This window comes from Pseudoxanthomonas spadix (assembly GCF_003703395.1).
Classification (GTDB): Bacteria; Pseudomonadota; Gammaproteobacteria; order Xanthomonadales; family Xanthomonadaceae; genus Pseudoxanthomonas_A; species Pseudoxanthomonas_A spadix.
Map to the genome: position 1 here is coordinate 55,437 of NZ_RDQN01000009.1, position 53,098 is coordinate 108,534.

General features: G+C 69.7%; 46 protein-coding genes (1 of these 46 running past the window's edge). 27 read left to right on the top strand and 19 right to left on the bottom strand.

Features of this window, described 5'->3' with window-relative positions; all coding sequences use genetic code 11:
- From D9R12_RS13295 to D9R12_RS13305, 3 genes are all read right to left on the bottom strand, one after another.
- Positions 1 to 314, bottom strand: the beginning of a protein-coding gene (locus tag D9R12_RS13295) for a hypothetical protein (RefSeq protein ID WP_014159053.1). It extends 547 nt beyond the left edge of the window; only the first 314 of its 861 coding nucleotides appear in the window; its start codon is at positions 312 to 314; the stop codon falls past the left edge of the window.
- A gap of 10 nt (positions 315 to 324) precedes the next feature.
- Positions 325 to 2,931 carry a TonB-dependent receptor gene (locus D9R12_RS13300; protein WP_014159054.1) on the bottom strand — a complete coding sequence of 869 codons (2,607 nt, stop codon included), beginning with the start codon at positions 2,929 to 2,931 and terminating at the stop codon, positions 325 to 327.
- Positions 2,932 to 3,382: 451 nt separating this feature from the next.
- Entirely contained in the window at positions 3,383 to 3,982 is a 600-nt protein-coding gene (locus D9R12_RS13305; RefSeq protein WP_014159055.1) for a nitroreductase family protein, read from the bottom strand.
- Between the two features lie 284 nt (positions 3,983 to 4,266).
- Between D9R12_RS13305 and D9R12_RS13310 the strand changes: the two genes are divergently transcribed.
- Together D9R12_RS13310 and D9R12_RS13315 are read left to right on the top strand one after the other, a co-directional pair.
- On the top strand, positions 4,267 to 4,599 hold the full coding sequence (locus tag D9R12_RS13310) for a hypothetical protein (protein ID WP_014159056.1): 333 nt from the start codon (positions 4,267 to 4,269) through the stop codon (positions 4,597 to 4,599).
- Between the two features lie 224 nt (positions 4,600 to 4,823).
- Positions 4,824 to 5,369, top strand: coding sequence for a glutathione peroxidase (locus D9R12_RS13315; protein WP_122231146.1), 546 nt, complete (start codon positions 4,824 to 4,826; stop codon positions 5,367 to 5,369).
- Positions 5,370 to 5,438: 69 nt separating this feature from the next.
- Here the strand turns inward: D9R12_RS13315 and D9R12_RS13320 are convergent, their stop codons facing one another.
- The 6 genes from D9R12_RS13320 to D9R12_RS13345 form a co-directional block, all read right to left on the bottom strand.
- Entirely contained in the window at positions 5,439 to 6,443 is a 1,005-nt protein-coding gene (locus D9R12_RS13320) for an MlaA family lipoprotein (RefSeq protein WP_170159260.1), read from the bottom strand.
- A gap of 65 nt (positions 6,444 to 6,508) precedes the next feature.
- A complete protein-coding gene (locus tag D9R12_RS13325; protein WP_014159059.1) occupies positions 6,509 to 6,811 on the bottom strand; it encodes an STAS domain-containing protein in 303 nt (100 codons plus the stop codon).
- Between the two features lie 8 nt (positions 6,812 to 6,819).
- Positions 6,820 to 7,494 carry an MlaC/ttg2D family ABC transporter substrate-binding protein gene (locus D9R12_RS13330; protein WP_014159060.1) on the bottom strand — a complete coding sequence of 225 codons (675 nt, stop codon included), beginning with the start codon at positions 7,492 to 7,494 and terminating at the stop codon, positions 6,820 to 6,822.
- On the bottom strand, positions 7,491 to 8,036 hold the full coding sequence (gene mlaD, locus D9R12_RS13335; protein ID WP_014159061.1) for an outer membrane lipid asymmetry maintenance protein MlaD: 546 nt from the start codon (positions 8,034 to 8,036) through the stop codon (positions 7,491 to 7,493). Before mlaD ends, D9R12_RS13330 begins: the two co-directional genes overlap by 4 nt.
- Before the next feature lie 133 nt (positions 8,037 to 8,169).
- Complete coding sequence (locus tag D9R12_RS13340; protein ID WP_014159062.1) at positions 8,170 to 8,919, bottom strand: MlaE family lipid ABC transporter permease subunit; 750 nt, start codon at positions 8,917 to 8,919, stop codon at positions 8,170 to 8,172.
- A gap of 9 nt (positions 8,920 to 8,928) precedes the next feature.
- Complete coding sequence (locus D9R12_RS13345) at positions 8,929 to 9,714, bottom strand: ABC transporter ATP-binding protein (RefSeq protein ID WP_014159063.1); 786 nt, start codon at positions 9,712 to 9,714, stop codon at positions 8,929 to 8,931.
- Positions 9,715 to 9,917: 203 nt separating this feature from the next.
- Here D9R12_RS13345 and recC point away from each other — a divergent pair, with 203 nt between their 5' ends.
- The 8 genes from recC (at position 9,918) to D9R12_RS13385 (ending at position 25,424) form a co-directional block, all read left to right on the top strand.
- Positions 9,918 to 13,400 carry an exodeoxyribonuclease V subunit gamma gene (recC, locus tag D9R12_RS13350; protein WP_122231148.1) on the top strand — a complete coding sequence of 1,161 codons (3,483 nt, stop codon included), beginning with the start codon at positions 9,918 to 9,920 and terminating at the stop codon, positions 13,398 to 13,400.
- Positions 13,401 to 13,716: 316 nt separating this feature from the next.
- On the top strand, positions 13,717 to 17,340 hold the full coding sequence (locus tag D9R12_RS13355; RefSeq protein WP_122231150.1) for a UvrD-helicase domain-containing protein: 3,624 nt from the start codon (positions 13,717 to 13,719) through the stop codon (positions 17,338 to 17,340).
- Entirely contained in the window at positions 17,337 to 19,247 is a 1,911-nt protein-coding gene (gene recD / locus D9R12_RS13360) for an exodeoxyribonuclease V subunit alpha (protein ID WP_122231152.1), read from the top strand. The genes D9R12_RS13355 and recD overlap by 4 nt, the downstream gene beginning before the upstream one ends.
- 565 nt (positions 19,248 to 19,812) lie before the next feature.
- Complete coding sequence (locus D9R12_RS13365) at positions 19,813 to 20,496, top strand: heavy metal response regulator transcription factor (protein ID WP_014159067.1); 684 nt, start codon at positions 19,813 to 19,815, stop codon at positions 20,494 to 20,496.
- Positions 20,493 to 21,938 carry a heavy metal sensor histidine kinase gene (locus D9R12_RS13370; RefSeq protein ID WP_014159068.1) on the top strand — a complete coding sequence of 482 codons (1,446 nt, stop codon included), beginning with the start codon at positions 20,493 to 20,495 and terminating at the stop codon, positions 21,936 to 21,938. The genes D9R12_RS13365 and D9R12_RS13370 overlap by 4 nt, the downstream gene beginning before the upstream one ends.
- A gap of 95 nt (positions 21,939 to 22,033) precedes the next feature.
- The gene (locus D9R12_RS13375) at positions 22,034 to 22,540 is read left to right on the top strand and encodes a hypothetical protein (RefSeq protein WP_122231154.1); all 507 of its coding nucleotides are present in this window, start codon (positions 22,034 to 22,036) and stop codon (positions 22,538 to 22,540) included.
- A 141-nt stretch (positions 22,541 to 22,681) separates the two neighbouring features.
- Positions 22,682 to 23,692 (top strand): zinc-binding alcohol dehydrogenase family protein, encoded by a 1,011-nt coding sequence (locus D9R12_RS13380; RefSeq protein ID WP_122231208.1) that lies wholly within the window; start codon positions 22,682 to 22,684, stop codon positions 23,690 to 23,692.
- A 145-nt stretch (positions 23,693 to 23,837) separates the two neighbouring features.
- Positions 23,838 to 25,424 (top strand): DNA recombination protein RmuC, encoded by a 1,587-nt coding sequence (locus D9R12_RS13385; protein ID WP_122231156.1) that lies wholly within the window; start codon positions 23,838 to 23,840, stop codon positions 25,422 to 25,424.
- A 132-nt stretch (positions 25,425 to 25,556) separates the two neighbouring features.
- On the opposite strand, the gene ilvD is transcribed toward D9R12_RS13385, so the two are convergent.
- Positions 25,557 to 27,395: a dihydroxy-acid dehydratase gene (gene ilvD, locus D9R12_RS13390; protein ID WP_122231158.1), complete on the bottom strand. Its 1,839-nt coding sequence runs from the start codon at positions 27,393 to 27,395 to the stop codon at positions 25,557 to 25,559.
- 161 nt (positions 27,396 to 27,556) lie between these two features.
- On the opposite strand from ilvD, the gene D9R12_RS13395 reads away from it, so the two are divergent.
- The 3 genes from D9R12_RS13395 (at position 27,557) to D9R12_RS13405 (ending at position 29,670) form a co-directional block, all read left to right on the top strand.
- Entirely contained in the window at positions 27,557 to 28,093 is a 537-nt protein-coding gene (locus D9R12_RS13395; protein ID WP_122231160.1) for a DUF1190 domain-containing protein, read from the top strand.
- Complete coding sequence (locus D9R12_RS13400) at positions 28,093 to 29,271, top strand: glutathionylspermidine synthase family protein (protein ID WP_122231162.1); 1,179 nt, start codon at positions 28,093 to 28,095, stop codon at positions 29,269 to 29,271. The genes D9R12_RS13395 and D9R12_RS13400 overlap by 1 nt, the downstream gene beginning before the upstream one ends.
- Positions 29,272 to 29,454: 183 nt before the next feature.
- Positions 29,455 to 29,670 carry a Fe-S-cluster oxidoreductase gene (locus D9R12_RS13405; RefSeq protein WP_244919645.1) on the top strand — a complete coding sequence of 72 codons (216 nt, stop codon included), beginning with the start codon at positions 29,455 to 29,457 and terminating at the stop codon, positions 29,668 to 29,670.
- A gap of 76 nt (positions 29,671 to 29,746) precedes the next feature.
- Here D9R12_RS13405 and D9R12_RS13410 read toward each other — a convergent pair whose 3' ends face one another.
- Entirely contained in the window at positions 29,747 to 30,289 is a 543-nt protein-coding gene (locus D9R12_RS13410; RefSeq protein WP_122231164.1) for a gamma carbonic anhydrase family protein, read from the bottom strand.
- Between the two features lie 76 nt (positions 30,290 to 30,365).
- Between D9R12_RS13410 and xth the strand changes: the two genes are divergently transcribed.
- The gene (gene xth / locus D9R12_RS13415) at positions 30,366 to 31,133 is read left to right on the top strand and encodes an exodeoxyribonuclease III (protein ID WP_122231166.1); all 768 of its coding nucleotides are present in this window, start codon (positions 30,366 to 30,368) and stop codon (positions 31,131 to 31,133) included.
- 88 nt (positions 31,134 to 31,221) lie between these two features.
- On the opposite strand, the gene D9R12_RS13420 is transcribed toward xth, so the two are convergent.
- Positions 31,222 to 31,473 carry a GlsB/YeaQ/YmgE family stress response membrane protein gene (locus D9R12_RS13420; RefSeq protein ID WP_122231168.1) on the bottom strand — a complete coding sequence of 84 codons (252 nt, stop codon included), beginning with the start codon at positions 31,471 to 31,473 and terminating at the stop codon, positions 31,222 to 31,224.
- A gap of 215 nt (positions 31,474 to 31,688) precedes the next feature.
- Between D9R12_RS13420 and D9R12_RS13425 the strand changes: the two genes are divergently transcribed.
- From D9R12_RS13425 to D9R12_RS13440, 4 genes are read left to right on the top strand one after another with little or no spacing between them, the layout of a single operon-like run.
- Complete coding sequence (locus D9R12_RS13425) at positions 31,689 to 32,315, top strand: 4'-phosphopantetheinyl transferase family protein (protein ID WP_122231170.1); 627 nt, start codon at positions 31,689 to 31,691, stop codon at positions 32,313 to 32,315.
- A gap of 43 nt (positions 32,316 to 32,358) precedes the next feature.
- Positions 32,359 to 33,012: a 16S rRNA (guanine(527)-N(7))-methyltransferase RsmG gene (gene rsmG / locus D9R12_RS13430; RefSeq protein WP_122231172.1), complete on the top strand. Its 654-nt coding sequence runs from the start codon at positions 32,359 to 32,361 to the stop codon at positions 33,010 to 33,012.
- A gap of 37 nt (positions 33,013 to 33,049) precedes the next feature.
- Positions 33,050 to 33,850, top strand: a complete 801-nt coding sequence (locus tag D9R12_RS13435) for a ParA family protein (protein WP_014159089.1) — start codon at positions 33,050 to 33,052, stop codon at positions 33,848 to 33,850.
- Entirely contained in the window at positions 33,850 to 34,746 is an 897-nt protein-coding gene (locus D9R12_RS13440; RefSeq protein ID WP_014159090.1) for a ParB/RepB/Spo0J family partition protein, read from the top strand. Before D9R12_RS13435 ends, D9R12_RS13440 begins: the two co-directional genes overlap by 1 nt.
- A 55-nt stretch (positions 34,747 to 34,801) precedes the next feature.
- On the opposite strand, the gene D9R12_RS13445 is transcribed toward D9R12_RS13440, so the two are convergent.
- Positions 34,802 to 35,644 (bottom strand): alpha/beta hydrolase family protein, encoded by an 843-nt coding sequence (locus D9R12_RS13445; RefSeq protein WP_014159091.1) that lies wholly within the window; start codon positions 35,642 to 35,644, stop codon positions 34,802 to 34,804.
- Positions 35,628 to 36,773 carry a DUF3182 family protein gene (locus D9R12_RS13450; RefSeq protein WP_170159261.1) on the bottom strand — a complete coding sequence of 382 codons (1,146 nt, stop codon included), beginning with the start codon at positions 36,771 to 36,773 and terminating at the stop codon, positions 35,628 to 35,630. The genes D9R12_RS13445 and D9R12_RS13450 overlap by 17 nt, the downstream gene beginning before the upstream one ends.
- 579 nt (positions 36,774 to 37,352) lie before the next feature.
- Here D9R12_RS13450 and D9R12_RS13455 point away from each other — a divergent pair.
- A complete protein-coding gene (locus D9R12_RS13455; protein WP_122231176.1) occupies positions 37,353 to 37,604 on the top strand; it encodes a hypothetical protein in 252 nt (83 codons plus the stop codon).
- Positions 37,605 to 37,857: 253 nt separating this feature from the next.
- On the opposite strand, the gene D9R12_RS13460 is transcribed toward D9R12_RS13455, so the two are convergent.
- Positions 37,858 to 38,607 carry a GntR family transcriptional regulator gene (locus tag D9R12_RS13460; RefSeq protein WP_122231178.1) on the bottom strand — a complete coding sequence of 250 codons (750 nt, stop codon included), beginning with the start codon at positions 38,605 to 38,607 and terminating at the stop codon, positions 37,858 to 37,860.
- Positions 38,608 to 38,749: 142 nt separating this feature from the next.
- Between D9R12_RS13460 and zwf the strand changes: the two genes are divergently transcribed.
- From zwf to D9R12_RS13475, 3 genes are all read left to right on the top strand, one after another.
- The gene (zwf, locus tag D9R12_RS13465) at positions 38,750 to 40,234 is read left to right on the top strand and encodes a glucose-6-phosphate dehydrogenase (protein ID WP_122231180.1); all 1,485 of its coding nucleotides are present in this window, start codon (positions 38,750 to 38,752) and stop codon (positions 40,232 to 40,234) included.
- A complete protein-coding gene (pgl, locus tag D9R12_RS13470; protein ID WP_122231182.1) occupies positions 40,231 to 40,947 on the top strand; it encodes a 6-phosphogluconolactonase in 717 nt (238 codons plus the stop codon). Before zwf ends, pgl begins: the two co-directional genes overlap by 4 nt.
- Before the next feature lie 253 nt (positions 40,948 to 41,200).
- Positions 41,201 to 41,719: a c-type cytochrome gene (locus D9R12_RS13475; RefSeq protein ID WP_122231184.1), complete on the top strand. Its 519-nt coding sequence runs from the start codon at positions 41,201 to 41,203 to the stop codon at positions 41,717 to 41,719.
- A gap of 292 nt (positions 41,720 to 42,011) precedes the next feature.
- On the opposite strand, the gene D9R12_RS13480 is transcribed toward D9R12_RS13475, so the two are convergent.
- From D9R12_RS13480 to D9R12_RS13490, 3 genes are all read right to left on the bottom strand, one after another.
- On the bottom strand, positions 42,012 to 42,872 hold the full coding sequence (locus D9R12_RS13480) for an EamA family transporter (RefSeq protein WP_122231186.1): 861 nt from the start codon (positions 42,870 to 42,872) through the stop codon (positions 42,012 to 42,014).
- Positions 42,873 to 43,002: 130 nt separating this feature from the next.
- Complete coding sequence (locus tag D9R12_RS13485; protein ID WP_122231188.1) at positions 43,003 to 43,335, bottom strand: EF-hand domain-containing protein; 333 nt, start codon at positions 43,333 to 43,335, stop codon at positions 43,003 to 43,005.
- Positions 43,336 to 43,421: 86 nt separating this feature from the next.
- Positions 43,422 to 44,621, bottom strand: coding sequence for a DesA family fatty acid desaturase (locus D9R12_RS13490; protein ID WP_122231190.1), 1,200 nt, complete (start codon positions 44,619 to 44,621; stop codon positions 43,422 to 43,424).
- Positions 44,622 to 44,754: 133 nt separating this feature from the next.
- On the opposite strand from D9R12_RS13490, the gene D9R12_RS13495 reads away from it, so the two are divergent.
- The 4 genes from D9R12_RS13495 to D9R12_RS13510 all read left to right on the top strand — a co-directional run bounded on the left by D9R12_RS13495 (position 44,755) and on the right by D9R12_RS13510 (position 50,018).
- Positions 44,755 to 45,576: an ABC transporter ATP-binding protein gene (locus D9R12_RS13495; RefSeq protein WP_122231192.1), complete on the top strand. Its 822-nt coding sequence runs from the start codon at positions 44,755 to 44,757 to the stop codon at positions 45,574 to 45,576.
- 69 nt (positions 45,577 to 45,645) lie between these two features.
- Positions 45,646 to 46,458 (top strand): bifunctional DNA-formamidopyrimidine glycosylase/DNA-(apurinic or apyrimidinic site) lyase, encoded by an 813-nt coding sequence (mutM, locus tag D9R12_RS13500; protein WP_122231194.1) that lies wholly within the window; start codon positions 45,646 to 45,648, stop codon positions 46,456 to 46,458.
- Between the two features lie 93 nt (positions 46,459 to 46,551).
- The gene (locus D9R12_RS13505) at positions 46,552 to 47,121 is read left to right on the top strand and encodes an ECF-type sigma factor (protein ID WP_122231196.1); all 570 of its coding nucleotides are present in this window, start codon (positions 46,552 to 46,554) and stop codon (positions 47,119 to 47,121) included.
- A 17-nt stretch (positions 47,122 to 47,138) separates the two neighbouring features.
- A complete protein-coding gene (locus tag D9R12_RS13510; protein WP_122231198.1) occupies positions 47,139 to 50,018 on the top strand; it encodes a serine/threonine-protein kinase in 2,880 nt (959 codons plus the stop codon).
- On the opposite strand, the gene D9R12_RS13515 is transcribed toward D9R12_RS13510, so the two are convergent.
- Complete coding sequence (locus D9R12_RS13515) at positions 49,966 to 50,586, bottom strand: thymidine kinase (protein WP_014159106.1); 621 nt, start codon at positions 50,584 to 50,586, stop codon at positions 49,966 to 49,968. The genes D9R12_RS13510 and D9R12_RS13515 overlap by 53 nt on opposite strands.
- Before the next feature lie 198 nt (positions 50,587 to 50,784).
- On the opposite strand from D9R12_RS13515, the gene D9R12_RS13520 reads away from it, so the two are divergent.
- Positions 50,785 to 52,764: a UvrD-helicase domain-containing protein gene (locus D9R12_RS13520; RefSeq protein ID WP_122231200.1), complete on the top strand. Its 1,980-nt coding sequence runs from the start codon at positions 50,785 to 50,787 to the stop codon at positions 52,762 to 52,764.
- The last annotated feature ends 334 nt before the right edge of the window (positions 52,765 to 53,098 follow it).

The window sequence follows — 53,098 nt, forward strand, 5'->3', positions numbered from 1 at the left end:
GCGGCGATCAGCGCGCAGGAGTTGATGTGCGGGAAGCGCTGCGGGTCGCCGCGCCACTGGCCCAGACGCTCGCCGCTGTGCTTGTCGTACTTGACGATTTCGTGATTGGACACCGCGTAGAGGAACTGGGCGCCGACCGCCACGCCCTGCCGTGCCTGCGGCGCCGGATAGCGGCGCAAGGCGGTGGCGCTGCGCGCCGGCGCATCGGCCAGCGCTTGCGCCGGCCCCTGCACGGGCCCAGCAGGGGCGGCCGGGCCGGAGCCAAGAGCGGTTGCCGCGGCCAGTGCGGCGGCCAGTGCCAGTGCTGAAGGCATCGTGGTCTCCTCAGAAATGGCCGGACAGGCCGACCCAGTAGGTGCGGCCATAGTCGGCCGATTCCTGCAGATATTGCTTGCCCGGGCCGGTCACCTCGCGGCGGCCGGTGTCTGACAGGTTCTGGCCCTGCACGAACACAGTCAGACGATCGCTGAGCTGCCAGTCCACGCTGGCGTCGTAGGTGTGGCGGCCCTTCCAGTACTGGTCGGCATTGGGAATGGTGTCGTTGATGGTCTCCAGGAACCCGCCCAGGTAGTTGTGGGAGACGCGGAACTCGACCGGGCCGTACTGGTAGAACAGCGCGGCGTTGGTGATCACGTCCGGCTGCATGTACAGGCCGGTCTCGCGCAGCCCGGCGCTGGTGATGAAGGCAAACTCGGTGTCCAGGAAGGTGGCGTTGAGGTTGAAGCCCAGTCCGTCGAACGGCGCCGGCAGGAAGCTCAGGGTCTGCTGCCAGGCCACCTCCGCGCCGGTGATCTTCGCCGACTGCGCGTTCATTGGCTGCTGCACTTGGACCATTTCCACCCCGCGGCCGATGCCCAGGTCCATTTCCACGTTCGAGGTCAGGGTGAAGATCTCGTTGTCGATGCGTTTGCGGAACAGGCCCAGCGCGACCAGGCCTTCGTCGAGGTAGTACTCCAGCGACAGGTCGAAGCCCTCGCTCTCGCGCGGCTTCAGGGAGGGGTTGCCGCGGGTCAGCACGGCCACGCTGCCGTCGAAGTTGATCGACGAATTGGCGGTGATGTCGGCGAAGTCCGGGCGGCCGATGGTATTGGTCCAGGCCGCGCGCAGCACCAGGTTGTCGGTCGCGTCATAGCGCAGGTGCAGGCCCGGCAGCCAGTTGTGGTAGGAGCCCGAGTCACTGACCGGCAGATAGACGTCATCTGAAGCGCGGGTGGAATCGGTGTCCACCTCGGTGCGCTCGTAGCGCATGCCGGCAATCACGGTGAACGGGCCGCGCTTGATCGTGGCCTGGCCGTAGCCGGCGTAGACGTCCTCGCTGACCGTGAAGTCCGAGCCGATGTTGTCCAGCGCGGCGTTGAAATTGCCGATGTTGGCGTTGAGGAAGTCATTCGCGGCCCGGTAGTCGATCCGCGGCGACAAGAGGTAGCGCCCCTTGATCAGCTTGTCCGGCCCGGCCCGGCTGACGCTGTCCAGGGTCCAGTTGAACCCGCTCCTGGTGCTGTAGGTGATCCGGTCCTGGTCCAGTTCGCGGTCGGTGAAACGCGCCACCCCGCCGAACTTCAACTTGAAAAAGTTCTCCAGGCCGCCGTTGTCGTATTCCAGGTCCAGGCGCGCCTGCTGGCTCTCCTCGATGCTGTCCAACTGGGTATCGCGGTACTGCTGGAACCTGTAGTTGGCCGGGTCGCGCGCGGCGGCCTGGTCATAGGGGGTGAAGATCGGATAGAAGTCCGAGGTGTCGTAGCTGAAACCGAAGTCCCTGGCACGCGTGCCGGTGGGGGTGCGGAATTCGATCGCGGTCGTGGTCTGGTCCAGTTCGGCGCGCGAATAGATCACATCGCCGCTGACCTTCAGCCGCTCGGCGGCCGTCCACTCCACCGCGCTGCGGCCCAGCCAGATGCTGCGCTCGGTGTCGGGCAGGTTCAACTGGATGAACTGCCGGCCGCTGGCGAAATCGCCGCTGGTGGCGGTCTGGTTGGCGACGTTGCCGATCGGCTCCAGCCGGTTTTCGATGCGTTCCTCGTCGTCTTCCATGGTGTTGTAGGCGGCCGAGGTGTCCCACCTGAAGTCCGGGTTTGGACGCCATTCCAGCTTGGCATTGAGGCCGCTGCGGTTCTTGGTGTTGTTGTACCAGAACAGCCGGCGCTGGGTCGGCACCTGGATGCCATTGCCGAGCGCACTGCCCGAATCCACCGGGGCGCCGGCGGCGGTGTATTCGCGCACCGACGGGCTGGCCGATTCGACCTGCGGGATGTCGTAATCGAGCTGTTCGTCCGAGGCACTGACCACGATGCCGAACTGGTCGTCGGCGCCAAACAGCCGGCCGGCGGCGAAATTGACCCGGTACGGCTGCTTGTCGTTGCGCACATCGCCATGCTGTTCGGCAAAGCCCAGCGAGCCGGTCGCATCCAGGAACGGCTGGCCGGTGGAAAACGCGCTGCGGGTGACGATGTTGATGATGCCGCCGATGGCGTTGGCGTCTTGATCGGGGGTGACGGTCTTGATGACTTCGATCCGGTCGGCCATCACCGAGGGCACGATGTCCAGTGGCACGTTGCGACCCTCCTCGGACACCGAGGACACCAGCGCGCCGTCGATCGTGGTCCGGTTGTAGGTGGAGGTGAGGCCGCGGATGATCGGTTCGCGCGGCTCGCCCTGGTCTTCCCATACCGCCACGCCGGGGACCCGCTGCAATGCTGCGGCGGTATTGTGGTCGGGCAGCTTGCCGATGTCGTCCGAGGCCACCACGTCGCTGACTGCGAAGGTCTCGCGCTTGGTCTGGATCGCTTCCCGCTGCGCCTGGCGCTGGCCGGTGACGATCACCGTGTCGAGCTCGGTGGGCGTGCTGGCGGGTTCTTCCTGCATTTGCTGGCCGGCAGTGGACTGCTGGGCCATCGCTTCGGGCAGGGCCAGGCTTCCGGCAGCAAGCAGCATCGCCAGGCTTCGGGCGTGTAGGGGGGAGGGGGCCATTGGAAGCTTTCCGCTGCGTGGGGTACGGCGACCTTAGGTTTCGCCGGTGACGCGTCCATGACCGATTGATCAGCCACGCGGCCGGCCACGACCCGATGGCTCAGCCAGCCCGCTGCGCCCCCTGCGTCATCCACGGCGATGCCGGCGAGGGCCGCCGCCCCAGCCAGGACCAGCGGCCGAGGCGCGCCTGCCGCCAGCCGGCACCAGCGCGAACAGGGGCAGGGGCGTGCAGATGCCCTTGGCGACCAGAGCCGGTACGCGCTGTCGCCACTGCAATCACAGCGCGGGGACTAACACCGGGATGAGCGCAGTCGCAATGTCCACGCTCGACCAGAACTCCGCACAGCACTCTGAGCCGGCCGCGCAGGCCGGGCGATCGGACCGTGGGCGCCGGGCAGGGCCTGGCGCAAGGGCTTCAGGCGAAGACGCGGAAGCGCTCGGCGTCGTCGATGAACGTCTTTTCGCCGAACGGTGCTTGGTTGGAACCGAACGGCATCTGCGCGCGCAGCTTCCAGCTGGCCGGCAGGTTCCATTTGGCGGCGGCGGCGGCATCCGGCAACGGGTTGTAATGCTGCAGGCTGGCGCCGATGCCGACCGTGGCCAGCGCGGTCCACACCGCCAGCTGGGCCATGCCGCTGGCCTGCTCGGACCACACCGGGAAGTGCTCGGCGTACAGGGCGAACTGCTCCTGCAGGCCCTTGACCACGGCCTGGTCTTCGTAGAACAGGATGGTGCCGGCACCGGCGGCGAAGCTGTGCAACTTCTGCTCGGTGGCGACAAAGGCCTCGGCCGGCACGATCGGGCGCAGTGCCTCGGCGGTCAGGCCCCAGAAGGTGTCGCTCTGTTCGCCGAACAGGATCACCGCGCGCGCGCTCTGCGAATTGAACGCCGACGGCGCGTGCTTGATGGCCTCCTGGATCAGGGCGGTCACCTGGTCCTGCGGCAGCGGCAGGGTCTTGCCGAGAGAATACTGGGAGCGACGGGTCTTGAGGGCGGCAATGAAGGCGTTGGTCATGTGGGGTGGGTGTGGTGGGGAAGCGACAAGCCTAGGGACACGGCCGCAGTGCGACCAGATTGCTGCGCGAGACAATCCATTTCCGCAGGGTGGCGGTGACGGCCGCGGGCGAGCGGCGGGTCCGGTGTCCTCCGCGCCGGCGGCAAAAAGGCAGTGGTCGGCAGGCGGCCAACAGCCGGCGCCTGCACGGCCTGCGGGCGGTCATGTTTCGTTCGGTTTGCCTACACCCGTCGTGAACGATCCAGGGACCACCATGCCGCCACTTTCAGTACCCGTGGCATCGCATGAACGCAGTCAATCGGTCGCTGGCGCAGGCCGCATCGGATGTGGAAACCCGCATTTTCCGCCGTGGCGTCAGTGACCAGGAGGTCCACCAGGCCGTCGAGCTGATCCGCGAATACGTCTCCACGCAGGTGCGCAGCAGCGGCAGCGAGAGCGACTGGTGGACCGCCTTTGCCGAGGTCTACGACGACCTGTCTCGCAACTTCACCCCGCAGCAGACCGCAGCCTTCGAGATCGCCACCGACACCATCCTGGTGGGCTTCGGCTGCCCCCGCTGGAGCATGGCCCGCGAAGAGCTGCTCCCCGGACCGAAGCGGCGCCCCGGGCCGCGTTGACTTGCCGTCCCAGCGCCGCCGGTGTCGGCTGCTGATCCAATCCTGCACGGCCGGCTGCGCAACCTGCCCCGGCATGATGGCCGGTGCGGCCCACCTGGGCGCTTGCCGGCCCATGTGGATCAGCGGCGCTGCCAGCAGACCCAGACGCGGCCATAACACGGCGCCCATCGCCACCCGTTTAGACTGCCTGGCCACTTCATTCTCCCACCTGCCGCAGGCCCGCCATGACGACTCTGTACGACATCCCGCTGAAGACCATCCAGGACCAGCCCACCACCCTGGCCGACTACCGCGGCAAGGTCCTGCTGGTGGTCAACGTGGCCTCCAAGTGCGGCCTGACCCCCCAGTACGAAGGGCTGGAGGCGCTGTACCGGGCCAAGCACGATGCGGGCCTGGAAGTGCTGGGTTTTCCGGCCAACAACTTCATGGAGCAGGAGCCGGGCAGCAACGCCGAGATCGCCAGCTTCTGCAGCGCCAATTTCGACGTGACCTTCCCGCTGTTTTCGAAGATCTCGGTGGCCGGCAATGCCGTGCATCCGCTGTACCAGGCGCTGGTCGACGCCCAGCCGGTGGCCACCGGCGAAGGCCCGCTGCGCGAAAAGCTCAAGTCCATGGACATCAAGGTCAACCCGGCGCCGGGGGTGACCTGGAACTTCGAGAAGTTCCTGATTGGCCGCGATGGTCGGGTGCTGGCGCGCTTCGCCCCGGACGTGGCGCCGGACGATCCGCGTCTGCTCCAGGCGGTGGACGCGGCGCTGGCCGCGGGCTGATTCGGTCATGAACAAGGCCGCCTCTCCAGGCGGCCTTGTTGCTTGCAGCATCCGCGGCCGGGGCCGGTTTCAGCCGCCGCCCGGGAACACGCTGGGAATGGCGTCCATCGGCACGGTCGGGTTGTCGTCTTCCTCGCGCAGATAGGGCGGCAGGTCGTCGTCGGACTTGCCCTTGCGCCGGTTGCGCTCGCCTTCGTCACCGATCTGGTAGTTGCGGCGCTGCAGCCAGCCGTCGCGGAACAGCGCGTACTCGTCCAGCGCACCTTCGCGCAGCGAATCGAGCGACATCAGCTGGGTGCGCACATCGACCAGCCGCAGGCCCTGCAGGAAGACGCGCGCCTTGTCGTCCTCGATACGCTGTACCGGCGACAGCGGTGCGTCGCCAACCAGGCCGAAGGTATCGCGCACGGTGCGCGGCCCGAACAGCGGCAGCTCCAGATAGCGCGAGCGCTTCCAGCCCCACACGCCCAGGGTCTGGCCAAAGTCCTCCCGGGTGTTGGGGACCTGGTCGTGGCTGGCCACGTCGAACACGCCGGCTACGCCGACGGTGGTGTTGATCAGGAAGCGGCCCAGGGCATCCCAGGCTTCGCCCGGCTTGGCCTGCAGCAGGCTGTTGACCACCGTCAGCGGCTGGCCGAGGTTGCCGAAGAAGTTGTGCACGCCATTGCGCACCGGGCGCGGCACCACGTTGACATAGGTGGTGGCAAGCGGCTTGGCGACATAGCGATCGATGCCGTTGTTGAACCTGTGGACCTTGCGGTTCCACTTTTCCCACGGGTCGTAGCTGGGCGGCGCGCCGGCGGCCGGCGGTGGCAGGGTGGGATCGGCGACCGGGTCGTACGGCGAAGTGCCGTAGATGGTGCTGAAGTCGTTCTCCGCGCTGGTCGGCGGTGGCCCGTCGCTGGCCGCGCGGGGGGCGGCCTGCGGCTCGGCCGCAGGTGCCTGCACAGGCGGCGGCGCCTGGGCCGGTGCAGCCACGGAGGACGCCGGCGGGGCGGAGGCGGCCGGCTTGTTGGAGGCACAGGAGGCGACCAGCGCGCTCAGCAGCAAGGGAAGGAGGTGCAGCGGTTTCATTTTCCAGATCCCTCTATGGGAAGCCCGCACGCGATGTGGCGTGCACACGGTGCCGGTCAGGCCGGCTATGACGCCGGCACATAGTCCAGCGTGGGGGTCAGACGGTAGGCGGCGCACAGTTCGGCCAGACCGGCAGGGGCGCCCTCGATCGCCACGGCGCCCATGCCGGCCGCACGCAGCCGCGCGGCAGTGGCCACCAGCAGGGCCAGGCCGGCACTGTCCACGCGCGGCACATCGGTCAGGACAAGCCGCTGCGCGCCATCCAGGGCGCGCAGCGTGGCCGGCCACAAGTGCTGCGCCGCGGCCCGGTCCAGCTCACCGGCGAACACCAGGGCAGGGCCGTTGCGTTGGACCGAAGCCGGGCGCATGGCGGCACTCAACGCTGGTTGCCGGCGGCATCGGCGCTGGCGGCCTGCAGGCGGCCGGCGCGCAGGTCGGCGGCCACCTGCCGGATCGATTTCTGCCGCAACGGCGCGTCGAACTGGTTCTTGAAGGTCTGTACGTAGGAGACGCCCTCGATCATCACATCGAAGGCCTTCCACTGGCCGTTGACGTTGCGCAGCAGGTACTCCACCGGCACCGGGTCGCCGCTCTCGCGCAGCATCTCGGTGGACACGCGCACGCCACGGTTGCCGGGCAACGGGCTCTCGGACTTGATGCGCACGCGCAGGCGCTGGTTGAAGTCCAGCAGCGATTGACCATAGCGGGCGGTCAGGTTGTCGGCCAGCGCACTGGCGAAGTCGGCGATCTCGGCCTCCGAGGCGCCGCGGCCGTGCAGGCCCAGCACCAGGCGCGCGGCATAGTTGCCGTCAAAGCTGGTGTTGAACTCGTCCTTGATGAAGGCTTTCAGCGCAGCCGGGTTGGATTTGAACTCGGCCCGGCGCTGTTCCAGGGTGGACAGCACGCGGGTGCTGCTGCGCAGCACCAGGGCACTGGCCGAGCCCTGCGCGGGTGCGGCAGCAGTGCTGGCCTGGGCCTGGGCCAGGCCCACGGCAGGTGTCGAGGCGGCCAGGGCAGCGGCCAGGACCAGGGTGAACATGGAACGCTTCATGGAGTCTCTCCGTTGGGGGCGGCCGGCGCCGGCGCGTCGGGCGCGTCCGGGGCGGCTGCCGAATCGTCACCGGCGGGTTTGCCGCCGCCGCTGAACATGTACTTGCCCACCAGCTGCAGCAGGTCTACCGCCGGTTGGGTGAAGGCGATCTCCTCGCCGGGCTTGAGGGTCTCGGGGTCGCCACCAGGCGACAGGCCGATGTAGTTCTCGCCCAGCAGGCCACTGGTGAAGATGCCGGCGGAGGTGTCGGCCGGCAGATCCTGGTACTTGCCATCGATACGCAGGGTGACGACCGAGTCGAACCGCTGGGGATCCAGGCTGATGTCGCTGACCTGGCCGATCACCACCCCGCCGATCTTGACCGGCGCCTGTACCCGCAGCTGGCCCAGGTTGGTGAAGCGCGCCTTGAGTTCGTAATGGTCGCCGCCGCCGAAGCCGAAGGAACGGTTGGTCGAGGCCAGCGCCAGCACCAGCAGCGAGGCCAGGGCCAGCAGCAGGAAGGCGCCGACGGCAAATTCGAGTCGTGGTCCGCGTGCGGCCATGGTTATTCCACCTGTGTACTGAAAAAGGCCACGCCCTGGATCGAAGCCGGCGTTTGGTTGCATCCCCGCACAGCAAGGTGCGGGCCCCTGCCCGGGATCGGCATGAACACCTGCGGGTTCCGAGCGACGGGCATCATTGAAACAGCAGCGCGGAAAGGACGAAGTTCAGCATCAGCACCAGCAGCGAGCCATTGACCACCGCCCGGGTGGTCGCCACCGAGGTGCCTTCGATCGTGGGCTCGGCATTGAAGCCGACATACGAGGCGACCAGGGCGGCCACCGCGCCGAACACGGCCGATTTCAGCAGGGCCACGCCGAAGTCCTCCCACAGGTCCACGCTGTCCTGCAGCGAGGACCAGAAGGTGCCGTTGTCCAGGCCCAGCACCTTGACCGCCTCGAACCAGCTGGCGCTGATGGCCAGTGAGCAGAACAGGCCGGTCAGCAGCGGCACGGTCACCACCGCGGCCCAGAAGCGCGGCGCCACTGCCTTGGCAATCGGATCGATGGCCATCAGTTCCAGCGCCTTGATCTGATCGGTGGCCCGCATCAGGCCCAGCTCGGCGGCGATGGAGCTGCCGGCACGACCGATGAACAGCAGCCCGGTCAGGACCGGGCCCAGTTCGCGGTACAGCGACAGGCCCAGCAGCGTGGACAGCGCGTCGGAGGCGCCGAAGGTCACCAGCGTGCGGTAGCTCTGCAGGGTCAGCACCAGGCCCACGAACGCCCCGCCCACGGCGATGATCGGCATCGAACGTGCACCGATCTTGTAGATCTCGCGGACCAGCTCGGCGCCGAAGTCGCGGTTGGGCACCGACGCGCGCAGCACCGCGAGCGAAAACAGCCCGGCGGCGCCCAGCGAACGGATCGACGCGGCAAAGGCCATGGACATGCCCTATGCCGCCCGCGCCGAAGCGGCGCTGTCGAAGGGGATCGGACCATCGGGCGTGCCGCGCAGGAACTGGCGCAACAGCGGGTCCTCGCTGGCCTCCAGCTGTGCCGGGGTGCCGGAGAAGACCAGCCCGCCATTGGCGATCACCAGCGCCTGGTCGCAGACCGGCAGGGTTTCATGCACGTGGTGGCTGACGATGATGCTGGTCAGCCCCAGCGAGTCGTTGAGCCGGCGGATCAAGGACATGATCACGCCCGAGGCAATCGGGTCCAGCCCGGTCAGCGGCTCGTCGTAGAGCATCAGCGGCGGGTCCAGGGCCAGCGCCCGGGCCAGGGCCACGCGCCGGGCCATGCCGCCGGACAGCTCGCGCGGATACAGGTCTTCGGCTGTGCGCAGGCCGACCGCATTGAGCTTCAGGTCGACCAGCTGGTCGATCAGGGCGTCGGGCAGGCGGGTGTGGGCGCGCAGCGGCAGGGCGATGTTTTCGGCCACGGTCAGGTCGGTCAGCAGGCCGTTGCCCTGCAGCAGCACGCCGATGTTCTTGCGCAGCTCGCGCAGCGGCCGGGTGGCGCGCGGGACCGGCTGGCCGAACAGTTCCACCGTCCCGGCCGCCGGGACCAGCTCGCCGGTCAGCGCCGCCAGCAGGGTGGACTTGCCGCTGCCCGACGGACCCAGCACGGCGGTGACGCTGCCGTGCGGCGCGGTCAGCGTCACATCGCGCAGAATGACGCGGCCACCACGCTCCAGGCGCAGGTCGGCAAGGCGAATGGTCGGTGTCGTGGAGGTCATCGGCAGCTGTGGGTGGCCTGGTCGGTCGGGATCGGCGCGCGTGCCGTAGGCAAAACGACGTGACAGCTTCGTCGTGCCGCCCTGAATAAAACCGCACTGGTCAGTACGCTTATTGTGCCAGATCGGACCGGCCCGCCGTGATGGCCCGGAGGTCATGGTTCTCAGGACGCGCTGTTGCGCAGGTCTCGCCGCCTGCGACGCGCATGTCGCATCATGCGCCGATGCAGGACGCGCGCCCGGATTTCCGCCTTTATCCCGCCAATTCGCTCGAGGTGCTGGCCGGCCTGCTGGCGGCCGAACTGCGCCAGCCGGTGCCGGGCCAATCGCTCCTGGCGCCGGAGGTGGTGCTGATCCCGCAGGTGGCGATGCGCCGCTGGCTGCAGGCCACCCTGGCCGCCGCCCATGGGGTGGCCGCCAACCTGTTGTTCCTGACCCCCGGCGAATTCGTCGCCGGCGCGCTGCAAGCCAATCTGGGCCCTGCCCATGACGAACTGGACGCGGCCAGCCTGCACTGGCGCCTGTATGCGGCGCTGACCGACCCGGCCGTGCTGGCCCAGCCGGCGCTGGCCGCGCTGCGCGCGTACCTGTGCGGCGACGATGCGCTCAAACCCTGGGCGCTGGCCGGGGAACTGGCCGGGGTGTTCGAGAAATACCAGGCCTGGCGCCGCGACTGGCTGCTGCGCTGGGAGGCCGGCGCCGATCCGCACGATCCGCAGGCGCTGCTGTGGCGGCAGGTGGCCGGCGGCCAGGGCCACCGCGCGCGGCGCATCCAGGCGTACCTGGAGCGCTTCGGTGGCGACACGGCCGCCTTGCCGGTGGGCCTGCCCAGGCGGGTGTTCGCCTTCGCCACGCTCAACATCTCGCCGGACGTGCTGCGGGTGCTGGCGACCCAGGCGCGGGTGGGCACCCTGCACTTCTACCTGCCCACCCCGGCACAGGGCTACTGGGGCGACCTGCAGGCGCTGGCGCCGCACCGGCGCGCGCGCGGCGATGACCGCGCAGAGCCGGACCTGTTCGACGGCCACACCGGCGAAAACCCGCTGCTGCAGGCCTGGGGCGCGGCCGGGCGCGACTTCATGGCGATGCTCGGTGGCTACGAAGTGGTCCATCCGCGCGCCGAGATCGAGGTCTACGCCGACCCGATCGCCTCCGGCCAGCGCCCGCTGGCCCAGGGCGGCCTGGGTGACAGCCTGCTGCGGCGGATGCAGAGCGACCTGTTCCGGCGCGTGCGACCGGCCGTGCCGGCGCCGCTGCCGGCGCTGGACCGCACCGATCCCAGCCTGCAGATCCATGCCAGCCACACCCGCCTGCGCGAGCTGCAGGTGCTGCACGACCAGCTGCGCGGCCTGCTCGAGGACCCGCGCTTCGATCCGCCGCTGCAGCCGCGCCAGATCGCGGTGCTGGCGCCGGACATCGACCCCTACGTGCCGTATCTGGAAGCGGTGTTCGGCGGATCAAAACCGGGGTCAGAGTCGGCAAAACCGGGGTCAGAGTCGAGTTTCGTGCAGAAACTCGACTCTGACCCCGGTTTTGACCCCGGTTTTGCACGCATTGGCTACGCCCTGGCCGACACCAGTCCGCTGGCCGGCGAGCCGCTGGCCGAGGTGTTCGTGCGCCTGCTTGGCCTGCCGGTCTCGCGCTTCGGCCTGAACGAAACCCTGGACCTGCTGGCCAGCCCGCCGCTGGCCGAAGCCGCCGGACTGGATGCGGCCAGCTTCGAGCGCCTGCATGGCTGGCTGCAGGCCGCCGGTGCGCGCTGGGGCCTGGACGCCGAGCATCGCGCCCGGCACGCCGCCCCGCGCGATGACGCCTACACCTGGCAATTCGCGCTGGATCGGTTGCTGCTGGGCCATGCCAGCGGCAGCGAGCAGGACATCGCCGGGCTGGCCCCGTGGCCGGCGCTGGAAGGCAGCGCGCTGTCGGCGCTGGATGCGCTGATCCGGCTGCTGCGGGTGCTGTCGCGGGCGCAGCAGGCGCTGGGCGAGGCGATGCCGCCGCAGGCCTGGCGCGAACGCCTGCTCGGCCTGCTCGATGCGCTGCTGCCGCAACCGCCCTCGGCGCCGGGCACGCAGCGCGCATTGGACCGCCTGCGCAAGCTGATCGACGCCTTCGCCAGCGCCGCCCAGCGCGCCGGCTTCGATGCGCCGCTGCCGGCCGAGGTGGTGCGTGCGCATTTTGCCGGCGTGCTGGCCGAGGCCGACACCCGCGCGCCGCTGCTCACCGGCGGGGTCAGCATTGGCCGCATGGTGCCGATGCGGCTGCTGCCATTCCGGGTGATCTGCCTGCTGGGGATGAACGACGGCGACTTTCCGCGCCGCGATCCGGCCGCCGGGCTCAACCGGCTCACCGCCCAGCTGGGCACCGACCAGCGCCGCTACGGCGACCGCTCCACGCGCGAGGACGACCGCTTCCTGTTCCTGCAGCTGTTCGCCTCGGCGCAGGACGTGTTCTACGTCAGCTACCTGGGCGCCGACCCGCGCGATGGCAGCGTGCGCGAGCCGTCGGTGCTGGTCAGCGAGCTGATCGCCGCGGCGGCGGACTATCACGCCGATCCGGGACAGGCCGCCGCGGCGATGACCGTGCGCCATGCGCTGCAGCCGTTCGCGCCGGCCGCGTTCGGCGCCGATGGCGACCCGCGCCAGTTCAGCTACCGCGGCCAGTGGCAGCCGGGCGCCGGGCGCCTGGGCGGCAGGCGGGCAGGGCTGGGGCCGTGGTGCGATGCGGCGCTGCCTTCAGGCGATGCGCTGGAAACGCGGGTCTCGATCGACGCGCTCAAGCGCTTGCTGATCGCGCCGGCCGAACAGTTCCTGAGCCAGCGCCTGGGCCTGCGCCTGGCCGAGCAGATCGAAACCAGTGAGGATGTCGAGCCGCTGCTGATGCCCGGCGCCGGGCTGGAGAAACATGCGCTGCAGCAGGCCGTCTTTGCGGCCCTGCTGGAGGACCGGCAAGCCGGCCTGGCCGCGCGCCTGCGCGCCCGCGCGCTGCTGCCCTCCGGCGCCCTGGGCCGACGTGCGCTGGAAGGCCTGCTGGAACAGACCCGGCCCTACGCGCAGGCATTCAGGCACTGGCGTGGCACCGCCCAGCCCGAGGCGCGCCTGCTGGAAGTGGACCTGGATGGCCTGGTCCTGCATGGCCGGCTCGGCGAGCTGTATGCGCATGGTCTGGCGCGCACGCGCCTGGGCCCGGTGAGCGGCGTCAGCGCGATCCGCGATGGCCTGGACTGGCTGCTGGCCAGCGCCGCCGGGTTGCCGCAGCCGCTGGTGCAGTTCGACGATCGTGGCGATGCAGGCGCAGGTCCGTTCCTGCGCGAGCCGCTCGATGCCGCGCAGGCGCGCCTGGTGCTGCGCATGCTGCTGCAGTTGCGCGCCGATGGCCTGCAGTCGCCGCTGCCGTTCGCCCCCTACAGCGGCTGGGAGTACTTCAACGCCCAGACCGCCGAACAGGCCCTCAGACGTGCTGCCGGCAAATGGCGCGGCGGCGAGCGCCAGTGGGCCGAGGGCAGTGCCAACAGCTACCAGCTCGCCCTGCGCGGCCGCGATCCGTTTGCCGATCCCCGCACCCTGCAGCAGTTCGCCCACCTCAGCTTCACCATCTACCAGGCGGTGACGCGCGGGGTGATCCATGAAGGATTCGACGATGGCCGCAGCTTTGTCGCCGAAGCCGATGAAGCACAGGAGGACGCATGAGCAGCGCATACGGCTTCGAAGCATCGCCCCGCCCATCGACTCGGGCGCACGCGCCAGGTTGCGTTGAATGTGCAGGCCCGGCCGCCGCCGGCATCGACAACTGGCATTCCCGCGAAGGCAGGGAGCCGGTGGGCTTGCGCATTGCACGTCAACGTCCATGGATCCCCGCCTGCGCGGGGATGGCGGTAGAACCGTGGTGGACGGTCTTTGCGCATCGCGCCCGTGAGGAAACAACGCGCCGCCTTGTTGCGGCCACTGCCTGTGCGTTGGCTGCTGTGCCTGCTTGTGTTGCCTGGCCCAGGTGCAAGGCGCCCGCATGACCACCGTCGATCCCTACCTCACCCTCCCGCTCACCGGCACCGCCCTGATCGAGGCTTCCGCCGGCACCGGCAAGACCTTCACCCTGGCCACCCTGGTCACCCGCCTGGTCGTGGAAAAAAACCTGCGCATCGGCCAGATCCTGGCGGTCACCTTCACCGAGGCGGCCACCCAGGAACTGCGCAAGCGCATCCGCGAACGCCTGGCCCTGGCCGCGCGCGTGATCGGCACCGAGGCCACCGCCGAGGAGCCGCCGGAACTGGCCCTGAGCCGGGCGATCATCGCCGCGCACCTGGCCCGCACCGACGAAAGCGCGCCGGCGGTGCAGCGGCGCCTGCAGCAGGCCGTCGACGAGATCGACCTGGCGGCAATCTTCACCATCCACGGCTTCTGTGCGCGGGTGCTGCGCGAGCATGCCCTGGAGAGCGGCCAGACCTTCGCCCCACCCGAACTGCTGGCCAGCGCGCGCAAGCTGCACGCCGAATTGGCCGCCGACCTGTGGCGCGTGCACGCCGCCGACATCGGCAGCGCCGATGCGCTGCTCGGCCTGTGGAAGGAAGGCCCCGATGCACTGGCGCGCGACCTGGGCACGCTGATCGCCCAGCCCGTGCTGCATCCGCTGCCCACGCCGGGCGACGCCGAAGGGGATCCCGAAGCCGAGCTGCACGCGGCCGCACGCGCACTGGCCGAGGGCTTCACCGCCCATGGCGAGCCGTTCCTGGCCGATCTGCTGGCCGCGGTGGACAACAAGATCCTGCACGGCGGCAGCTACAAGGCCGCCTGGATCACCACCCTGTGGCGCGAACTGGACCAGTGGTGCAGCAGCGGACAATGGTCGAGCCCGCTGAGCGACCGCCTGGCCCAGCTCACCCCGGATGCGCTGCAAGCCAGGACCAACAAGGCCCATGCAGGCCGCACCCCGGACTCGCCGCTGTGCGCGCTGATTCGGACGTACCTGCAGGCGGTGGACGGTTTCAAGGCCGCCAGCGAACGCGCACAGGTGCGCCTGCTGCATCAGGTGCGTGACGATGCGCGCCTGCGTCTGGCCCAGCTCAAGCGCCAGCGCCGCGTGCAGACCTACGATGACTTGATCGATGGCGTGGCCGACGCCCTGGCCGGGCCACATGCCGATGCGCTGGTGCAGCGCCTGCGCGCGCAGTATGCATTCGCGCTGGTCGATGAATTCCAGGACACCGATCCGCGCCAGTGGCGCATCTTCCACACCGTGTTCGGCGATTGTCCCGCCACGGCCGCACTGGGCCTGGCCCCGGCGCTGTTTCTGATCGGCGATCCCAAGCAGGCCATCTACGGCTTCCGCGGCGGCGATGTGCAGACCTATCTGGCGGCCTGCGCGGTGGCCGAACCGGCGCCGCCGCTGGACCGCAATTTCCGCTCGCGGCCCAGCGTGCTGGCCGCGATCCAGGCGCTGTATGCGCAAGCCGGCGAGCAGGCCTTCATCGAAGCCGGCATCAGGTTCCGCCCGGTCGCGCCCGGCGGCCAGCGCGTGGATGCCGATTACCTGCGCGGTGGCGCGCCGGCCCCGGCGCTGACCCTGTGGCAGGCGCCGCCCTCGGAAGCACGTGATGCCAAGGGCCAGCCCAAGGCGTACAGCGCCTCGCGCTCGCGCGAAGTGGCCAGCGATGCCTGCGTGGCCGCGATCCATGCAGTGCTCACCGATGCGCGTGCCGGCAAGGCGCTGATCAACGGCCAACCCGTCCAGCCAGGCGACATCGCGGTGCTGGTACGCAAGCATGGCGAGGCCACCCGGATCCAGCAGGCACTGGCCGCCGTTGGCATTCCTGCGGTGGCCGCCGGCAAGCAGAGCCTGTTCGCCACGGCCGAGGCGCATGAACTGCTGACCCTGCTGCTGGCCCTGCTGCACAGCGCCGACGACGGCCGCCTGCGCGCGGCGCTGGCCACCGTGCTGCTGGGCGTGGATGCCGCCGGCATCGCTGCGCTGGAAGCCGATGGCGCTGCCCATCGCGCCTGGCAGCTGCAGGCGCTGGACTGGCGCGAGCGGGTGCAGCGCGGCGGCCCGCTGGCCCTGATCGGCGCGCTGTGCGCGGCCCAGGCCGAACGCCTGCTCGGCCTGCTCGATGGCGAGCGCCGGCTGACCAACTACCTGCAGCTGGGCGAACTGCTGCAGCACACGCAGGCGCGCGCGCTGGGCCTGCATGGCCTGGTCGACTGGCTGGGCCGGCAGATCGCGCAGGCCGACAGCGATGACGAAGCCCAGCTGCTGCGCCTGGAATCGGACGCCCGTCGCGTGCAGATCGTCACCCTGCACAAGTCCAAGGGCCTGGAGTACCCGCTGGTGTACCTGCCATTCGTGGGCATCGGCGGCAGGTCGCCCGACCCGGGCCGGGGCTGCGTGGTGCAGGACCCGGATTGCCAGCGCGTGCTGCACTGGAAGCTGCAGGTGGAGACCTCCGGCTGGGAAACCGCGCGCCAGGCGTGGATCCGGGCACAACGCGCCGAAGACGCGCGCCTGCTCTATGTGGGCCTGACCCGCGCCGAGCATGCGCTGTGGATCGCCACCGGCGACTTCTACAACGCCCGGCAGACCGCACTGGCGCCGATGCTGGACGCGCCGGAGGCGCTGTGCGCGCAACCGGGCATCGTGGTCGAAGGTGGCGCACTGCCGAGCCAACCGGACTGGCTGCCGCCGGCGGCCGAAGCCGCACCGCCACAGGCACGCCAGGTGACCCGCACGCTCAGCCAGGACTGGTGGGTCTACAGCTTCACCCAGCTGGCCAACGCCGACAGCGGTGGCCAAGCGGTAGCCAGCGCCAGCACGCTGGCCGCCGCCGGTGGCAACGACGAGCCGGCCAGCGACGCCGATGCCGATGCACTGCAGCCAGCCGAAGCGTTCGACCCGCGCTTTGCCGGCAACCGCTTCGGGGTGGTGATGCACCAGGCACTGGAGAACGCCGACTTCGCCCGCTGGCAGCAATGGCAGCCAGGCGATGCCGCGCCGGCACTGGAGCTGCCCGTGCTCGAAGGCGCGCTGCGCGCCGGCGGCTACCCGGCCGAGGAGATCGCCGACGGCGTCGAGGTCCTCACCGCCCTGATCGGCCAGACCCTCACCGTCGCCCTGCCCGAAGGCGTGCGCCTGTGCGCGCTGCCGGCCGAGGAGCGTCGTGCGGAAATCGAGTTCCAGTTCGCCCTGCAGCCGACCGCGGTCCAGGCGCTGCTGGCCCTGCTGCACGCGCACGGCGTGGTGTGCGAACGCCACAGCTTTGGTCTGCGCCGCCAGCTGGAGGGGCTGATGACCGGCCTGATCGATCTGACCTATCGCCACGATGGCCGCTGGTACGTGCTGGACTACAAGTCCAATCGCCTGCCCGGTTACGACCACGCCGCGCTGCAGCAGGCGATGGCGCACAGCGAATACGACCTGCAGGCGCTGATCTACACCCTGGCCCTGCATCGCTGGCTGGGTTTCCGCCTGCCCGGTTACGACTACGCGCGTGACGTCGGCGGTATCCGCTATCTGTTCTGCCGCGGCCTGGATGCCCGCCGCGCCGATTCGCCCGGCGTGCACGCGCAGCGCTTCGCGCCCGAGCTGATCCACGCCCTGGACGCGCTGTTTGCCGGCCACCCGGCCGAGGCTGCGGCATGAGCCTGCTCGCTGCCCTGCTGCGCGCAGGCACCCTGCGCACGCTGGATCACGCCTTCGCCCAGAGCCTGCGCCGGCTCGATGCCGACACGCCCGAGGAAGTGCTCGCCGCCGCTGCACTGGCCTCGCTGGCCGTGGCCCAGGGACATGCCGGTTTCGATCCCGCGCGCCCGCAGCTGCTGGTCGATGCAGCGCTCGACTGGCCCGATCCCGCGTCCTGGCAGGCGGCGATCACCGCTTCGCGCTGGGTTGCCCAACCCATGGCCGCGCAGGACCAAGCGCCCGCCGACCGGCCGCTGGTGTTCGAACATGGCCTGCTCTATCTGCGCCGCTACCGCGAATACGAGCGGCGCCTGGCCGTGCAGCTGCAGCGCATCGCGGACCAGCCGCTGCACGCCGCCGGCAGCGCGGAGGTGGCCGATGTGTTCGCCCTGCTGTTTCCGCCCCCGCAAGGCACTGGCCTGGCTGCGCAGGCGGGCAGCGGCCAAGACCGCCAGGCGCGCGCGGCGGCGCTGGCCCTGCGACGGGCCCTGCTGCTGGTCACCGGCGGCCCCGGCACCGGCAAGACCACCACCATCACCCGGCTGCTGGTGCTGCGCATCGCCCACGCGCAGCGCGCCAACACGGCCTTGCCCCGCATCGCCCTGGCCGCGCCCACCGGCCGCGCCGCCGAGCGCATGGCCGAGAGCCTGCGCAAGGCCGCTGCGCAGATCATCGCCAGTGGTGTCGATGCCGCGCTCTGCGCTGGCCTGCCGGGCAGCGCCAGCACCGTGCATCGCCTGCTCGGCACCATTCCCGACCAGCCCACCTTCCGCCACAACGCCGACAACCCGCTGCCGTTCGAGGTGATCGTGGTCGATGAGGCCTCGATGGTCGACCTGCCGCTGATGTGCAAGCTGGTCGAAGCGGTCGCCGATGGCGCCCAGCTGATCCTGCTGGGCGACCCGGACCAGCTGCCTTCGGTGGAAGCCGGCGACGTGCTGGCCGCGATCCTGGCCGCTGCCGGTCCCGGTGATGCGCTGGAAGCCGACGACGCCCGCGCACTGCAACCGCTGCTGGGTGATGCGCTGCCGGTGGTCGCCCAGGCCGGCGGCCTGCACGGCAACCGGGTGCAGCTGTTGCGCGGCTATCGCCAGCAGGCGGACTTCGACCTGTCGCCGCTGGCGCTGGCCGCGCGCGATGGCGATGCCGAACGTGCGCTGTCGCTGCTGCGCGGCGGCCAGCTGCGTGGCGTGAGCTTCCACGAGGACGTGCTGGACCCGCTGCAGGCACAGGGCGAGCTGTTCCTGGCGCACTGGCGCGCGCTGGCCGCCGCGTCCGATCCGGCCAGCGCCTTGCAGCTGGCCCAGCGCCTGCGCCTGCTCACCGCCGTGCGCCAAGGCCCACAGGGCGCGCGCGGCCTGAACACGCGCATCGAGCAGCTGCTGTCCGGGCGCCGCACCGGCAGCGCGCCGGCCTACTTCCACGGCCGCCTGCTGCTGGTCACTGAAAACAGCTATCGCCATGGCCTGTTCAACGGCGACATCGGGATCTGTCTGGGCGATGGCAGCGGCGCGCTGATGGCCTGGTTTGCCGGCGGCGAAGACGGCAGCGTGCGCCCGTTCCATCCCGCCGCCCTGCCTGCGCACGAGAGCGCCTTCGCCATGACCGTGCACAAGGCCCAGGGCAGCGAGTTCGACCAGGTCTGGCTGCAGCTGCCGCGCCTGGAGAGCCGGGTGCTGTCCCGCGAGCTGGTCTACACCGCCCTGACCCGCGCCCGCAGCCGTCTGCACGTGGCCGGCAGCGCGCACGTGCTGCGCGCAGCCCTGGCCCGGCACGCCGAGCGCATGTCGGGGCTGGCCTGGCGCCTGGAGCGGGGGCAGAGCAGGGCGCGGCCGACGGACGGATCCGCCCAGGGTCGCCTGTTCTAGCAGCCTGTCGGGCTTTGGTGGTCGAGGCGAGAATTCGGCTGTGCGAGGTCAGATTTTCGACGGTTCGCCGGCCCATAGTGGTGCTATGGGCCAAGAAGCGGCGGAAAGATGGACCGCACAGGCGGATTCGCAGCCCGGCCGACCAAAGTCCGACAGACTGCTAGGAGCCTGCGGTCGGGCGTACGGGGCCGGCCCGGCGCCGGCGAAGACCCGCGCTGACGCACGCGGCTGCTTGATTCAGGCGTGGGCGGGCGCGACCGGCTCTCGCCCTGGCCGAGTGACGGGATTGTCAGCGCCTGGTCAGGAGGGCGATGGGGGGCGACGACCAGAATCGGCGCCATCGCCCGAAAGCGCCTTCCGCAGCGACCGTGGCACCGCGCCCGGTCATGCCGCTCGCCACGGGGATGCCGGCTGCCGGATGCGTGCACGCCGGGCCAAGCTCGCCCCCCTGGCCGCAGGTGCCGCGGGACGGCTTTCTTACCCCCGCCGCAGATGCGGTTTGCGCCTGCGCACCTGAATGGATCGACGCTGCATGAGCCAGCTCCCGACGCCGTACCATGACGCCATGAAACTGCTGATCATCGAAGACGAAGCCAAGACGGCCGGCTACCTGACCCGCGGCCTGGGCGAGGAAGGCTACAGCGTGGACCATGCGGCCAACGGCGTGGACGGCCTGCACCTGGCCCTGACCGGGGACTACGATGCGGTCGTGCTGGACATCATGTTGCCGGGCATGGACGGCCTGCAGGTGCTGCAGGCGCTGCGCGCCCAGCGCGACACCCCGGTGATCATGCTCACCGCGCGCGACCAGGTCGACGATCGCCTGCGCGGCCTGGGTGCAGGCGCCGATGATTACCTGGTCAAGCCGTTTTCCTTCCTGGAACTGCTGGCGCGCGTGCAGGCCATCACCCGCCGCGGCCGCGCCCACGAAGCCACCCAGATCCAGGTCGGCGACCTGCACATCGACCTGCTGGCCCGTCGCGCCACCCGCCGCGGCCGGCGCCTGAACCTGTCGGCCAAGGAGTTTGCACTGCTGGCCGCGCTGGCCCGCCGCCGCTCGCAGATCCTGTCCAAGACGGTGATCACCGAGACGGTGTGGGACATCAACTTCGACACCAACACCAACGTGGTGGAAGTGGCGATCAAGCGCCTGCGCGCCAAGCTGGAGTACCCGGGCGAGACCAAGCTGCTGCATACCGTGCGCGGCATGGGCTACGTGCTCGAGGTGCGCGAGGACCAGGCCGAGTGAACACCCGCTCCATCGCGGCACGGTTGGGGCTGATGTTCGGCCTGGCCGCCACGGTGGTGCTGGCGGTGCTGGCCGTCTCGCTGTTCCTGTTCCAGTCCTACGAACTGCAGCGCCACAACCGTGAGGAACTCCACGCCCGGCTGGTGATCGTCGAGCGCCTGGCGGCACGGGCCGACAAGGACGCGCAATGGGGCATTTTCCGCGACAAGCTGGCCGACTTCACCCCCGAGGACGGCAGCCTGTACTTCCTGGTGGAAAGCCGCGATCCGCGCTACCGCGTGGGCAGCGGCTTTCTGGACCAGGCGCGGTTCGACGGCCACGTCGAGGGCTTCGGCAACGCGGTGCTGGCCAACGGCCAGCAGTACCTGACCCTGTCCCATCCCCTGCCGGCCGCCGGTGAGCGCCCGGCGGTGCAGCTGATCGTGGCCGAGGGCAAGCGCGACATCGAGGCGGCCGAGTGGCTGCTGGCGGTGGGCATCGTGGTGCTGTCGCTGGTGGCCGTGGCCGCGGTGTCCACGCTGGGCTGGTGGATCGCCCGGCGCGGCCTGGCGCCGGTGGACCGGCTCAGCGCCTACGCGCGCAAGCTGGACGTGCGCGACCTCACCCTGCGCCTGCCGGCCGACCACCTGCCGACCGAGCTGGAAGGCCTGGTGGTCTCGCTCAACGAGGCGCTGGATCGGCTGCAGCGCGCCTACGAGCAGCTCAACGCGTTCAATGCCGACGTCGCCCACGAATTGCGCACCCCGCTGGGCAACATGATCGGCGAGACCCAGGTGACCCTGACCCGCGCGCGTTCGTCCGATGCGCTTCAATCCACGCTGCAGTCCAACCTGGAAGAGCTGGAACGGCTGCGCAACATCGTCAACGCGATGCTGTTTTTGGCCCGCGCCGACCGCGGCGAATCGGCGCGCGACCTGGTGGAAGTCTCGCTGCGCGAGGAAACCACCAAGGCCGCTGAGTTCATGGACATGGTCATGGAAGATGCCGGCATGTCCCTGCGCGTGGAAGGCGATGCGCGCGCGCGGGTGGAAGGCTCGCTGTACGCGCGCGCCATCACCAACCTGCTGGACAACGCGCTGCGTCATGGCGCCCCGGGCGGCACCATCGAGGTCTTCATCACCGAGGCCGGCGACGCAGTCAGCGTGAGCGTGCGCAACCGCGCCGCGCCGATCCCGCGCGAGGCGCTGGAGCATCTGTTCGACCGCTTCTACCGCGCCGATCCGTCGCGCACCGGCAGCGACCAGAACCACGGCCTGGGCCTGGCCATCGTCAAGGCCGTGGCACAGCTGCATGGCGGCACGGTGTTTGCCACCTGCGAAGATGGCCATGTGTGCATCGGCCTGCGCCTGCCGCGGGTGGCGCAGGCGGCCCCGCCGCCAGCCGCGCGTGCCGGCGGGCGTGCAGGTCGGGCGCCACGGGTCAGTCCGCAGCCTTCGGCCTGAACCGGCGGCGCTGGCCGGCAGTTGCCGGCCGCCGGTAAAGTGGCCGCCAGATGGGCGTTGTGCTGCGCCTTGCTTGCGCCGGGACCGGAGAGCCCATGTTCGCACCCGTGATGTCGCTGTTGCTGGCCGCCGCAGCCGCCACCGCGCCGGCCGCCACTGTCGTGCAGCTGCGCACGGCCATGCCCGTGCGCTGCATTGCGCTCTATCAGGGTTCGCTCAAGGGCTCGCACGTGCTGGTCTCGGCCGACACCCTGCAGACCCTGGCCGGGGGCGATGCCGATGGCCTGCCACTGGATGCGCGCATGACCCGGATCATGGCCAGACGCGCCAGCGACCTGCTGGCCATGACCCGGGACCTGGCGCGCGACGCCCGCGGCTGCCAGCAGCTGAGCCTGACCCAGGTCGGCGATGCCGGCCTGGTGCTGATCCCGCTGATCGAGGCCGGCCGGGTGGCGGTCTGGTCGGAGGTCAGGCATGGTCTGGTCCCGGACATCCGCATCGAACAGGGCGCGTGCAGCCTGGAGCATCCGGTGGCCGGTTTCAGCGCCAGCATCGACGGCGAGGCCAAGGCCTTCCTGGTGCTGATGACCTGCATGGTCTGATCGGCCGCCTGGCCGGCGGCGCCTGCGGGCGGGAGGTTTTCGGACCCCTGTGCCACCGGTTTGCAGTCCTGGCGGGTTTTCCGCGGCGCGCTGCGCGCCGACAATGGCCTGCAGATCCGTCCTCCGAGGGAGTCCTTCGCCATGAAAGCCGTCGCCTACCTCCACGCTGGCCTGCCGATCGATGACCCGGCCGCGCTGATCGACATCGAGCTGCCGATCCCCGAGCCCGGCCCGCGCGACCTGCGGGTCAAGGTCCACGCGGTGTCGGTCAATCCGGTCGATACCAAGGTCCGCCACCGCGCCCAGGTCAGCCAGCCGCGGGTACTGGGCTGGGACGCGGTCGGCACGGTCGAGGCCGTCGGTGCCGCGGTCACCCTGTTCAAGCCGGGCGATGCGGTGTTCTACGCCGGGGTGATCGATCGCCCCGGCAGCAACGCCCAGTATCAGCTGGTGGACGAGCGCATCGTCGCGCGCAAGCCGGCCAGCCTGGACGATGCCCAGGCCGCGGCCCTGCCGCTGACCGCCATCACCGCCTGGGAGTTGTTGTTCGACCGCCTGCGCATTGCCGAAGGTGGGGGCCAGGGCCAGGTGCTGCTGGTCACCGGCGCAGCCGGCGGCGTGGGCTCGATCCTGGTCCAGCTGGCGCGCAAGCTGACCTCGCTGACCGTGGTCGGCACCGCCTCGCGCCCGCAGACCCAGGCCTGGGTCAGGGAGCTGGGCGCCCACCACGTCATCGACCACAGCCAGCCGCTGTTGCCGCAGCTCAAGGCCCTGGCCATCGACCAGGTCCAGCACGTGGCCAGCCTCACCCATACCGGCAGCTACTACAGCCAGTACCTCGACCTGATCGCCGCGCAGGGTCAGCTGGGCCTGATCGACGATGTGCCCTCGCTCGATGCGATGCCGCTCAAGCCCAAGAGCATCTCCCTGCACTGGGAATCCATGTTCACCCGCCCGCTCTACCAGACCCCGGACATGCAGGCCCAGCACGTGCTGCTGACCCGGGTGGCCGAGCTGGTCGATGCCGGCGTCCTGCGCACCACCTTCAGCGAGCACTACGGCACGATCAACGCCGCCAACCTGCGCCGCGCCCATGCCCTGATCGAAAGCGGCAAGGCCAAGGGCAAGATCGTGCTGGAAGGTTTCGGCTGAGCCAGGCCGACAGGAGCAGGCGGCCTCGGCATGCCGCGCGCCTGCACCATGACCGGCACTGCGCGCGCGCCGGGTCGTGCCGGGGCCGGATGGACACCGCCATCCGGCGCAGTGGCTGAGACCTGCCGCCGATACACTGGCCTGCATGCAACCTGAAATCCTGATCCTGGGCGGCTTGGTCCTGGCCGTCATCGTGCTGCAGCTGGTGCTGCTGCTGCGCCGTTCCAACACGGACGCACTGGAAAACGCCCTGCGCGAGGAACAGCGCAGCGGCCGCGGCGAGCTGCGCGAGCAGCTCGAAGGCCTGGCCCGCCAGCAGGACGCACGCATGGAGGCCTTCGCGCGCAACCTGACCGAGTTGTCCAGCCGCACCGATACCCGCCTGGACCTGCTGCGCCAGGCCCTGGGCGAGGACGCGCGCAAGGCCCGCGAGGAAGGCGCGCAGGCCCAGCAGCGCAGCGCCGAACAGCTCGGCAGCCGGCTGGTGGAGATGCGCGCCCAGCTGGACGCCTTCGGCGCGCAGCAGGAAGCCCGGATCGTGGCCTTCGGCCAGCAACTGAGCGAGCTGATCGCCCGCAGCGACGCGCACATGGCCGCCCTGCGCGAAGCGCTGGCCGAAGACGCGCGCAAGTCGCGCAGCGAGGCGGGCCAATCGCAGCAGCGTTTTGCCGATGCCCAGGGCCTGCGCCTGGCCGAGCTGACCCAGCGCAACGAGACCCGCATCGCCGAGATGCGCGCCACCCTGGACCAGCAGCTGCAGCGCCTGCAGGCCGACAACGCGGCCAAGCTGGAACAGATCCGGGTAACCGTGGACGAGAAGCTGCAGGGCACCCTCAACACGCGCCTGGATGCGTCCTTCAAGCTGGTGTCCGAACGCCTGGAGCAGGTCCAGCGCGGGCTGGGCGAGATGCAGCAGCTGGCCACCGGCGTGGGCGACCTCAAGCGGGTGCTGACCAATGTCAAAAGCCGCGGCGGCTGGGGCGAGGTGCAGCTGGAAAACATCCTCGAGCAGACCCTGACTGCCGAGCAGTACGCGCGCTGCGTCAAGGTGCGCGCCGACAGCAACGAGATGGTGGACTTCGCCGTGCGCCTGCCCGGGCGCGGCGACGGGCAGGCCACGCCGGTATGGCTGCCGCTGGATTCCAAGTTTCCGCACGAGGACTACGAGAAGCTGCTCAACGCCCAGGAGCTGGGCGATGTGGAGGCCGTGCGCGTGACCGGCGTGCAGCTGGAGCGCGCCATCCGCATCCAGGCCAAATCGATCAGCGACAAGTACATCGCCCCGCCGCACACCACCGATTTTGCGGTGATGTTCCTGCCCACCGAGGGCCTGTACGCCGAAGTGATCCGCCGCCCCGGCCTGGTCGACCTGCTGCAGCGCGAGCACCGGGTGGTGATCGCCGGCCCGACCACGGTCACCGCGCTGCTCAACAGCCTGCAGATGGGCTTTCGTACCCTGGCCATCGAGCAGCGCTCCAGCGAGGTCTGGGCGCTGCTGGGCGCGGTCAAGAGCGAGTTCGGCAAGTTCGCCGGCATCCTGGAAAAGGCCGAGAAACAGATCAACACCGTCAGCAAGAGCCTGGGCGATGCCAGCCGCAAGACCCGCACCATCGCCCGGCGCCTGCGCGGGGTGGAGACGCTGGGGCAATCGCAGTCCCAGGCCCTGCTGGGCGAGCTGGGCGCCGAACTTGACGAGGAAGCCGAACCGGCAGGCGAGGACCCGCCGGCCTGAGGCGAAGGCTTTGCCGCGTCGAACGGCGCGCGGCGGGGCGCACCATCGGCCCATCGCCCCTGGCCGCAAGCGGCGCTCCCCGGCGATGGCCGGATCCGGCGCGCCTGGCCGCCCGTCAGGGCGACAGGCGCGTCAGCCGTCCAGCATCGCCTTGTCGCGCACCGCGCCCTTGTCGGCGCTGGTGGCCAGCAGCGCGTAGGCCTTGAGCGCAGTGGTGACCTTGCGCGGGCGCGCCTGGGCCGGTTTCCAGCCCCTGGCGTCCTGCTCGGCGCGGCGGGCGGCCAGTTCGGCATCGTCCACCAGCAGGTTGATCGCGCGCTTGGGGATGTCGATCAGGATCCTGTCGCCGTCGCGGACCAGGCCGATGGCGCCGCCAGCGGCCGCTTCGGGCGAGGCATGGCCGATCGACAGGCCCGAGGTGCCGCCGGAGAAACGCCCGTCGGTGAGCAGCGCGCACTGCTTGCCCAGGCCCTTGGACTTCAGATAGCTGGTCGGGTAGAGCATCTCCTGCATGCCCGGGCCGCCCTTGGGGCCTTCGTAGCGGATCACCACGACCTCGCCGGGCGCGACCAGGTTGGCCAGGATGCCCTTGACCGCCGAATCCTGGCTTTCGAACACCCGGGCCCTGCCTTCGAACACGTGGATGGATTCGTCCACGCCGGCGGTCTTGACCACGCAGCCATCGACGGCCAGGTTGCCGTACAGCACGGCCAGGCCGCCTTCGGCCGAATACGCGTGTTCGACACTGCGGATGCAGCCTTCGCTGCGATCAACGTCGAGCGTCTTCCAGCGCGTGGCCTGGCTGAAGGCCACCTGGGTCGGCACCCCGCCCGGGCCGGCCTTGAAGAAGGTGTGCACCGCCTCATCCTCGCTCTGGGTGACATCCCACCTGGCGATGCCCTCGGCCAGGGTCTTGCTGTGCACGGTCGGCACGTCGGTATGCAGCAGGCCGCCGCGGGCCAGTTCGCCCAGGATCGCGAAGATGCCGCCGGCGCGGTGCACATCCTCCATGTGGTACTTCTGGATGTTCGGCGCCACCTTGCACAGCTGCGGCACCTTGCGCGAGAGCCGGTCGATGTCGCGCAGGTCGAAGGCCACCTCGCCCTCCTGCGCGGCGGCCAGCAGGTGCAGGATGGTGTTGGTCGAACCGCCCATGGCGATGTCCAGGGTCATCGCGTTCTCGAAGGCCTCGAAGCTGGCAATCGTGCGCGGCAGCGCGCTGGCGTCTTCGCCGCCGTACCAGCGATGGCACAGCTCCACCACCAGCCGTCCTGCGCGCAGGAACAGTTGCTCGCGGTCGGCATGGGTGGCCAGGGTCGAACCGTTGCCCGGCAGGGCCAGGCCCAGCGCCTCGGTCAGGCAGTTCATCGAGTTGGCGGTGAACATGCCGCTGCACGAACCGCAGGTCGGGCAGGCGCTGCGCTCGTAGGCGGCGACCTTTTCGTCCGAGGCATGCGCGTCGGCGGCCACCACCATCGCATCGACCAGGTCCAGGCCATGCTCGGACAGGGTGGTCTTGCCCGCTTCCATCGGCCCGCCGGAGACGAACACCACCGGGATGTTCAGGCGCAGCGCGGCCATCAGCATGCCGGGGGTGATCTTGTCGCAGTTGGAGATGCACACCAGCGCATCGGCGCAGTGCGCGTTGACCATGTACTCGACCGAGTCGGCGATGATCTCGCGGCTGGGCAGCGAGTACAGCATGCCGTCATGGCCCATGGCGATGCCGTCGTCCACCGCGATCGTGTTGAACTCCTTGGCCACCCCGCCGACCCGTTCGATCTCGCGCGCGACCAGCTGGCCGAGGTCCTTCAGGTGCACGTGGCCGGGCACGAACTGGGTGAAGGAATTTGCAATCGCGACGATCGGCTTGTGGAAGTCGTCATCCTTCATTCCGGTGGCCCGCCACAGCGCGCGCGCGCCGGCCATGTTGCGGCCAAAGGTGGAGGTCCTGGAGCGGTACTCGGGCATGTCGGTGTCTTTGGGCCGGCGCAGGGCCGGCGTGATGCGGGAAGGGCGGCATTTTCCGCGCTTTTCTCGGTTGCTGCTGCAACTGACGATTCAGCCATGTGCAGCAGGCCGTTGGTGACGGCAGGCATCATGGGCCATCGCATGACCTCGACCGACCCAAGATGAAACGCTCCCGAACCACGTCCCTGCTGCTGATGGGCGCCGCGCCATTGCTGTTCAGCGCCTGCCAACGCGAACCGGAAGTGCGCCAGGGCCTGTACACCTCGGTGGACGCCTGCGCCCGCGAGACCGGCGACAAGGCCAGCTGCCAGGAAGCTTTCGCCAGCGCCCGGAAACAGGCCAGCGAGCAGGCGCCGCGCTATGCCTCGCAGGAACAGTGCAAGACCGATTGGGGCCAGGACCGCTGCGTCGAGCAGCGCGACAGCCAGGGCCATTCGTTCATCGGCCCGATGATGGCCGGCTTTTTCATGTCGCAGATGCTGGGCAATCGCCGTGGCTTCAACAGCGCGCCGGCCTTCCAGGATCGCAACCGCGGCTGGCTGCGCCCCACGCCAGGGGCCCGCCCGGACACGTCCAATGCGTTCCGCGCCGGCAACACCGGCATGACCCCGATCACCAGCGCGCCCAACCGGGCGGTGACGGTCAGCCGCGGCGGCTTTGGTGCGCGCAGTTCCGGCCGCAGCAGCTTCGGCGGCTGATGCGTCGGGTTGCCATCACCGAGCGTGGCGATTGGCGCGCGCAGGCGGGCGCATGCGGGTTCGATTTCCACACCATCGGCGGCGCACCGTACTGGGACGAGACGGCCTACTACGCCTTCACCCTGCGCCAGATCGAGGATGACCTGGAAGACCCCAGCGCCGAGCTGCACGCCATGGCGCTGGACCTGGTGGACGAGGTGCTGCGCGATGAGGCCAAGCTCAAGCAGCTGGCCATTGCGCAGCCGTACTGGCAATGGATCGCCGACAGCTGGCAGCAGCGTCAGCCGCATCTGTACGGGCGACTGGACCTGGCCTACGACGGCAACGGGCCGGCCAAACTCTATGAGCTGAACTACGACACGCCGACGTCCTTGTTCGAGGCGGCGTTCTTCCAGTGGCAATGGCTGGAAGACCAGCGCGCGGCCCGGCGCCTGCCAGCCCACGCGGACCAGTTCAATTCCCTGCACGAGGCACTGGTGGCGCGCTTCGGCCAAATCGCGCCTGAGCTGAAGCACCCGTTGAAATTCGCCGCGGTGCGCGGCTCGAACGAAGACCAGGGCACGGTGGCCTACCTGCGCGACTGCGCGGCGCAGGCCGGGTTGCATGGTGAGCTCATCGCGCTGGAAGACCTGGGCCTGTCCGAGGACGGCCGCTTCACCGATCTGGATGATCTGGTGATCGGCACGCTGTTCAAGCTGTATCCGCTGGAGGATCTGTTCGGCGAGGCGTTCGGCCAGGCCCTGCCGGCATCGGGCCTGCAGCTGCTGGAACCGCCATGGAAGGCGGTGCTGAGCAACAAGGGCATCCTGCCGCTGCTGTGGCAGCGCCATCGCGGCCATCCCAACCTGCTGCCGGCCCACTTCGACGATGGCAGCGCCCTGCAGCCCGGCTGGGTGCGCAAGCCGCTGCACTCCCGCGAGGGCGCCAACGTGGCCCTGCACCTGGCCGACGGCAGCTGGCAGGAAAGCCAGGGGCCGTATACCGGCCCGTGCATCATCCAGGCCGCCCATCCGCTGACCGCCTTCGACGGCCGCTATCCGCTGATCGGCTGCTGGGTGATCGGCGAGAGCGCCTGCGGCATCGGCATCCGCGAGGACGACAGCCGCATCACCGGCGACAGCGCCCGCTTCGTGCCCCACGCGATCATCGATGACGCGCCGGGCGTGTTGTATGCGTAGCGGTGGCCGGGCAGGGCACCTGGCTTGCGCGCCACGGTCGCGGCCGGCGCCCGTCTTGCCCATCGCGGTGCGGCCATGGCCGATCACCGGCAGCCTTACACTGCCGCGATGTCGCCGCCTTCCACCCTGGCCTGCCGCAGCGGCTGCGCCGCCTGCTGCATCGCGCCTTCGATCAGTTCGCCGATTCCCGGCATGCCGCAAGGCAAGCCGGCCGGCGTTGCCTGCGTACAGCTGGATGCGCACCTGCGCTGCCGGCTCTTCGGCCAGCCCGAGCGCCCGGCGGTGTGCGTGCGCCTGCGTCCGGAGGCGGCCATGTGCGGCGCCTCGCGCAGCCAGGCGCTGGCCTATCTGACCGCGTTGGAAACCGCCACCCGCCCGGCCAGCCAGGGGCCCGGCTGATCTTTCAGCCGCTGGGACGACCCTGGTCGGTGTCGCCGGCGCCGGCCCCGAACCCGGTGATCGGCAACCGGGCGGCTCAGTCTTCGGGCTGGGCCAGGTACTGGTCCTTCAGGCGCACGTAGTGCCGGGCCGAATACAGCAGGCCCTCGATGTCCTTCTCCGAAAGTTGCCGCGCCGGGCGCGCCGGATTGCCAAGCCACAGTTCGCCGCTGCCGACCTTCTTGCCCGGGCCGACCACCGCGCCGGCACCGATGAAGGCGTTCTTTTCGAGCACCGCACCATCCAGGACGCACGCGCCCATGCCGATCAGGCAGGCATCGCCGATGGTGCAGGCGTGGAGGATGGTGCCGTGGCCGACGGTCACGTCCTCGCCGATCAGGGTCGGATAGCCGCCCTTGTTGTAGGGGCTTGCGTGGCTGACGTGGATGATGGTGCCGTCCTGCACGTTGCTGCGCGCGCCGATGCGCACGTGGTTGACGTCGCCGCGGATCACCGTGCCCGGCCAGACCGACACGTCATCGCCCAGCACCACATCGCCAATGACCGTGCAGGCCGGGTCCACGTACACCCGTTGCCCCAGCACGGGGCGCTTGTCCAGGTAAGGGCGCAGGGCTTTCATGCGGCCAGTGTAGCGCTGCGCCTGCGCCGATCCGGCGGGTTAGGCTGTGCCGCCTTCGCACACGCCCGCCTTGCCCATGAAGATCGCCAGCTGGAACGTCAACTCGCTCAACGTGCGCCTGCCGCACCTGGAACAGTGGCTGCGCCAGTTCGGGCCGGACATCGTGGGCCTGCAGGAAACCAAGCTGGAAGACCACAGGTTTCCCGACGTGGCGCTGCTGGCGGCCGGCTATCGCAGCGTGTTCGCCGGGCAGAAGACCTACAACGGCGTGGCGCTGCTGGCACGCAGCGCGATCCAGGACGTGCAGATCGGCATTCCCGGTTTCCAGGACGTGCAGAAGCGGGTCATCGCCGGCACCGTCGATGGCATCCGGGTGATCAACCTCTACGTGGTCAACGGCCAGGACGTGGGCACCGAGAAATATGGCTACAAGCTGCGCTGGCTGGAGGCGGCGCGCGAATGGATCAAGGCCGAGCTGGCGGTGCATCCGCAGCTGGTGGTGCTGGGCGATTTCAACATCGCCCCCGATGCGCGCGACGTGCACGATCCGGCGCTGTGGGATGACACCCACATCCTCACCTCGGCGGCCGAGCGCGAGGCACTGCGGGCGATCCTGGACCTTGGCCTGCACGATGCCTTGCGCCTGCACCATGATCAGGCCGGGATCTTCAGCTGGTGGGATTACCGGATGGCCGGCTTCCGCCGCAACCTGGGCCTGCGCATCGACCTGACCCTGGTCTCCGATGCGTTGAAGGCGCGCGCCACTGCCGCCGGGATCGACCGGCAGCCACGCACACTGGAACGCCCCAGCGACCACGCCCCGGCCTGGACCCAGCTCGATTAGCCAGCCACCGCATCTCGTGCCGCGCACGAAAAAGCCCGGGACATGCCCGGGCTTTGGCTTTCGATCCGCCACAACCGCTGGTGCGTTGTTAGCGCACGCTCTTGCGGGTGAACAGGTTGACGATGGCCAGCAGGACCACCGCACCAAGCAGCGACCACAGGAATGTGCCCACGGTGACGCCCTGGTTGATGCTGCCGCCGCCGAGGAAACCGGCGATGGCGGCACCCACGATGCCGACCACGATGTTGAGGATGATGCCCTGCTGGGCGTCACGACGCATGATGATGCTGGCCAGCCAGCCAACCACGCCACCCACGATCAACCAGATGATGATGCCCATAGCCGTTCTCCTTGTTCGATGATTCGGATGCCCCGCGCTTTGGGGTGCGCGATGATTTGGCCGGTCACGCCGTGAAACCGCCGTATACACAACCGGCCGGTACATGATGAAGACCGCTCCAGCAAAGACGTGTCTCGCCCGCATGGCGGCGCCGCCTTCACGCGCGCAAGGCCACCTGGCCGGCACCTGCTTGGCTCACCCGGTGCCACCTGCACATGACTGAACTGCGCGAAACCTTTTCCGCGTCCCAGCGCATCGGACCGCTGCAGGTGTGGTGGACGACCCATCCGCCGCGCAGTTCAGGCGAACTGACCGCCCGTCCGCTGCTGGAATCGTGGTTCCAGCTGGCCCCGGGCACGCTGCCGCTGCAGCGCGATGCGCGCGGCAAGCCGCACCTGGAAGGCGCGCTGCAACGCCATGACGTCAGCTGGAGCCACAGCGGGCAGGCGCTGCTGCTGACCACCGGGCCGGACGTGCAAGTCGGTGCCGACATCGAGCGCCTGCGCCCGCGGCCGCGCGCGCTGGAGCTGGCCCAGCGCTATTTCGCGCCGGAGGAAACAACGGCCCTGCGCGCCCTGCCCGAAGCCGGGCGCCCGCTGGCCTTCCTGCGCCTGTGGTGCGCCAAGGAAGCGGTGCTCAAGGCGCACGGGCACGGGATCTCGTTCGGGCTGCAGCGGCTGGTGTTCGCGCCAGCGGCGGCGCTGCACACCCAAGCCTGGGGCCCGTTGCGACTGGTGGCCTGCGACCGGCGCCTGGGCGCGCCGCCCGATTGGACCCTGCACCAGTGGCAGCCGCACCCGAAATACCTGGCCGCGGTGGCCTGGCGCGCGCGGCCGGGCTGAAAGCCCAAGCGACCCCGCGCCGGGCTGCGCTAAGCTGCGGCCAATGACCCACGATGCCCTGCCCCCTGGCCTGGACGCGCCACTGCGCCACGGGCTGGCCGAACTCGGCCTGTCGCCGGACCTGGCGCCGCCGCTGCTGGCCTACCTGGCCCTGCTGGTGCGCTGGAACGGCACCTACAACCTCACCGCCGTGCGTGACCCGCGGCAGATGGTCACCCGCCACCTGCTCGATTCGCTGGCCATGCACCGTTTCGTGTCCACCGGCACCCTGGCCGACCTGGGCTCCGGTCCCGGCCTGCCCGGCATCCCGCTGGCCATCGCCCACCCGCAGCTGCAGGTGACCCTGGTGGAGAGCAACGGCAAGAAGGCCCGCTTCCTGCGCCAGGCCGTGCGCCAGCTCGGGCTGGACAATGCGAAAGTGGCCGAAAGCCGCGCCGAGGCGCTGGACGCACCGGCTGCCTACGACCACCTGACCGCGCGCGCGCTGGACACCCTGGCCGGCATCGTCGCCGTCGGCGGACACCTGCTCAAGCCCGGCGGCACGTTGCTGGCGATGAAGGGCGTGATCCCGCACGAGGAGATCGCCGCACTGCCGCCGGGCTGGGCCCTGGTCCAGGCCACGCCGCTGTCGGTGCCCGGCCTGGACGGCCAGCGCCACCTGGTCACGGTGGGACGGGTCGCGGCGAAACCCGCATAATCCCCGGTCCCGCCCCTTTCCCCAAAGAGCCGACTGCATGGCCCGCATCATCGCCATCGCCAACCAGAAAGGGGGCGTCGGCAAGACCACCACCGCCGTCAACCTGGCCGCCGCGCTTGCGCGCACGCCCCAGCGCGTGCTGCTGGTGGACCTGGATGCCCAGGGCAACGCCACCATGGGCAGCGGGGTGGACAAGCGCCAGATCGAGACCTCCACCTTCGAGGTGCTGCTGCAGGAAAGCCAGGCGCGCGCGGCGATCGTGCGCACCGCAGAAGATTTCGACCTGATGCCGGCCAACATCGACCTGACCGCCGCCGAGATCCAGCTGATGGATGCACCGGCGCGCGAGCAGCGCCTGAAGTCCGCGCTGGAGCCACTGCGCCCGGACTACGACTGGATCCTCATCGACTGCCCGCCGGCGCTGTCGGTGATGACCCTCAACGCGCTGACCGCGGCCGATTCGGTGCTGATCCCGATGCAGTGCGAGTACTACGCGCTGGAGGGCCTGAGCGCGCTGATGGAGACGGTCTCGGCCATCCGCGGCCGGCTCAACCCGACGCTGGAGATCGAAGGGGTGCTGCGGACCATGTTCGATGTGCGCAACAACCTGGCCAACGCGGTCTCGGCCGAGCTGACCGAGCACTTCGGCGAGCAGGTGTTCCGCACCATCGTGCCGCGCAACGTGCGCGTGGCCGAAGCGCCCAGCCATGGCCAGAGCATCGTCGGCTACGACCGGGCCTCGCGCGGGGGCGTGGCCTACCTGGGCCTGGCCGGCGAGCTCATCCGCCGCCAGCAGGAACGCAGCCGACCCGCGCCCCCCCGCATGGAGACCCATTGATGCCCGCCCCGAAGAAGCGCGGCCTCGGCCGCGGCCTGGAAGCGCTGCTCGGCCCCAAGGGCGCCGAAACCCCGCCGACCGAAGCCCAGCCCGGTGAAGCCCTGCGCAACGTCCCGGTTGGCCAGCTGCAGCCTGGCAAGTACCAGCCGCGCATGGCGATGGACCCGGCCAAGCTGGACGAGCTGGCCGACTCGATCCGCGCCCAGGGTGTGATCCAGCCGATCGTGGTGCGCGCCAGCGGCAGCGGCGGTTACGAGATCGTCGCCGGCGAACGCCGCTGGCGCGCCGCCCAGCTGGCCGGCCTGGCCCAGGTGCCGGTGGTGGTGCGCGAACTGGACGACCGCACCGTCATCGCCATGGCGCTGATCGAGAATATCCAGCGCGAGGACCTCAACCCGCTGGAAGAAGCGCAATCGCTGCAGCGGCTGATCAGCGAATTCTCCCTGACCCACGGCCAGGCCGCCGAAGCGGTCGGCCGCTCGCGCGCGGCGGTGTCCAACCTGCTGCGCCTGCTGGAACTGCCGCCGGCCATCCGCGCCCTGCTCGAGGCGCGCCGCCTGGAAATGGGCCACGCCCGCGCCCTGCTCACGCTCTCGCCGGAACTGGCCAGCAAGCTGGCCGGCGAAGCGGCCGACGGCGGCTGGTCGGTGCGCGAGGTCGAACACCGCGCCTCGCAGTTCGCCGCCGGCCGCGTCCCGGTCAATGGCAAGCACAAACCCGCCAGGGCCGCGCCGCAGGCCGACATCGCCTCGCTGCAGACCGAGCTGTCCGAGACCCTGGGCACCACCGTCAACATCGCCCACGGCCGCAACGGCAAGGGCAAGCTGGTGATCCATTACACCGATCTGGACACGCTGGATGGCGTGCTGGAGCGGTTGCGGGGCAAGCGCGCCTGAACCGGCAGGATCGGCCGATGGCCGCGATGGGCATCACCGGGAATGCCCATCGCTCCTACCGCGTCATCGCATCGCCCGCCGCCACCGCGTGTGCCGACGGCGCCGAGGATTGCCCATCGCGCGCGCGCTTGCGTTCGGAGACCTTTTCGCGCGCAGCGTGTTCGCGGGCACCGACCACCATCTCGGTCAGCCACCTGACCAGCACCGCGGTGTAGGTGCGCTGCGCCGGCTTTTCCGAAAACGCATGGTCCGCCCCGGCGATCACCCGCGCGGTGCGCGAGCGGGCGCGGGTGAAGGCGGCCACGTAGTTCTCGATGACCTGGTGCGGAATGATCTGGTCCAGCTCGGCTTCGACGATCAGCGCATCGCCGGTGAATTCGGCGCAGGCGCGCAACGCGCGGTTGTCCTTCCATGCCACCTGGCGATGGCGGAAGGGAATCAGGTCCGGGTCCTGGTGCAGCTGGCGCTTGGGCAGTTCCCAGCCCTGGTCCTTGTACAGCGCCGGGGTCCGCAGCGCCAGCCAGCGCACCGGCCGCAACGAGGACAGGATCGCCGCCAGATAGGCGCCATAGCTGATGCCGACCACGGCAATGGCGTTCTCATCGACATTGGGCTGCTGCACGAACCAGTCATAGGCGGCCAGCAGATCGTCCAGGTTCTGCTGGCGACTGACGCGTTCGAGCATCTGCGCATCGCCTTCATGGCCGCGCAGGTCGAAGGTCAGGCAGACGCAGCCCAGGCCCGCGGCGTCGCGGGCCCGCGCCAGGTCATGGTCCTGGCTGCCGCCCCAGCCATGCACGAACAGCACGCCGGGCAGCGCGCGCGCCGGTGCCAGCAAAGTGCCGGACAGCTGAACGCTTTCGACCGGAAAACCGATGTGTTCAAGGGTCACGTCCATCAGCGGTGACCCTAGCGTATTTGGTCAGACGGCCAAGTGAAGCCACCTGATCCTGGAAATACACCAGCGCATCGCCGGGCACCGGTTCGTCCTCGTAGGTTTCGTAGGTCATCGCATCCAGCCACGGCACCTCCGGCTCGGCGCAGAGCACTTCCAGCGCGAGGATTTCGGCCGGGCTGGCACCACCGAAGCGCCAGGATTGCTCGAGCACACCGCAGCGCTCAATGCCTTTCGCATCGCGGCCATGGACCACGTCGTAATTGCGGCGCGAGGCGAAGAAGCCCGGATAGGCCTGCACGATCGTGCTTTCGTAATGCTGCACCCTGGCGATGGCATCGCCGGCATGGCGCGGCAATGGTACGTGCCGGAGCTGGTCCAGGCCCCCGCGTGCCACGCGCAGGACCGAGCCGCCGTAGACCACCTCGCCGCTGGGCGTGCCGATGGTGCGCTGGGTGCCGAAGTAGGCGATCGACGCGCCGCCCACCTCCACGCAGCCGATGCTGAAGGTCAGTGCCGACTCCAGGTTCAGCTCGATCACCACCCCGTCGGCGATTTCCGCGTCGCTGACCTGCGCCAGCCAGGCCTCGAGGTCTGCCTGCGAGGCCATCACCCGCTGGCCGTGACCGCCGCGGGCATGGGCCAGCTTGCCGCGCACCTTGCCCAGCGGCAGCAGCGCCACCAGCGCGCGGCGCGCATCATCGGCGCTGAAGACCGAATACCCAGGCAATACCGCATCGCCGAGCGCGGCGCCCAGCTGCGGCGCCCAGCCCGGCGGCGCGCCCGCACCGTTTGCGACCAGTCCGTGGCTGACCAGCTTGCTGGCCACGAACGCATGCGGCACCACGCCGCCAAACAGATCCTGCGCGCAGGTGATGCCGCGCATCGCCGCTTCCTCGCAAGTCAGTGTGTCCAGCGGAATGAAATAGCCTGGCAAGCCAGGCAGCGCCTGATCGCGGAATGGGCGGCCCAGCAGCGTGGCCAGGCGCCTCCCGAAGTACTCGACGCTGGCGCACTCGTGGCGCGCGCGCGTAGGGTCGGTATACAGCGGCGTCACCGCAGGTGGGGCCATCGGTACAAGGCTGGTGGGATTGCCGGTCGGCAGCGGTTGAAGGTCGATGATGGCGGCCATGTGTGGGTTCCCCTTGCTGCGCGGATGGAACGGCGGTGCGGACACGCGCGAGGCGGTCCGAGGCGTTTGGTTCGACAGGACGCAGGGCATCGCGGGACTGCATGCAGCGCTTGCAGGTGATTGCCGGATGGGCCGGCACATGGGCGCAACGCGTGGTTGTGGTAGGGCTTACAGCGTCATGCGGGGATGCTGGGTCGCCGGCTGGTACGGCCGGCTGCACCAGCAGCCAATTGATGGCGGTCTGCAGGTGCGGTGAGACCACCCAACTGCGTTTCAAGTTTCATGAACAGCGCCGGGCAATTCGTGATCAGCGGTCCTTGCTGACCTGGCGGTGGTGCCCGATGCGACGTCATGGGCGAGTCTTAGCACGCCACCGTGAATCCGGCGCGAACAATCGTTTCCCGGCCGCTCACGATGCCGCAATGCCGGCGGCGGCACCTTGGTCGCTGCATGCGATGGACATGGCGCCTGATCATGACCGTCCTGTGCGGACTGTGCGACCCATTCCAGCCCGCCCGCCGATTGCGGACAGGCATTCGCAGCAGTGCCCTTCCTGCCGGCACGATCGAGAGGCGCGCCATGCACCAGAAACTTCTTGAGCAGCAGCTGAACCAGCTGCAGGACAAGGTCATCGCCGGCGTAGAGGCGCCGCTGGAGCAGGCCTTCTTCGACGATTGCGCCGCCGATGCCGCGGCGATCCTGGCGCAGGTGCGCGATGCCACGCAGGCGCGCCATGCGATCGAGCGGATCGGCGAGATCTTCGATGCGGTGGGCGTGGACGCGCAGCGTCTGCTGTCGGCTGGACAGCGTGGACCGCTGGCGGTCGACTGAGAGGCTGAGAAAAAATCGCCCGCCTACTGCGACCGTCTCCAAACGCCCGTGCCGGCGGCGCGCTGCGGGCAAATCCGGGTCATTTGGCTCACCAAACTCCCCGGATTTGCCCCCCAACGCACCTTGTCACGAACGCTTGGCGGCGCTCTCGCTACGGCGGTCGAATTTTTCTCAGCCTCTGAGCACGATGCCCGCGGGCGTCGCACCGGTCGCGCGATGGGGTGAAGGCGCCAGGTGGTGGCTTTGCTGACGCTCAATCGCTCTGCAGTTCTGCCACGAAATCGTAGGCATCGCCGCGATAGAACGAGCGGGTGAATTCCACCACGCGACCATCGGCCAGGAACGCACGCCGCTCGACCAGCAGGCCGGGGGCGCCGGCTTCCAGCTGCAACAGTTGCGCCGCTTCCTGTTCCAGCGCCACCGCGCGCAGGCGCTGCAGGGCGCGGCGCGGGCGATGGCCGTAGGTATCCAGTGCTTCGTAGAGCGAGCCGCCGATGCACTGCGGATCGGGCAGCAGGCTGTGCGGCACCAGGGTGCGTTCGGCCGCGATCGGTGCGCCATCGACATGGCGCAGGCGGGACAGGCGCACCACCCCGCTGCCGGGCGAAAGATTCAGCGCCATCGCCTCTTCCGGCGTGACCTCGCCGATGCCGCGTTCCAGGAAGGTCACCTGCGGATTGAGCCCGCGCTCGCGCAGGTCATCGGTGAAGCTGGTCAGGCGCGAGAAGCTGCGCACGATCCGCTCGGACACGAACGTCCCTGCGCCCTGGCGCTGGCTGAGCAGGCCCTGGTCGATCAGACCGGACAACGCCTTGCGCACGGTCACCCGCGACAGTTGCAGGCCACCGGCCAGGTCGCGCTCGCTGGGCAGGCCGTGGCCAGGGCCGAGCACGCCGGTGTCGATCAGGTGCTGGACGGCGCGGCGCAGGCGCAGGTAGGCCAGGGTACGGCTGGTTTCGGCCGACTGCAGGCGCAGGTATTCGGTGGCGATGGCGGAAAGCATGCCCGTGAAAGTACCAATGAGATACCAAAGTTGCAATGTACGCGCCATGGTGGGCACAGTCAGGTGCAGGACTGGGACGCGTGGTAGCGCGGTGGTATCGTCTTGCCCGTTTCCTCATCCGCTTCCGACGAGGCCTTGCCCCGTGACAGCCAAGACCGTTCCCGTGGACAGCTTCGACCTGGTGATCTTCGGCGGCACCGGAGACCTGGCCCTGCGCAAGCTGCTGCCTGGCCTGCTGCGCCGTTATGCCGACGGGCAGATTCCCCAGGACAGCCGCATCATCGGCGTGGCCCGCGACCGGCAGAACGGCGCCGAGTACCGCGCCCGGATCGGCGAGGCGCTGGAAAAAATCACCGAAGCCGAGCCGCTGCTGCGCGCGCGGGTGCCGGCCTTCCTGCAGCTGCTGGACTACCGCCCGCTGGATGCAACCAGGGAAGAGGGCTGGGAGGAGTTCGGCGAGCTGCTCAGGCAGACTGGCCCGGACCGTATTCGCGTGTTCTACCTGTCCACCAGCCCCAACCTGTTCGTGGACCTGTGCTCGCGCCTGCGCGATGCCGGGCTGAACACCGGCAACGCACGGGTGGTGGTGGAAAAGCCGATCGGCCGGGATTCGGCCAGCGCCGCGGCGATCAACGATGCCGTCGGCGCGGCCTTCGCCGAACACCAGACCTTCCGCATCGACCACTACCTGGGCAAGGAGACGGTGCAGAACCTGCTGGCGCTGCGTTTTGCCAACATCCTGTTCGAGCCGCTGTGGAACGCCGGCCGGATCGACCACGTGCAGATCACCGTGGCCGAAACCGTTGGACTGGAAAAGCGCGCCGGCTACTACGACAGCTCCGGTGCACTGCGCGACATGGTCCAGAACCACCTGCTGCAGCTGCTGTGCATGGTGGCGATGGAACCGCCGGCCACGCTGCAGGCCGACGCGCTGCGCGATGAAAAGCTGAAGGTGCTGCGTTCGCTCAAGCCGATCACCGCCACCGAGGTCGGCCATGTCACCGTGCGCGGCCAGTATCGCGCCGGTGCGTCAGGCGGCGTGGCCGTTCCCGGCTATCTGGACGAGCTGGGCCGCCCGGATTCGCGCACCGAGACCTTCGTGGCGATCAAGGCCGAGGTGGCCAACTGGCGCTGGGCCGGCGCGCCGTTCTACCTGCGCACCGGCAAGCGCCTGCCCGAGCGGGTGTCGGAGATCGTGGTGGCATTCCGCCCGGTGCCACACTCGATCTTCGATGCCAGCGCCGGCCCGGCCCAGCCCAACCGCCTGGTCCTGCGCCTGCAGCCGGACGAAGGCGTCAAGCTGTGGTTGATGATCAAGGATCCCGGTCCGGGCGGGCTGCGCATGAAGTACGTGCCGCTGGACATGAGCTTCGCCGAGGCCTTCGGCGTGCACCAGCCCGAAGCCTATGAGCGCCTGTTGATGGACGTGGTCCGCGGCAACCAGTCGCTGTTCATGCGTCGCGACGAAGTCGAGGCCGCCTGGGCCTGGATCGATCCGATCCTGGAAGCCTGGGAACAGCTGCCCGAAGCACCCAAGCCCTACACGGCCGGCTCCTGGGGGCCCAATGCCGCCGTGGCCCTGATCGAACGCGACGGCCGCACCTGGCATGAGGACGCCGGCACATGAGCCTGAGCCTTCCCGACAGCCTCGCCCACGTCCACGTCTGTCCCAACCACGAGCTACTGGCCCAGGCGCTGGCCGCCGCGGTCGCCGACGACCTGCGCGCGGCGCTGGCCGAGCGCGGCCGCGCGGTGCTGGCCCTGTCCGGCGGGACCACGCCGGTGCGCTTCTTCCAGGCCCTGGCCGAACAGCCGCTGCCGTGGAAGCAGGTCGCCGTGACCCTGGTCGACGAGCGCTGGGTCGACGAAACCAGCGCCCGCTCCAACGCCGCATTGGTGCGCCAGCACCTGATGTATGGCGCGGCCGCGGTCGCCAGCTTCCTGCCGCTGTACCGCGACTACGGCCACGGCCCGGAACAGGCCCTGCCCGAACTGGAAGCGGAACTGGCCCAGCTGCCGCTGCCGCTGGACGTGGCGGTGCTGGGCATGGGCAACGATGGCCACACCGCCTCGTTGTTCCCGGGCGGCGACTGGCTCGAACGGGCCCTGGACCCGGCCGGCAGCGCGCGCGTGCTGCCCATGCACGCCGAGGCCGCCGGCGAACCGCGCATCACCCTGACCCTGCCGGTGCTGGCAGCCGCGCGCCATCTGTACCTGCACATCGAAGGCGAGCACAAAGCCCAGGTGTTGCAGCAGGCGCTGGCTGCCGAGGCCGGTCCGCCGATCGCCACGGTGCTGCGCGCGGCCAGGACTCCGGTGCAGATCTACTGGTGTCCCTGAAGGGACATCCGCGGCCCTCGGGCCGGGCGCCGGCGCGGCGGATCGACGCATGTCCGGCACCGGATCGCCCGCTGCGTCTGCGCTGCCCGGCTCTCATCCCAAGGTGGGGATGCGCGTCCGGCGCTCCTGCTTATAATGCGGGCAGCCGCTTCCGGAACGGGGGCAGCGACCGGGCGCCCCCACGACCGGAACATTCGTTGGATACCCGAGTGTTTTTCAGCCACGCCGGCGACGGCGCTGCCAAAGGTGGACTGTGCGCAATTATGACCTGGAGTTTCTCAAGCGCTTCTCGATGGTGATCGGCTTGCTGCTGCTGGTCACGGTGGGGTTGGCGATCGGGGCGTTTTTCCTGTCCAAGGCGATTCCGCCGGAAGTCTCGCCGGTGGCCGCCAGGCAGACCCAGGCCCGGATCGCACCGGTCGGTGCAGTCTATGCCGGCAGCACCGGCGCCGCCGCACAGGCCGCCGCCGCGGCGGCGGCGGCCGCTGCCCAGGCCGCCCAGGGCGCCTACGGCGGCACCCTGGACGGCAAGACGATCTACGACCAGCTGTGCACCGCCTGCCATACCACGGGCGTGGGCATGGCCCCGATGCTGACCCCGGCGGGCCTTGGCGCGCGCCTGTCCAAGGGCAAGGACACCCTGTACAAGCATGCCATCGAAGGCTTCACCGGCCCCGATGGCGGGGTGATGCCGCCCAAGGGCGGCAATGCCGGCCTGAGCGAGGAACAGATCCGCGCCACGGTCGACTGGATGCTGGAGCAATCGAAGTAATCACCGTCACCAGCGCCTGTTCCGACGCCGCCTGCGGGCGGCGTCGTCGTTTGCGCCCGTTTCCTCCCCGGCTCGGAAATGGAGCGGTGCGCATGCCCGCCAATCGCCTGCTGCGATCCTGCCGTTCTGGCCGCCGCGTGCCTGCACCAGTGCGCCCAGCCCGGCGCTGGGCAGGGCGGTACGGTCAAAGGCACAATGTCGAGGTGCCCGGCACCGATCAGGAGCGCAACGGCGAGGGCCGGTGGCGCAGCGCCGACCACGCCCCGCCGCTGCTGGGATTTGATCTTTAGGCTCAGCCCATCCCGCGCCCGATCAGGGCGATGGCCAGGATCGCCAGCGGGATCGCCAGCAGGTTGAGCCGGCCCAGGCGTTCGCCGAAGGCCAGCGCGCCGACCAGCGTACCCAGCAGCACCACGCCGATGTTCATGCTGGCAAACACCGTGGCTGGCGCGCCCGGCAGCGCGCGGTGCGCGCCCAGGTAGAAGCCGATGTTGCCGAAGTTGAGCAGGCCCAGCAGCAGTCCGCCGGCCAGACTGCGCAGGTCCAGGTGCACGCCCCCGCGCAGCTGGCGCCACAGCTGCCAGGCCAGCATCGGCACGAAGGCGACGGTGAAGGTGGCCAGCAGCGAGGCCGACAGCGGGGCGCCGTCGGCGGCGATGCGCTTGAACAACACGTCGGTCGTGGCCCAGCCCACCAGCACCACCAGCGGCAGGCGCCAGTGGCTGGCATCGGCCGCCGCCGCGGCGCGCGGCCGCGCCAACAGGCAGGCAATGGCCGCCAGGCCCAGCACCAGCCCGGCGATCTGCCAGCCGCCGGCGCGCTGGCCGAACAGGGTGAAGGCCGCGATCAGCGACAGCAGCAGCGACAGGCGCTGGGCGATCTCGGTGCGCACGATCCCGGCCCGGCGCACCGAGGCGGCCAGCACCAGAAACAGGCCCGGCAGCAGCAGTCCCAGCGGCAACCACCAGCGCCACGGCGCATGTTCGCCGTGCAGGGCCTGCAGCGGCGGGTCCAGCAGGCCCAGCGCCAGCAGCGCGCCAACCAGGTAGTTCCAGGTCACCGCCTGCGGCAGGTCCAGCCGCAGACGCGGCGCCAGGCGGAACAGGACCGACACGGCCACGCTGCACAGCACGGCCAAGGCAACAAACCACATGGGGCGCAGACCGGTGGGCAAAGAGGACGCGCATTATCCCGGCCGGCGCATCGATCAGGGACGCGGGATTCGACCTCAAGCACCCCGAACCCTGGGAAGCTGCGGGCCGCAGGCCCCCCTGATTCCGGCCTCACTGCGGCGGGGCGGCCAGTTCCCTGGCATCCAGCAGGCCGTCGTGGCTGCGGTCCTGCCTGGCAAAGCGCTGGCGCAGCTGCAGGACCAGCGCGGCGCGCGTGATCGGCTTGCCGCGGCGACCCGGCAGTTCGGCGCCTTCGAGCACGCCGTTGTGGTCGCCATCGCGCTGGTCGAAGGCGTAGCTCATCCAGGCGATGTATTCGTCCACCCCGACGCGGCCATCGTGGTCGCTGTCCATGCGCGCCAGGTAGTCGGCGGTGCCGGTCGGGACCTGCGCCAGGATCGGCGCGGCCCAGCAGCCCAGGACCAGGGCCATCAGCCAGCGCATGTGCCCGGCGTGCAGCAGGGCCCGGTCTGCGAATGGCGCCGCGGACGGGCCAGGGGCAGGTGCGCCATTGCAGTGCGATCGGCAGGTCAATGCGCCAGCGCGTAACCCTTCAGGCGCTGCGAATAGGCCTGCAGCGCGGCGATTCCGCTTTCCTCGGCCTCCTTGCACCAGGCCTGCAACTGGCGCAGGCGCTCGGCCGCATCGTGCGAACGCGTCTCCAGCAGCACCGCCAGGCGCTTGCGGTGTTCGACCAGGGCCTGCATGCGTGGGCGCTGGGCGACCCAGCGGTTGAGCGCATCGCGTGCCTCGGGCTTGAGCCAGCGGCCGTCATCGACCAGGCCGCGGCGCATGCGGCCGGGCAGCAGCTGGCGCAGCTTCTGCCCGGCGATGGCCGCTTCCTCGGCCAGGGCCGGCCTGAACACGTTGCGCTGGTAGTCGGTCATGGCCTGGAAACGATGCGACAGCAGTGCCCTGAGGGTGTCGGCGTCGGGCACGGCGATGTTGGGGCGGATGTCCAGGCGCGGGGCCACCCGCAGCACCTTGGCCAGGCGCAGCGCTTCCAGGCCCTTGATCGCGGCCCAGCCGATGTCGAACTCCCAGCGGCGCATCGCAAAGCGCGCCGAGCTGGGGAAGGCATGGTGGTTGTTGTGCAGTTCCTCACCGCCGATCCAGAACCCCCACGGGGTCAGGTTGGTCGAGGTGTCGGCCGATTCGAAGTTGCGGTAGCCCCACCAGTGGCCCAGGCCGTTGATCACGCCGGCGGCCCAGAACGGGATCCATGCCATCTGGATCGCCCACAGCGCGATGCCCGGCAGGCCGAACAGCGCGAACTGCACCGCCAGCAGCGTCACCGGGCCCCAGCTGGCCAGCGGCGTGTAGAGCCGGCGTTCGATCCAGTCTTCCGGCGCGCCGCGGCCGTACTGGGCAATATCCTCGCGCTGCCGGCGCGCTTGGCGGTACAGCTCCACGCCTTGCCAGAACACCTTGCCGATGCCCTTGGCCTGCGGGCTGTGCGGGTCCTGGTCGGTCTCGACCTTGGCGTGGTGCTTGCGATGGATGGCCACCCACTCCTTGGTGATCATGGAGGTGGTCAACCACGTCCAGAACCGGAAGAAATGGTTGAGCAGCGGGTGGAAATCCACGCCCCGGTGCGCCTGGCTGCGATGCAGGTACAGGGTCACCGAGAAGATGGTCAGCTGGGTGCATACCAGCAGCACCAGCAGCAGTTGCCACCAGCCGAACTGCAGCAGGCCACCGGTGAGCAGGTCGATCAGGGACGGATGCATGAAGTTCCCCCTCCAGGGAAGACGGCGCCGGGCAAGGACCCGCCGCACCTGGCCATAATGGCGGCTCTGCCCGCAAACTTCACCCGTCGCGCCCGATGGTGTTCAGGCGAGCGCACGGTGTGCCCAGGACCCCATGCTGCCCGTCACCGCTTCCGACCCCGCAACCGAGCCCCTGATCGAACTGGACCGCGCCACCGTGGTGCGCGGCGACACCACCGTGCTCGACCAGCTGAGCCTGCGCATCGCGCTGGGCCAGAACACCGCGCTGCTGGGCCCCAACGGCTGCGGCAAATCCACCTTCATCAAGCTGATCAACCGCGAGCTGTATCCGCTGGCGCGCCAGGGCCAGGCGCCGGTCAAGGTGTTCGGCCAGGACCGCTGGAACGTGGCCCAGCTGCGCACGCGCCTGGGACTGGTCACCAGCGATGCCACCGGCGACCTGCAGCAGATGCCGCAGCTGCGCGTGGATGAGGCGATTGTCACCGGCTTTTTCGCCAGTTTCGTCCTGCCGATCGACCAGCAGGTCACCCCCGCGATGCGCGAGCGCGCCGCCCAGGCGCTGGCGCGGGTCGGCGGACAGGGTCTGTCCGGCCGCCTGGTGGCCGAGCTGTCCACCGGCCAGATGCGCCGGGTGCTGATCGCCCGCGCGCTGGTGCACCAGCCGCAGGCGCTGCTGCTGGACGAACCCACCGCCGGCCTGGACCTGGTGGCCCAGCAGCAGTTCTGCACGCTGATGCGCGCGCTGGCCGGGCAGGGCATCACCCTGGTGCTGGTGACCCATCACCTGGAAGAAATCGTGCCGGAGATCGACCGGGTGGTGCTGCTGCAGGACGGGCGCATCGCCGGCGACGGCACGCGCGCGCAGACCCTCACCTCCAGCCTGCTTTCGCAGGTCTATGGCGGCCCGATTCACGTCCACCTGGACCAGGGCGTCTACCGCGCCGCGGCGCAGTGAGCCGGCCGCCGCGCCTGACATTCCCACCCTCGGCTCCACCCGAGCGCTGACCCCTCCAGGCCCGCCGCCATGCCCGAACTGCCCGAAGTCGAAACCACCCGCCGCGGCCTGGCCCCGCACCTGGAAGGGGTGATCGTGCGCGCAGTCCTGCAGCGGCGCGAGGACCTGCGCTGGCCGATCCCCGACCAGATCCGCGCGCACCTGCCCGGGGCGCGGATCGAGGCGGTGCGTCGCCGCGCCAAGTACCTGCTGCTGGACACCCTGGCCGGCAGCGCGCTGCTGCACCTGGGCATGAGCGGCAGCCTGCGGGTGCTGCCGGCGGCCACGCCGGTGAAGGCGCACGACCATGTCGACCTGGCCCTGGATGGCGGGCGGGTGCTGCGCTTCAACGATCCGCGCCGCTTCGGCAGCCTGCTGTGGCAGGCGCCGGGCACCACCCACCCGCTGCTGCAGGGGCTGGGACCGGAGCCGCTGTCGGAGGAGTTCGATGGTGCATGGCTGTTTGCACGCAGCCGCGGCCGCAGCGCCCCGGTCAAGAGCTTCCTGATGGACCAGCGGATCGTGGTCGGGGTGGGCAACATCTACGCGGCCGAAAGCCTGTTCAGGGCCAGGATCCACCCGCTGCGCGCGGCCGGCAGGGTCTCCCGCGAACGCTATGAAGCCCTGGCGATGGCGGTAAAGGACATCCTGGCCCACGCCATCCAGCGCGGGGGCACCACCTTGCGCGATTTCATCAGCCCCGATGGCGTGCCGGGCTATTTCGAGCAGGAACTGTGGGTCTACGGCCGCGGCGGCCTGCCCTGCAAGCGGTGCGCGGCCGCCCTGAAGCAAGCCCAGGTCGGCCAGCGCACCACGGTCTGGTGCCCGCACTGCCAGCGCTGAAAGCAGTGATGCCGCATCGCACCAGCGGGAGATACACCCGTCACGTTTGCAGGCGGTATAGTCGGCCCCTGCAGCAATGCAAGGAGGGGGTTCATGGAGGGGGGGAGTGATATCACGGTCTGGTTGGATGCCGCGCGTTCGGGCGACCGCGCCGCGCTGGATCGGGTGCTGTCCACGCTCTACCAGGAACTGCATTCGATGGCCCGGCGCCAGCTGGCCGGCCACCAGGGCCACACCCTGGACGCCACCGCGCTGGTCCACGAGTCCTACCTGAAACTGCTTGGCGCCCAGGGCGGGGCCAAGTTCGACGACCGCGCGCATTTCTTCGCCTATGCCGCCTCCTCGATGCGCTCGGTGGTGGTGGACTACGCCCGCAGCCGCCTGGCCCGCAAGCGCGGCGGCGACCTCAAGCGCGTGGCGGAGATCCCCGAGGACGTGGAAAGCAACCTGCTGCGCCTGGACGAAACCACCCTGGCGCTCAATACCGCGCTGGACCAGCTCTTCGACGCCGATCCACGCCTGGCCAAGGTCGTGGAGATGCGCTATTTCGCCGGCCTGTCCGAGCTGGAGATCGCCGAGCTGATGCAGCGCTCCGAGCGCAGCGTGCGCCGCGACTGGCAGAAGGCCCGGCTGTTCCTGCTGGCCGCGATGCAGGACGAGTAAAGCGGAGCGCCTGCGCGATGGACGCCGCCCAGTGGCAACGCCTGTCGCCGATGCTGGACCTGCTGCTGGACATGAATCCGCAGCAGCGTACCTACCAGCTGCAACTGATCGCCCTTGAAGATGCCGGGCTGGCCGAGGAGATTGTCGGCCTGCTGGCGCTGGAAGCCGCCGCCGAAGGCGCCTGGCCGCCGCCCCTGCACGAAGCCCCGGCCGCGCTCTGCGAAGGCGCGCGCCTGGGTCCCTATCGCCTGGAGTGGCTGCTGGGCGAAGGCGGCATGGGCATGGTCTGGGCGGCCAAGCGCGCCGGCAGCGGCTACCAGCGCCGGGTGGCCCTGAAGCTGCTGCATGCGGGCATCGCCGATCACCGCCTGCGGGTGCGTTTCTCGCGTGAGCGCGACATCCTGGCGCGGCTGGAACACCCGCACATCGCGCGCCTGCTCGATGCCGGGGTCGGCGAGCAGGGCCAGCCCTACCTGGCGCTGGAATACGTCGAAGGCATTTCCATCACCGACTATTGCCAGCAGCATGCCCTGGCCATCGAGGCGCGGCTGGTACTGTTCCGCCAGGTCTGCCAGGCGGTCAGCCACGCGCATGCCAACCTGATCGTCCACCGCGACCTGAAGCCTTCCAACATCCTGGTCACCGCCAGCGGCGAAACCCGGCTGCTGGACTTCGGCATCGCCAAGCTGCTCGATGCGCCCGATGGCAGCGGCGCGCGCACCGAGTTGCGCGCCTTCACCCTGCACTACGCCGCGCCCGAGCAGGTCCGCGGCGAGCCGGTGACCACCCGCACCGATGTGTATTCGCTGGGCGTGGTGCTATTCGAACTGCTGGCCGGCACCAAGCCCTATCGCCTGCAGGGCGACAATGTGCTGGCCTGGGAACAGGCCATCATCGACGCCGAACCGATGCGCCCATCGCAGGCGCTGCTGCAGGGCGCGCCTGACCGGGCGGCGCAACCGGACCTGCGCCGCCAGGCCAGGCGCCTGCGCGGCGACCTGGACCGGATCGTGCTCAAGGCCCTGGCCAAGAAGCCCGAGCACCGCTATCCCTCGGTCGAAGCGCTGTCGGCTGACCTGCGCCGCTACCTGGAAGGCATGCCGGTCCAGGCACAGCGGCAGAGCGTGGGCTACCGGCTGGGCAAGTACGCGCTGCGCCATCGCTGGTGGCTGCTGGCCGGATCGATGATGTCGCTGGTGCTGCTGGGCGCGGCGGCCATCAGCCTGCGCCAGGCCCGCGAGGCGGTGCACGAGGCCCAGCGCGCGCAGGCGATGCAGGATTTCGTGATCGGCCTGTTCGACAACGCCGGCGCCGCACCGCGCGGCGATGCATTCGATAGCCGCAAGCTGCTCGACGCCGGGGTGGCGCGCGGCGCGCGCGAGCTGGCCAACCAGCCGCTGGCCCATGCCGAGCTGCTGGGCGTGGTCGCGCGGCTGCGCATCGGCCTGGGCGATTATGCGCAGGCGCTGGCGTTGCTGGAACGCGCCGACGGCCTGCTCAACGGCCGCGGCGATGTCTCCGCGCAGCTGCGCCTGCAGATCGCTGCCCAGCACGGACGCGCGCTGCGCATGCTCGATCGCGGCCAGGCCTGCGCCAGCCAGCTGGCGCCGCTGGAACCGCTGACGCGCACCCTGATTGGCCATGAGGCCGAAACCGCCGAGTTCCTGTCCCAGTACGGCCGCTGCCTGCGCCAGCAGGGCGACCTGGTGCCGGCGCATAGCCTGTTCCAGCGCGCCCTGGCGCGCCGCCAGGCGCTGGGCGACGATGCCGGTGTGGCCGAGAACATGCTGGACCTGGCCTTGCTGGACACCGACCGGGGCCGGGAACAGGACGCGCTGAACGGCTACCGCGCCGCGCTGGATTACCTGTATCGCCATGTCGGCCACGAACATCCGCTGGCGGTGGAAATCCTGCGTGCGCGGGGCGCCGCACAGCGCGCCGGCGGCGACACGATCAACGCCCAGGCCGGCTTCCGACAGGCGCTGCGGGTGTCCGAACAGATCCACGGCTCGGACCATCCCCTCACCCTGGGCCTGCGCCGGCAGCTGGTGGCGTTGCAGGTGGATCTGGGCCAGTACGCCCTGGCCGCCGAGCAGATGGAATCGCTGCTGGCGCGCACCCGCCAGGTCATGGGCGAGCGGCACCGCGAGACCGGCCTGGCCTGGAACACCACCGGCGTCATCGCCTGGGAACGTGGCGAGCTGGCCACCGCCCAGCGCGATATCGCCCGGGCCGTGGCCATCTGGCGCCAGCCCGAAGGCGCGCGGCAGCTGGCGGGCGGGCTGGCCAACTACGGCAGGGTCCTGCATGCGGCCGGCCATGACAGCCAGGCGTTGGCCGCCCTGCAGGAAGCGCGCGCGCTGCGCGTCGCCAATTTCGGTGCCTCCCACCCACTGGTCGGCGACACCGACCGCATGATCGGCGAGGTCATCGCCGACCAGGGCGATGCGCGGGGCGCGCAGCCCTGGTTCGAAACGGCGGTCGCGCTGACCCGGCGCGGCTATCCGGCCGATCATCCGCGGCGGCTGTTCGCCGAACTGTCGTTGGCCCGCAACCGCGGGCGCCTCGGCCAGCCCGACGCCGCGCTGGCCATGCTGGATCGCCTGGCGCGGCACGGCGGCGACGGCAGTGAAGCGGCCAAGCTGCGCTGGCGCGCCCGTGCCTACGCAGCCGAAACCCGCTGCACCGCCAGCCCTTCACAGGGCACGTTGCAACAGCTTGACGCCCTGCTGGCGCAGCTGGCCACCGTCCAGCCCGATGGCGGGGTGATTCCACGCGAGGTGCGGGCCATCCGCGAGCGGTGCGCCGAACGCCTGCTGGCGGCGCCCGCGGCGCGGCGACCGCTCAAAACGGCAGCAAGGCCTGCTGCGGCGCCATCGTCGACTCGCCGCGGGTGATCTTCTTGTACTCGGCGCGGCTGACCGAGACATAGCGCTGGTTGCCGCCGATCTCCACCTGCGGCCCGTCCTGGACCACGCGCCCGGCTGCATCCACGCGCACGGTCATCGTCGCCTTGGCCCCGGTATGGCAGATGGTCTTGATCTCGCTGAGTTCGTCGGCCCAGGCCAGCAGATACTGGCTGCCCTCGAACAGCTCACCGCGAAAATCGGTGCGCAACCCGTAGCACAGCACCGGGATGCCGCGCTGGTCCACCACCTCGCTCAGCTGCCAGACCTGCGCACGGCTGAGGAACTGCGCCTCGTCCACCAGCACGCAGTGCAGCCGGCCGGACTCGGCCAACTCGCCATCGACCAGGCGCAGCAGGTCATCATCGCCGGTGAAGGTGGTGCCTTCGGCCTGCAAGCCGATCCGCGAGGCCACCACGCCGGGGCCGGCGCGATCATCCAGCCCCGGGGTCAGGATCAGCACGCGCATGCCGCGTTCGCGATAGTTGTGCGCCGACTGCAGCAGCGTGGTGGTCTTGCCGGCGTTCATCGCCGAATAATAGAAATAGAGCTTGGCCATGGAGCGAGGAGTGAGAAACGAGCAGCGAGGAGTGAGGAGTGAGAAGTGAGAAGTGAGAAGTGAGCGCAGTGCGGAGCGGGTGCAAGTGCGCCGCGGCCAGCTGCCGGTGACAGAATACCCGCCCTGCCAGACGCAGCTGGCTTTGCTCGCTTCTCGTTTCGCATTCATTCTTCCCCCCCCTGACTCCTCGCCTCCCCGATGGATTTGCTCAACCCCCCGCAGCGCGCCGCGGTGCTGCACGTGCACGGTCCACTGCTGGTGCTGGCCGGCGCCGGCAGTGGCAAGACCCGGGTGATCATCGAGAAGATCGCGCACCTGATCGCCTCCAGGCGGATGCCGGCCAAGCGCATCGCGGCGATCACCTTCACCAACAAGTCGGCCCGGGAAATGCGCGAGCGCCTGGCCAGGCGGGTCAAGGGCGAGGCGGCCGAAGGCCTGACCCTGTGCACCTTCCACGCGCTGGGGCTGAAGTTCCTGCAGATCGAGCACGCCGCGGCCGGGCTGAAGCGCAATTTCTCGATCTTTGACGCCGACGATGCCAACGCGCAGTTCAAGGACCTGATGCCCGGGGCCAAGCCCGATGCGATCGAGCTGATGAAGACCCTGATCTCGCGCGCCAAGAACGCAGGCCTGTCGCCCGAACAAGCAGCCGAACGGGCGCGCAGCCCGCGCGAGCTGGAAGCGGCCGCGCTGTACGCGCGCTACCAGGCGCGGCTGGGCAGCTTCAACGCGGTGGACTTCGATGACCTGATCCGCCTGCCGGTGCAGATCCTGGAACACGATCGGCAGATCACCGCCGGCTGGCGCGAGCGGATCGGCTACCTGCTGGTGGACGAAGCGCAGGACACCAACGATGCCCAGTACCGCCTGCTCAAGGCGATCGCCGGGCCGGGCGGCCACTTCACCTGCGTGGGCGATGACGACCAGTCGATCTATTCCTGGCGCGGGGCCAACCCGGAAAACCTGCTGCAGATGGCGCAGGACTATCCGGCGCTGGAAGTGATCAAGCTGGAGCAGAACTACCGCTGCTCCAACCGCGTGTTGCGCGCGGCCAATGCGCTGATCGCCCACAACCCGCACGCCCATCCCAAGCAGCTGTGGTCCGACCAGGCCGATGGCGAGCGCATCCGCGTGTGGGAGTGCCGCGACAACGAGCACGAGGCGGGAAAGGTCGCCGCCGAGATCGCCTACCTGCAGGCCGCCAGGCAGGTGCCGTGGAGCGAGTTCTGCATCCTGTTCCGCGGCAACTTCCAGTCGCGGGTGATCGAAAAGGCGCTGCAGCTGCTGCGCATTCCGTATCACCTCACCGGCGGCACCGCGTTCCTGGAGCGCCAGGAGGTCAAGGATGCCCTGAGCTGGCTGCGGCTGGTGGCCAATCCGGACGACGATGCAGCGTTCCTGCGCGCGGTGCAGAGTCCCAAGCGCGAAGTCGGCGCGACCTCGCTGGCCAGGCTCGCAGAGCTGGCCCAGGCCCGGCACCTGCCGATGGCACGCGTGGCCGAGATCCCCGGCGCCCTGCAGGCCTTGCCGGCGCGCGCGGCCAACGGCCTGGCCGCCTTCAACGATGCGCTGCAGGAAGTGCGCGCGCAGGCGCCCAGGCTGCCGGCGGCCGAGCTGGTGCGGCTGCTGGCCGAACGCTCGGGCCTGCTGGCCGAGCTGCGCGTGCAGTGCAAGGACCAAGCCTCCTTCCAGCGGCGCAAGGCCAACCTGGAGGAACTGGCCGACTGGTTCAGTGGTGGCCCGCGTGGCGCCAGCGCCGGCGACCTGGCCGCGCAGCTGGCGCTGCTGTCGCGCAATGACAAGGACGACGGCGGCAACCAGGTGCGGATGATGACCCTGCACGCGGCCAAGGGGCTGGAGTTTGGCTACGTGTTCATCGTCGGCTGCCAGGACGGCGTGCTGCCGCACGAAGCGGCGCTGGAGGAAGGTGCGCTGGAGGAGGAGCGGCGGCTGATGTACGTGGGCATCACCCGCGCCAAGCAAGGGCTTTACCTGAGCCACAGCCGGACCACGCGCAAGTTCGGCGAGCTGATGCGGCTCAAGCCCAGCCGTTTCATCGACGAGCTGCCGCAGGCCGAACTGCAGCGCGACGGCGCCGATCCGGTCCTGGACGCGGCCAGCAAGCAGGCGCGTGCCAAGGCCGGGCTGGCGGCGATCCAGGCGTTGTTCGACGACTGAAGCGGTGGCTGTCCTACGCGCGGCGAAGGCAAACGCACCGGCGCCTAGGAGTCTGTCGGGCTTTGGCGGTCGAGGCGAAAATTCGGCTGCGCGAGGACAGATTTTCGGCGATTCGCCGCCCCATAGTGGTTCTATGGGGCAAGAAGCGACGGAAATATGGACCGCACAGCCGGATTTGCAGCCCGGCCGGCCAAAGTCCGACAGGCTCCTAGTGTACTGTTCTATTCTTGATGGAACTTATATGAAATCCATCGTTCCAACACTCTACGAGGACGAAGAGTGGAGAGTGCAAGTGCGAGTTGCCCCTGAGATTGTGCTGAGCGACGAGGAGCGA

Bases quoted from the DNA above. Each gene is read 5' to 3' on its own strand.
- D9R12_RS13300 (WP_014159054.1), bottom strand. From the start codon at position 2,931: ATGCTGCTTGCTGCCGGAAGCCTGGCCCTGCCCGAAGCGATGGCCCAG.
- D9R12_RS13305 (WP_014159055.1), bottom strand. From the start codon at position 3,982: ATGACCAACGCCTTCATTGCCGCCCTCAAGACCCGTCGCTCCCAGTAT.
- D9R12_RS13310 (WP_014159056.1), top strand. From the start codon at position 4,267: ATGAACGCAGTCAATCGGTCGCTGGCGCAGGCCGCATCGGATGTGGAA.
- D9R12_RS13315 (WP_122231146.1), top strand. From the start codon at position 4,824: ATGACGACTCTGTACGACATCCCGCTGAAGACCATCCAGGACCAGCCC.
- D9R12_RS13320 (WP_170159260.1), bottom strand. From the start codon at position 6,443: ATGAAACCGCTGCACCTCCTTCCCTTGCTGCTGAGCGCGCTGGTCGCC.
- D9R12_RS13325 (WP_014159059.1), bottom strand. From the start codon at position 6,811: ATGCGCCCGGCTTCGGTCCAACGCAACGGCCCTGCCCTGGTGTTCGCC.
- D9R12_RS13330 (WP_014159060.1), bottom strand. From the start codon at position 7,494: ATGAAGCGTTCCATGTTCACCCTGGTCCTGGCCGCTGCCCTGGCCGCC.
- mlaD (WP_014159061.1), bottom strand. From the start codon at position 8,036: ATGGCCGCACGCGGACCACGACTCGAATTTGCCGTCGGCGCCTTCCTG.
- D9R12_RS13340 (WP_014159062.1), bottom strand. From the start codon at position 8,919: ATGGCCTTTGCCGCGTCGATCCGTTCGCTGGGCGCCGCCGGGCTGTTT.
- D9R12_RS13345 (WP_014159063.1), bottom strand. From the start codon at position 9,714: ATGACCTCCACGACACCGACCATTCGCCTTGCCGACCTGCGCCTGGAG.
- recC (WP_122231148.1), top strand. From the start codon at position 9,918: ATGTCGCATCATGCGCCGATGCAGGACGCGCGCCCGGATTTCCGCCTT.
- D9R12_RS13355 (WP_122231150.1), top strand. From the start codon at position 13,717: ATGACCACCGTCGATCCCTACCTCACCCTCCCGCTCACCGGCACCGCC.
- recD (WP_122231152.1), top strand. From the start codon at position 17,337: ATGAGCCTGCTCGCTGCCCTGCTGCGCGCAGGCACCCTGCGCACGCTG.
- D9R12_RS13365 (WP_014159067.1), top strand. From the start codon at position 19,813: ATGAAACTGCTGATCATCGAAGACGAAGCCAAGACGGCCGGCTACCTG.
- D9R12_RS13375 (WP_122231154.1), top strand. From the start codon at position 22,034: ATGTTCGCACCCGTGATGTCGCTGTTGCTGGCCGCCGCAGCCGCCACC.
- D9R12_RS13380 (WP_122231208.1), top strand. From the start codon at position 22,682: ATGAAAGCCGTCGCCTACCTCCACGCTGGCCTGCCGATCGATGACCCG.
- D9R12_RS13385 (WP_122231156.1), top strand. From the start codon at position 23,838: ATGCAACCTGAAATCCTGATCCTGGGCGGCTTGGTCCTGGCCGTCATC.
- ilvD (WP_122231158.1), bottom strand. From the start codon at position 27,395: ATGCCCGAGTACCGCTCCAGGACCTCCACCTTTGGCCGCAACATGGCC.
- D9R12_RS13395 (WP_122231160.1), top strand. From the start codon at position 27,557: ATGAAACGCTCCCGAACCACGTCCCTGCTGCTGATGGGCGCCGCGCCA.
- D9R12_RS13400 (WP_122231162.1), top strand. From the start codon at position 28,093: ATGCGTCGGGTTGCCATCACCGAGCGTGGCGATTGGCGCGCGCAGGCG.
- D9R12_RS13410 (WP_122231164.1), bottom strand. From the start codon at position 30,289: ATGAAAGCCCTGCGCCCTTACCTGGACAAGCGCCCCGTGCTGGGGCAA.
- xth (WP_122231166.1), top strand. From the start codon at position 30,366: ATGAAGATCGCCAGCTGGAACGTCAACTCGCTCAACGTGCGCCTGCCG.
- D9R12_RS13420 (WP_122231168.1), bottom strand. From the start codon at position 31,473: ATGGGCATCATCATCTGGTTGATCGTGGGTGGCGTGGTTGGCTGGCTG.
- D9R12_RS13425 (WP_122231170.1), top strand. From the start codon at position 31,689: ATGACTGAACTGCGCGAAACCTTTTCCGCGTCCCAGCGCATCGGACCG.
- rsmG (WP_122231172.1), top strand. From the start codon at position 32,359: ATGACCCACGATGCCCTGCCCCCTGGCCTGGACGCGCCACTGCGCCAC.
- D9R12_RS13435 (WP_014159089.1), top strand. From the start codon at position 33,050: ATGGCCCGCATCATCGCCATCGCCAACCAGAAAGGGGGCGTCGGCAAG.
- D9R12_RS13440 (WP_014159090.1), top strand. From the start codon at position 33,850: ATGCCCGCCCCGAAGAAGCGCGGCCTCGGCCGCGGCCTGGAAGCGCTG.
- D9R12_RS13445 (WP_014159091.1), bottom strand. From the start codon at position 35,644: ATGGACGTGACCCTTGAACACATCGGTTTTCCGGTCGAAAGCGTTCAG.
- D9R12_RS13450 (WP_170159261.1), bottom strand. From the start codon at position 36,773: ATGGCCGCCATCATCGACCTTCAACCGCTGCCGACCGGCAATCCCACC.
- D9R12_RS13455 (WP_122231176.1), top strand. From the start codon at position 37,353: ATGCACCAGAAACTTCTTGAGCAGCAGCTGAACCAGCTGCAGGACAAG.
- D9R12_RS13460 (WP_122231178.1), bottom strand. From the start codon at position 38,607: ATGCTTTCCGCCATCGCCACCGAATACCTGCGCCTGCAGTCGGCCGAA.
- pgl (WP_122231182.1), top strand. From the start codon at position 40,231: ATGAGCCTGAGCCTTCCCGACAGCCTCGCCCACGTCCACGTCTGTCCC.
- D9R12_RS13480 (WP_122231186.1), bottom strand. From the start codon at position 42,872: ATGTGGTTTGTTGCCTTGGCCGTGCTGTGCAGCGTGGCCGTGTCGGTC.
- D9R12_RS13485 (WP_122231188.1), bottom strand. From the start codon at position 43,335: ATGCGCTGGCTGATGGCCCTGGTCCTGGGCTGCTGGGCCGCGCCGATC.
- D9R12_RS13490 (WP_122231190.1), bottom strand. From the start codon at position 44,621: ATGCATCCGTCCCTGATCGACCTGCTCACCGGTGGCCTGCTGCAGTTC.
- D9R12_RS13495 (WP_122231192.1), top strand. From the start codon at position 44,755: ATGCTGCCCGTCACCGCTTCCGACCCCGCAACCGAGCCCCTGATCGAA.
- mutM (WP_122231194.1), top strand. From the start codon at position 45,646: ATGCCCGAACTGCCCGAAGTCGAAACCACCCGCCGCGGCCTGGCCCCG.
- D9R12_RS13505 (WP_122231196.1), top strand. From the start codon at position 46,552: ATGGAGGGGGGGAGTGATATCACGGTCTGGTTGGATGCCGCGCGTTCG.
- D9R12_RS13510 (WP_122231198.1), top strand. From the start codon at position 47,139: ATGGACGCCGCCCAGTGGCAACGCCTGTCGCCGATGCTGGACCTGCTG.
- D9R12_RS13515 (WP_014159106.1), bottom strand. From the start codon at position 50,586: ATGGCCAAGCTCTATTTCTATTATTCGGCGATGAACGCCGGCAAGACC.
- D9R12_RS13520 (WP_122231200.1), top strand. From the start codon at position 50,785: ATGGATTTGCTCAACCCCCCGCAGCGCGCCGCGGTGCTGCACGTGCAC.